The following is a 40,725-nucleotide window of genomic DNA, read 5'->3' as shown; positions in this document are numbered from 1 at the left end:
TATGACTCCTAGCTCGATCAACTGCCGAAACATCCCGCCGAACGCTGGCTGAGCAGAAGGCATATTGCCAGATTAGAACTGTCTGAGTGTAATTATACGGGCTTTCCGCGTTTCTACATAAGAGCGACACGAAGCGACTGACGATGTCTCCCAAGCCACCGACGCCACCGGAAGACCTCCCGACAGAGATCGTTGACACACTCAACAGCTACTCGCCAACGGATCTCCGATACGTCGCACGCTACGCCGAGGCGCTCGCATCGCACAAAGCACGTGGCGCTCAGCCCGACGAGGAGTCAGCTGACGACCAAAATGAAGAGCGACCTGATGATATCCCAGATGACGTCCCCGCCAAAGCGACGATCACGATCAAGGCGATCAATGGTAACCGCTACTACTACTGGCAGTGGCGGGAAGGGGAAAAGATCCGCTCACAATACAAAGGGCCAGTCGACGCGGACGAGTAGCTTCTGACAAGTATACTGGGCAGCGTGTCATAGAATACGTCTCACGCCCTCTACCTGAGGATTATACAGCCCTAAATTCACTCCTAAGACCGTGATTCCTCCATTCAACGGTTCTGTTCAATCTCTAGACTGCAAATTATACCCATCGAGAACTATTGTATGACAGGCTCATACTGGGACTTAGGTCAGTAGAGCCGTCCATGCTCTCCGGACAAATTCCTCGATAATCTGGTGTTTTAGCCCTTCAAAAACGAGATCACACATCGATAGAGGGGTGTATACTCGATTTAATGGGAAGTTACTTAATAGGGTCAACAGGTGAGACGCATATCTTCTGTGGTTTGATAACAGACACACCGAACACATCGATAGAGGGGTGTGTGCTCAGGCTAACGGAAAACAGTATTTAATCTGTAGATTGAGTCGAAATAAAATCCAGGTTGTATCGTGGTAGCAGGCTGTTTTGAACACATCGATAGAGGGGTGTGTACGTGAACTAACGGGATATCATGAGCAAGGGGCCTAAGACTAGCGTACAGAATGACAATTGTTTCTTGATACAACCCTAGGGAACACATCGATAGAGGGGTGTATACGCAAACTAATGGACACAGTATCAGGTCTACTCGATCCTGAATGGATCTGGAGGGCGACGAACGGTGATCTTAGTGAGAGTCACCCCTACGTCTGGTTGCGAATTTGAGCTTCAACGACGGAGTTGACCTCATCTTCGGAGACCGCCTCAATGCGCGAATCCTCTCGAAGTGTTTCCAGAATTGTTTCTGGTCGCTCTCCGAACTGGAACTCAAGGAACATTCCAGAGCTCGGGCCGTGGCTCCGACGTTCGAAGTCGACCAGCGAATAGGTTGTGAGCTCTTTCATTTTATTGACGTACGTTTCTTGGTGGTACTGATCAGCGTCGATGGCGTCAGTCAGGTACTGGTACACACGGTAGCCGGTCGTGCTTCGAGCAGACCCGCTATCGGTTTTGGAGGCGACGGCTGCGGTTGCGTATAAGCAGAGCTTCTTTTGTGTACTAATACCACGGACAACCTCAAGCACCCGATTCTTTTCGACTTTGGCTTGTGCGGTACGGACGTGTTTTTCTCGAACGCGAGTGTCACCTTCCCGTTCAGCTAATTCACCGGCAACACGCATGAGATCAATCGCCTTCCTGGCGTCACCATGAGTTTGTGCGGCGAATGCCGCCGCAAGTGGGATGACAGCCTCGTCGACGACATCTTCGTGGAAGGCATCTTGCCTGCGTCGAAGAATCGATTGAAGTTGATCGGCATCGTAATCGTCGAAATGGACATCTTCGGGAGTAAACGAGCTAACTGCGCGACTCCCAACAGATTCCATCATCTTCGTGTCGTTCGAGATCGCAACGACCGAGATATACGCGTTTAGGTCGTCGTTCGTCCCAGCCCGAGAGAGCTGATATAGTAGTCGCGAGAACGCGGGCTCTTGTTTGTCCCGTCGTCCAACGAGCATGTCCAGTTCATCGAGGACAAATACGACGGAGTCGAAATGCTCGTTAACGATACGGTAGAGTTCGTCCCATTTCTCCTTCGTCGCGACGCCGTGTTTAGGAACCTCGACAGCAACCCCCGCTTCATCGGCAGCCTGTTGGACGAGCTCATACACGGCGATACCCAGCGTATCCAGATCTTGGCAGTTCACTTCGATTGTGCCGAACTGGATATCTCGGCTTTTACAGATCCGGCTGATGTTATGGCAAACGGCCTTTGTGATCAGCGACTTGCCCGTTCCGGACGGGCCGTAGAGGAACAAATTTGGCGGTCGGTTGTCTCCAAGCGCAACACGGAGCATTTTGGTGACCTCCTGGAGTTGCTCGTCGCGACCCACAATGCGGTCCTCTTCGACGACGTAGTTAGGATCAAGTAGCGCTCGTTCTCGAATTAGCCCCTTCTGGTCATCAAACTCGAGAAGCATATCCTCGATCGACTGGGAGGGCTCCTCAGAATCAGAATCGCCCTTGGACTGTGAATCACCAGTTGTGACGTGAGACGTATTCGACAGCTCTGCTTGAGCCGTTGTCTCATCCTCCGGCGATCCCGACTTCTCTAAAGGATCATCGGAGTCGTCAATACCCATACGCACACTGATACCGCCCTGTATGAAAAAGGTTCCCCACCTCTATCGAAGTGTAATTAGACGTTTGAAACCGCACAATACCGTATTAATCGCGTGAGAACAGTGATAACGGGGTAACTACCAGTAGCCGGTGACGATGTGTTCACGATCGCACGCTCGAAGACACACACCCCTCTATCGATGTGTTCGATGTCTTCGCAGGGTGGGGTGATTTGCTGGCTGGTTCAACTGGCGTATTCGAGGTAGTCACGTCTTGTTCGTCTAAATCGAACGAACCGTGCTCTCGTATGTTCTGAACGATTCGTTCTATTCTCCTCATTCTCTCTTCTTCTCTTCTTCAACTAACACAAACACACACACCCCTCTATCGATGTGTTCGATGTGTTCTGACAGCATGTATTCTGTGGCTTTCACAACGACAGCTCTGTGCCGCTAGCTCCCTTACAATACCCGACGTATAACAGTTCAAGACGCCGATTTTGGGCTCTATCGACAATTACAGCTCAGATCTCACTAGTATCGCCTCGACGACGAGTGAGCGGAACACATCGATAGAGGGGTGTGTCTCTTTCGCCTCAAAGTGACGCCTGTTGTATGAGAATTTTACTCTAACCGTGATTCAACTTCTAGCTTATCTAACAGCACCGAACGTCGAGAACACATCGATAGAGGGGTGTGTAGTCCGCAACGTGCTAGCTGCTACACTCACATCTGGTGTTGTAATTTCATGAAGCCGCCGCGGCCGGTGATGTATTGCTCGACCGCGGGCCAGGACAGTTCTTCGAGTTTGTGTGTGTCAGTCATTGATCCTCGTGGTTGTCGCTCACTTTCTCGTCGAGGCGGTCGGCTTTGCGGTCGTCGGCTGTCCGTTTGCTAGGATTACCGTATCCGCCGCCGCCAGGAGTCCGGACTGTGATGGTTGTACCTGCCTCTACCTCTCGAGTAGTTTTGGCGGGTAACGGCTCACCATTAGCGAGGTTCTCACCCGCTGCCCCGGGCTCGCCGCCCGCAGCGCCCTGTGGACGACGACGACGGCGCTCAGTCAGCAATGAGACTACTGCCTCGGTCTCGATGGTTACTGACCGAACCAGTCCCAAGCCGCCGCGGTACTGCCCGTCGCCGCCACTACCCTCACGGAACCCGTATTGTTCGACTGTGAAGGGATACTCAGCTTCTAGTACCTCAATTGGTGTGTTTAGCGTGTTAGTCATCCCAACTTGGACGCCGTCCATCCCGTCTTTGTTGGGTCGTGCGCCGAATCCACCGCCGATAGTCTCGTAGTATGTGAACCCTCCACGATCGCGGTTCCCAATAATAACGTTGTTCATGGTCCCCTGCGATGCTGCTGGCACACGTTCAGGGGCAGCCTCGGCGAACGCCGCGAACACCACGTCGGTGAGTCGTTGGCTGGTTTCAACATTGCCCCCAACGACCGACGCCGGTGGTGTCGGATTCACGACCGTTCCCTGTGGAGCGGTAACAGTGATGTCGGCGTAACTCCCATAATTCGGGGGAATCTCGGGGTCAGTGATACACCGAACTACAAAGTACACCGCGCTCTTCGCCACCGACAGCGGTGCGTTCATGTTGCCGGCACACTGGTCGGCGGTCCCTGTGAAGTCAACTTCGACTGTGGCCCCATCGACGGTGATGGACACCCTAATCGGTATCTCTGCGTCGCTCACGCCGTCGCCCTCAAGCACATCATGGGCCTCATAAGTTCCATCGGGGAAAGCAGTCAACTCATCTGTCATCCGGGCCTGAGAATAGTTGATAACCGCGCCGAATGCCTGGTTGACTTGGTCGCGTCCGTGCTCGTCGATAAGCGAGCGCAATCGGTCTTCAGCACGATCGTGGGCCGCAAGCTGTGCGCGAAGGTCTGCTCGCCGTTCGGTCCTGTTACGTACGTTCGCTAAAATCATCGCCAGCAGATCCTCGTTCAGCTCGCCTCCGGAGCGGAGCTTGACCGCGGGGAGGCGTAACCCCTCTTGGTAAATATCAGTAGCGCCGGCGGGCATGCTCCCGGGAGTCATCCCACCCATGTCCGCGTGATGCGCCCGTGTTACGGCGTAGCCGATGACATCTGATTCTGTTGCGATTGGTGAGACAATCGTCACGTCCGGGAGATGGGTCCCTCCCTCGAACGGGTCGTTCAGGATGTACGCATCACCCGGCTCGGGATCCTTTGCGGTCACGGCGGCAACGGCGTCCGGCATCGCGCCGAGATGAACCGGAATGTGCTCTGCTTGTGCGACCATCCGGCCGTCAGCATCGAACAGCGCAGTAGAGCAATCTTGCCGTTCCTTGATGTTCGGCGAGTAGGCACTTTGTATAAGTACCTTCCCCATCTCCTCAGCAATGCTCTCAAGTTTATTTCGAAACACCTCAAGCGTCACTGAGTCGATACTTTCGGCTGTCGAGTCGTCAACCGTCATCGTTGTACCTCCGTGAGTGCGAGCGAGCCGTTCTTTTGTACAGTTGCCTCCCACTCGGGAGGAACAACAGTCGTGCTTTCGTCTTGTTCGAGCACGGCTGGGCCGTCGATTGTGGTCCCGCTCGTCGTTGGTCGACGGTAGACAGGAGTTGTGTACTCCGTACCGTTGAACACGGCAGTATGCTCTGCCACTTTCTCGAAGGTTTCTTCTGTGAGCTCAGTCGCAGAAGCGCTCCGTGGGATCGTCGCGGTGACTCGGAGATTTACCACTTCAACTGGTTCCTCGGCCGTATAGCCGTACACTCTCTTGTGGGCCGTCTCAAATGCGGTCCGAAGTACGTCAGTCTCGATAGGCTGCTCCACGTCGACCTCAAGTTCGAAGCTTTGCCCCCGGTAGCGGAGGTCAGCTGAACACTGAAGCGATATGTCACCTGCGCTGCGGTCGGACGGTAGTTCGGCCGTAAGTTGCTCGTACACCGTCTTAAGTTCTGTTCCCATTGTTTCCGACAGAGGCGTTTGATACGTTCGGACAGCGTCGTACGTCTCGTCGGCGTCGAGCAGACCGTACGCCGATAGCACGCCGCAAACGTGAGGAACAACGACGGTTCCGATGTCAAGATCATTCGCGAGCGCCGCGGCGTGTACAGGACCTGCACCGCCGAATGCGGCGAGACCGAACTCGCGGGGATCGTGTCCTCGTTCTACAGTGACTGAGCGGATCGCTCGAGTCATATTGGTGTTCGCAACGCGGAACACGCCTTCTGCGGCCTCTCGTGCGGAGTCGAGATCAGCTTCGTCCGCCAGTCGTTCAAGCGAATCAATAGCGGCATCCACGTCGAGCTTGAGTTCCCCGCCTAGTTGCGTCTCCTCGCTGAGATAGCCCAGCACGAGGTTTGCGTCCGTCACCGTTGGCTCTTTGCCCCCATGACCGTAGCAGGCAGGCCCTGGCTTCGAGCCTGCTGACCGAGGTCCTACGCGGAGTGCGCCACCAGCGTCGACCCACGCGATGCTCCCACCGCCAGCTCCAACAGTCGTCACATCAACCATCGGAACGCGGATTGGGTGGCCATCGATCTCACTTTCTGTGGTCCGCTCCACGCTGCCATCTCGAATGAGGCTCACGTCGCTCGACGTACCGCCCATATCGAATGTAACGAATCCCTCAAATTCGTCTTCTCCTACCGTTGTCCCATTTGCTCCAACGACGCCCGCCGCGGGACCAGATAGTACAGTTTGAACGGCGTGGGTACGAATCTCACTTGCCTCGGCGATTCCACCGTTGGACTGCATGATTCGGGGCTGAGGCAGCCCCAGATCGCTAGCACGCTCCGCTAACTGTCCGATGTAGGAGTCGATCACCGGCGTAACGTACGCGTCAACGGCTGCTGTTGATGTCCGCTCGTACTCGCGGAACTCGTTGAGAACCTCATGAGAGGCCGACACCGAGACATCGAGTGCCTCCCGAAGCCGCTTGGCTACGAGCTGTTCGTTGCTCGGATCAACGTATGCGTGAAGGAAAGAGACAACGATGCTCTCGACATTCCGCTCGCGTATTTGCTCTATAAGATCATCGATCACGTCCGCGTCGGGCACCGTTCGATCGCCCTCTATCGTTGTCCGCTCTGGAAGCTCGAACCGGTTCCGACGCTGTATCAGTGGTGTCGGCTTCTCAGCGTCAAGATCGTAGAGATCTGGACGCGTCTGCCGACCCACTTCCAGTACGTCACGGAAACCGTCCGTGGTCACGAGTGCCGTTTCGGCGCCGTCAGCTTCGAGCAGGGCATTGGTCGATACCGTCATCGCATGTGAGAAATCGGTGATCTCGGACGGGTCAATTCCTGCGTCCTTACAGGCCTGCTGGATCCCACGGATGACACCCTCGCTCTGGTCTGTCGTCGAGGGAACCTTTGTCGTTGTGAGCGTGCCCTCTGCGATGAGTACCACGTCGGTAAACGTACCGCCGACATCAACGCCGACGGCCGTCGTCATTGTTCCTCGCTCGACCGAGCACCGCCCCATCGATTTATGCCAACCATTGAGCGTCTGTCGGCCCGTGTGCCGTGCTTCATTGATATGTTGTACCAAGGATCTCTCCTAGAAAAGAGTAATTAAGATGGGAGCATACTCTGTGTAAGCTAACCCACGGCTAAAGCCGTGGGCTTTCAGCGTGGACTCCCGCTCTGGCCGACATTTCGGCAGGAGGGTCATACTCTCCATTCGCGTTCAGCGTCCCGCTGTTCAACCGCACGCCTACGGGTGCGCCTCCACCAGAGCCAGTTTGGTTCCGGCGGAGATACCGCAAGCCGATGTTCTTGGCGGCGTTGTAGTCGGCGTGGTTCTCGTACCCGCATTTCAGGCACTCGAACTCTTCGCCGTTACGGTTGTCGGGGTGCGTGAACCCACACGTCGAACACCGCCGTGACGTGTTCTTCGGGTCAATCTGCTCCACGTTGATGCCGTACTCGGCTGCTTTGTACTCGACGTACTCGAACAGGCGGTTGAATGCCCACTTGTGGCCCCACGACGCACCAGTGCGCTCACGGATGTCGGTCAAGTCCTCAAACGCTATCACCGAACAGCTGTACTCGCGGGCTTCAGCTACCAACTCGTTCGAGATGCGGTGGAGCGTGATTTTGAACCGACCTTCCTCTTTCCGACCGACCGATTGGATGTTCTCATGCGCCCACCGCGTGCCGTGTTCCTGTAAGTCACCACGCCGTTGCTCGTATTCGCGCCGCCAGTGGTCGAACTCGTCACCCGTCCAGAACGTGCCAGTCGAGGCAACTACAAGACTGTTCACGCCGAGGTCAACCCCGAGAACCGTTCCGTTCTCGGTGGCTGTCTGCTCCGCCGTGTCAGACTCCACTTCCATCTTGCAGTGGATGTGAAGCATCCAGTCGCTGTCCCGGTAGTGTAACTCCGCCCCTGTCGTCTCGTACTCATCTGAGAAGAGGTATTCCGCGTGGGGCGTGTCCTGTTCGTCGTCAGGAAGCACGTAGTCGGCTTCAATCCGTCCGTCTGTGGTGGCGAGGCTGACGTACTCGTCGTGGAAGGTGGCGGTGCGGTGGTCGTAGACGACGTGTGGACTGGTGAAGTGCGGCATCGACGCCTTCTTCCCCTGTTTCCACTTCTTGACCACGCCCTTACAGGCGTCAGCGGCCTTGTTCCGGGCGGCTTGGACGTGGTTGCTGTGTAACGCCGTCTCGTCGCGCACGTCTTCGTAGGTGTCGTCGTGGAGCGTAGTTTTGCTCGTGGTGACGTATTCGCCTTCGAAGGCGTGGCGAGTTACGTAGTTAGCGGCCCACAGGAACTCGTCGACGGTGTCTTCGATGAGTGCGGCGTCGTCACTATCCACGGCGAGTTTCACCGGAACAGTGCGCCGCTTCTCCATACATCATACGTACTGCCAATAATTCAAAACTATTGGGGAGTCGGCCCTGTCGTAGTCGGTGGATTGTTGCACGGAGCGTACGCGCTTCCTCCCACCCCTGAAGGGGTGGGTTTCCGCGCTGTTTCCGCTATGATTCGGCCAGAGCGGGAGTCCACGCTGAAAGCCCACGACTTTAGTCGTGGGTTAGCTTACTTTGATCCGACACCTCACGCCATACTCCGTCCGGGAGCCACGGGGCCGTAGAATTGCCCGTGGAATCCGAACGGGAGACGATGCGGGAGCTCGGCTCGGCCGAGTTCCCCGAGCGTCTCGGCGTTGAGACAGACCAACCGGGAGCGGTCTGCCTCGGGATCTAATACGACCGAGAGCAGCACCCCGTCGTCCTCGTTTTCTGCCTCAGGCGCGGGGACGAACAGCGGTTCGCCTGGATGAGTACCTGACTCGCGCCAGCGGTGGGCCGTGCCGGTGTCGACGTCCACCTTCGTGATATCTGTCGGTAGACTTGACGCTCCGTCAGTTTCGGCGAGGTAGACGTATCGGTGGGGTGTACCGTTAACCGCTCGGTAGTTGATCACTGGGAATTCAACTGGACCACGGTGGAGTGGCTCTCGAGTTGCCTCACCGCCGGACAACGGTACCGTGTACCGACACAGGTCGCCTCGTGGAAGGTCCGGATCGTCGCTCCGGAGGTTTGACAATGCGAGTCCGGTCACTGCTCGATCATCGTCGAACGCAACTACATCGACGACGAGCTCGCCATCACGCTCGAACGCGTTCGCGTGGTGATAGATGAACGCCGGTGACGCCGACGCGGTTGCCACGTGTTCACCGGTCGAGCGATCGAGGATGACGAAGCGGAGGGGCGTCGACAGTGGCTGAAACGCGTCAAGGAACGTCTCCTTCGTTACGGTACCTTTGAGGAGCTGCGTGGTATCCAGCCCGTACGCGTTTACCGTCACGACGACGTGCTGGCCGGTCACAGCGAAGGAATGAATGTACGGTGCCTCATCGAACTGAAGCCGACTCAGTGGGGTCGGCGTCCCACCGTCTCTCGGCCGCTTGAACACCGTATACACCGTGTTGCGACCATACGACACCCCCAGATTGATGAACTCTTCCGCGACAGGGTCGTAGTGAACATGAGCGAGAGTCAAATCGCAGTCCAATCCAGCCGTGAGATCGATTCGCCCCGTCGTTTCGAGCGTGTCAGGGTCGAACGTCAGTGCTGTCGGTGACTCAGTAACCGCCGCGAATTCGTCGCCGAACCGCTGGATACCGATGACTGGGTTGTCCGGAAATGTCCCATCGAGAACTTGACGCAGTCGTGTCCAGACCGATCGATCGGGAGGTGTTCCTGGGAACGGGGTTCGGACGCCGCCATGATCCTGTGCGAATGCGTAATCCCGGCTCTGGACAAATTTGTTCGCGTACCTAACCTCACCGTTGTCAATCCGAAAGCGCCGGAGCATGGCGAACGGGTCGAACCAGTGTCGCAGCCCTGTGTCGCCGGCCTCGAACTGTCCCGGCCCGTTCCCGATGAGATCCCCAGAGAGCCAGTCTGGAAACTCTCCGGTAGTGGGTAACTGTTTGTCCTCAATCTCTTCACGCTGCGTGCGGAAACCGGCGCGATAATCTCTGTGTTCGCTCATACGACCCATTGGAACTGATGTGGCCTATTATCATCGGTAGTTGTGTAGCTCAACCGTGGCGCTGCGAGCAGCATCTCATATCTAATGCGAATCTACTAACTGCCTAAATTTAAACGAACCCTCATAACAAACAGAACCACGATATGCTAGCTTCGCGTTGGTTGAAATCAAGCTAGATATCTCTCACTTATGCCAATAGATAGCCAACGTACACTTGACAGTCTACATACTATATGTCGTTTGTTCGCATGTAGGCCTCAGGAGTCAACACTGTAGCTAGCAATAAAAATGAAATCGTCGGAATGGTCTCTGCGACAGATCTCACGGCGCAGCTAACATACGTGGGTAGCAGTGGAACTGACTGATTGGATGAACTTGCTGTCGTTCGCCGTCTGACTACTAGCTCCGTGTATCTAAGACTATTATCTAAGATACAAAACTAAGACCTTTACCTGAGACTTGTGCCTACGCTTCCTACTGGAATTCTAACTCAACGGCTGCTGCGACGCTCTCCAGCAACGTCATCCGAAACTTGGCCCGGTTATTTGAAGCGGCCAGCTCACGAAGTCTCAATGGTCATCGAGTAGACAATCGTACGCTGCGGCAATTGGATAGTTCCATCCACGCCCGAGTGCCTTCTGTGTGATACGAAGTGGCGGTGGAGTTTGCCGTCGTTTGAATTCGGCGTGTGTAGTCCGTCTAAGTGCTTCGTCAACAACGTGGTCGGGATATTCCTCTCGTATCGAACTGATGGTTTCGCCTTCCTCGATATACTGTTCAAGAATAGGATCCAGTACCTCATACGCTGGGATTTCCTCTTCGTCGGCCTGCCCGGAACGAAGCTCTGCGCTCGGCTCTTTCTCAATTACAGACGTTGGAATCACAGGCGATGATCCTGCTGAGGAAAGTGTCTCGTTGAACACACCAGCTAACTCGTAGACCAGCTGTTTGTAACAATCACCGAGTGGAGCAAGCGCGCCTACGGCGTCGCCGTACAGCGTACAGTAGCCGACTGCGGCTTCGCTCTTATTATCTGGGGTGAGCACGAGCGCATTACGCTGGTTCGCTATTCCCATGAGGATAGACCCACGGATTCGCGCTTGGATGTTCTCAGCAGCAACACCAGTGAGCGATGCGTTGTTCGCATCAAGCGTCTGGGAGATGTCCTCCACTGCCGATCCGATAGGGATCACATCGAACTCGATGCCTAAGTTTGCCGCTACCGTCTGAGCGTCGGCGATGCTCTGTTGGCTTGTGACCTCACTTGGGAGAGACACGGCATAGACGTTCTCTGCGTCGAGTGCCGCTACTGCGAGCGCGGCCGCGACTGCGGAATCAATCCCACCTGATAACCCAACTACGGCTTCCTCAAACCCGGTTTTTTCGAAGTAATCCCCTACGCCGAGCGTGAGTGCTTTGCGGGCCTGCGTAGCGCGGGTTTCAGTATTACCTGTCGGAACTGTTGCGTCTCCGCCGACCGAAACGTCCACGACAGTAGTGCTAGACTCGAATCCTGTCAACTGCTCGTGGACCGCTCCATCAACAGCGACCAATGAGTGTCCGTCGAAGATCAACTCGTCATTCCCACCGACTTGATTAACAAACACAACCGGACAGTCTGTCTCAGCAGCATGCGTTGCGAACCGGTGTTCACGTCGAGACGGTTTCTCGAGACTGAATGGGCTCGCAGAAAGCGTAATAATAAGATCCGCTCCGCTCGCAGCTGTGTCCTGTAGCGGACTCTCGTCGTGGCGGCGTGTCCCGGTTACGACGGCATCCTGCCACGCGTCTTCACAGATCGTGAGTCCAATGGCGGTGTCCGCGATATCTACGACTACTGGGTCGGTCCCGGGCTGGAAGTACCGATGCTCATCGAAGACATCGTATGTCGGCAGTAACCGCTTGTGGTACGTTTCACTCTTCTTTCCATCGCGGAGCACGATTGCGGCATTGTGGATCGGCGCACCGCTGTCACGCTCGGTTCTGACCGCAGCGCCGACGATTAACGGTGGCCCGTCAGTGGTTTCTAAAGCCAGATCATTGAGAGCTGCTTCTTGAGCATCAAGTATCTCTGCTCGGTGGAGTAAATCACGCGGTGGATACCCAACTATCGAGAGTTCAGGTGTGACAACGAGATCAGGCTCAGTATCCGCCAGCTGCCTGTACTCCTTGGTGATCTTACCGAGGTTCCCGTCTACATCACCGATTACAGGGTTGTGTTGTATGACTCCTACTTTGAGCTGCTCTTTCATCTCTATAACAATATGTTGGGCGCACGGTAATAAAAACAGATCTAATATGAGTAACCGATCATTTCCGTTTGATCAATGAACGGGGGTCTGTCGGAGCAATTTCAGATTCGAGTTCACCAAGCGACATCACCTCTCGCGACCGAGACAGGACAGACATGACCGACCGTGTGTCCGGCCTGTACCGTTCCTCATATGCTTTGAGCTGGCGTGGAATCACTGAGCCTGATCCCGTGCGCGGTAACTCTCGTAGCGACGGCAGCCGGGACTGACCACACTGTATCGGTTGGCACCGCCATCCCATCGATCGCAAGACAGACCAGTTCTCCCCGGCCGCGACGCGCCGCAACGACAAACTCAAATCGACGAGAGCGGGCGTCGACCGCCGTCACGTGGATTGTCGAGAGACTATTGGCACTCTCCCACGTTGTCGTGTCGACGACGCTGAGTTCGCCTGCTGGTGTTACGACTGACGAGCCACAGGCCGGACAGGACCCCTCATGCGGTGTCGTTCCAAGATACCCATAGTCAGTGTCACATGCGAAGCAGTGTTCCATCGTTCGTTATGAGCGACGGGATAACACTGTCTCTGCGATGTTTGCCTTATTAGAACACGCCGGGCAGGCAACTACGTCACCGCCGTCCAACCCGAACACGGTCACAAACTGTTGTGAGACGTGTGCTCCGCAGTGTGCGCACTCCGGCATTAGATCACCCTAGCGAGCCCTCCATCTCGAGTTCGACGAGGCGGTTCAGCTCGACGGCGTACTCGATCGGCAGTTCCTCCGTGATCGGCTCGATGAACCCGGAGACGATCATCTGTTTGGCGTCGTCGTCGTCGAGCCCGCGCGACTGGAGGTAGAAGATGTCCTCGTCGCCGATCTTCCCGACGGTTGCTTCGTGAGCGACGTCGACTTTCGACTCGTTGATCTCCATGTACGGCATCGTGTCAGACGTCGACTCGTTGTCGAACATCAGCGCGTCGCACTCGACGGCCGTCGAGGAGTTTTCGGCGCCGTCCGCGATGTGGACGAGCCCGCGGTAGTTGGTGCGGCCGCCGTCCTTCGCGATCGACTTCGACTCGACGGTCGACTTGGTCTCGGGCGCGTTGTGGTACACCTTCGCGCCGGTGTCGATGTCCTGGCCCTCGCCCGCGAAGGCGATGGTGATGTGGTTGTCGGAGGCACCGCGGCCCTTCAGGATCGTCGAGGGGTACAGCATCGTCGCCTTCGAGCCCATCGAGCCGGAGATCCACTCCATGCGCCCGCCATTCTCGGCGATGGCGCGCTTCGTGTTGAGGTTGTACGTGTTCTTCGACCAGTTCTGGACGGTCGAGTACTGGACGTGGGCGTCCTCGTCGACGAAGACTTCGACACCGCCACAGTGGAGATTGAACTTCGAGTACTTCGGGGCCGAACAGCCCTCGATGTAGTGGACCTCGGCACCCTCCTCGGCGATGATGAGCGTGTGCTCGAACTGGCCCATCCCCTCGGAGTTCATCCGGAAGTACGCCTGGACCGGCATGTCTACCGTGGTGTTTTCGGGGATGTAGACGAACGAGCCGCCCGACCAGATGGCGCCGTGAAGCGCCGCGAACTTGTTGTCGCTCGGGGGGACGCACTTCGTCATGAAGTGCTCGCGGACGAGTTCTTCGTGTTCTTGGACAGCCTCGTCCATGTTACAGAAGATGACGCCCTTCTCTTCCCACCGCTCCTGCATGTTCTGGTAGACGACCTCCGACTCGTACTGCGCGCCGACGCCCGAGAGCGCGTTCTTCTCCGCCTCCGGGATGCCCAACTTGTCGAAGGTATCTTTGATGTCATCAGGGAGCTCGGTCCAGTCGTCGACGCCCGCCCGCACGTCGACGTCCGGCCGAATGTAGGGGACGATCTCGTCGACATCGACCTCGCTCAGGTCCGGCTGGCCGGGCCAGTCGGTCGGCATCGGCATCTCTTGGAACTGTTCGAGGGCCCGCAGGCGGCGCTCCAGCATCCACTCCGGCTCGTCTTTGTCCTCCGAGATGACGCGCACCGTCTCCTCGGTAAGGCCCTTTTCGCTTTTGAAAGCGGACTTCTCCTCTTTCTTGAATTCGAAGCGGGCCTCGGTATTTGTCTCTTTGAGATCGTCTTGTTTTGAACTCATCAAAGTAATCTTTAGACACCACGAACATAAGCGTGGTGCGCTTAGACACTCTTTTGTAACTTAAAATGGTTTCTTTAACGAAAGAGAACAACCTTGCGAGATTTAATTTGGTTTCTCTATCTGGCAGAATTTAACATGTGGCGAGAGAGATATCCTGTACAGTCTCAACCACGGTCACTCGTTAGCGAGAACGACTTGGCAGCACTGAATAGCCGCCTCAATATGGCGATCGGCAACCAAATCATCTGTTTCGTCAGCCGACTCAAGCAGTGTGGCAACCTGACGAACCCGCTTTTGCCTGGTTTGCGTGTCAAGACCGTCACTGGCAGCGTCGCGGGCGACGGCTTCAGCTTCCCCGAGCCATCGGTTCGTTGCTGGCGGCACTGGGCGGTCTGCGGTCGCAGTTAGGTGTGTCGCCAGTGCGTCGACCGCGGCCCGTGGCTCGGTCGGGATTTCTATTTCGTCAGTCATCGTTAGCGTATTGGCACCCACAGTCAAGAATTGTGGCCATAACTACCCTCCAAATGTTTGAGCACGACCGTTGCTAGCCCACAGCGGGGTACAATTGTCTTCGAAAAAATCGCTGTAGCGCAGTTGAACCTGGTGTGCTCAATGCATCTGAGCCCAATCACCCACGCCCGGCAATCAAACTGAATTGTACTATTCCAATTCTATTGGGTAAGGTTTATGTGACAGCCCTCACCACCAGATGTTGCGGTCAAAATCGAGAGGCACCACATATGGGGTTAAGACCATGGAGGATTAAGCAGTGACAACTATGAACTGCCCGGACTGCGGGAACGAGCGAACACGCGTCATCGATACAGGGGCCAGTACCGACGGAACCTCCGTCCGACGACGCCGCGAGTGTCAACGCTGTTCGTTCCGCTTTACGACCTACGAACGTCCGGAGTGGGAATCCCTCCAAGTGAAAAAACGCGACGGAACCATCGAACCGTTTGACCGACAGAAACTCCGCGCAGGGATCGAGCGAGCCGTTGAGAAGCGAGATGTGACGGAGACAACAGTGACTACTCTCGTTGACGATATCGAGAGCGAACTACAAGATCAAGAGGCACGGATCGTCTCTTCGAGTCTCATCGGCGAACTCGTCTCCGAGAACCTCCGCACGCTCGATAAGATAGCTTACATTCGGTTTGTCTCCGTTTACAAAGCATTCTCTGAGCCGCAGGAATTCTTGAGAGAACTTGATGCGGTCCTGGATGCAGAACTTGATGACTTCGACGCCTCGGACGGTTCACTATGATACAACCATACGCAGATCAAACGAATGCTCGGTCAATCCCTGACCGGACGAGCATGGCCCAGGTCCAGACGCACAGAGAACGACGGCAACAGAAACCACCCAACAGAGAACGATTCCTCCAGAGTACGTACCAATGACTGAAAGCAAAACCACAGGCGGAGAGTCAGAGACTGACATCTTCTCCGAACGAACGCAGCTCAAACCGTACGAATACCCCGACGTTCTTGAGTACAAAGACGCGATACGGAACAGCTACTGGGTTCACACGGAGTTCAATTTCTCAGGAGACGTCCAAGACTTCAAAGTCAACACGACTTCTGCCGAGAAGGCCGTTATCAAGCGGACAATGCTGGCCATCGCGCAGATTGAGGTCCAGGTCAAGACATTCTGGGCAGACATCTACGACGAGATGCCCAAAGCAGAGGTCGGGAACGTCGGCATGACCTTCGCAGAGAGTGAAGTCAGACACATGGACGCGTACAGTCACCTCCTCGACATCCTGGGGATTGCGGAAGACTTCGAGGAGGTGACCGACGTCCCCGCAATCGAGGAGCGGATTGACTACCTCGACGAGTATCTTGAGAAGAGCGAGAGCGACGACACACAGGAGTACGTGATGAGTCTCCTCCTGTTCTCTACATTCGTTGAACACGTCTCGCTGTTCTCGCAGTTCCTCATCATGACGAGCTTCGACAAACACGAAAAGAAGTTCAAGGGGATCGCAAACGCCGTCGAGGCGACCAGCAAGGAAGAGCAGATTCACGGGCTATTCGGTGTCGAACTCGTGGAGACGATTCGCGAGGAGAATCCGGACCTCTTCGACGAAGACTTCGAAAAAGAGGTCCAAGCCGCCTGTCAGCAGGCGTTCGAGGCTGAGATGAAGATACTAGACTGGATCTTCGGTGAGGGTGAACTGGAGTTCCTTCCCCGGGCGCACGTCGACGCATTCCTCCGGGATCGGTTCAATCAGAGCCTCGAGAACGTCGGTGTCGAGCCGATATTCGACCCGGACGATGACCTGCTCGAGGAGACCCGGTGGTTCGATGAGGACATCATGATGACGAAAGATAACGACTTCTTCAGCAAGCGGTCGACCACGTACAACAAGCACTCGCAGAGCGTTACCGCAGAGGACATGTTCTAACGATGGCACAAACAGAACCAGCACTCGACGAGGTACAACAGCAGCACGAGGAACCGTTCTATTGGCTGAACGAGGATAGCAGGGCATTCCTCAACGAGGGGTACCTGCTTGAGGGCGTCACAGCCGAGGAAAGGGTCAGAGAGATCGGAGAGCGGGCTGAAGAAATCTTGGATGATGACGGCTTTGCGGACAAGTTCTATGACTACATGAGTCGGGGTTTCTACAGCCTCGCGAGTCCAGTGTGGTCGAACTTCGGTCTGGACCGAGGCCTGCCCATCAGTTGCTTCGGTAGCTACATGGCGGACAGCATGGAGAGCATCCTCTACACACAGGCCGAAGTGGGCGAGATGACCAAGTTGGGCGGCGGGACCAGCGGGTACTTCGGCGAGATCCGGCCCCGAGGCAGCCCGATCACGAACAACGGCAAGAGCAACGGGAGCTATAGCTTTACCGAGCTGTTCGACACGATCATCAACGTTGTCAGCCAGGGAGAGACGCGGCGCGGACAGTTCGCGGGGTACATCGACATCGAACACGACGACTTGGACGAGTGGCTCAACATCAAGACCGAGGGCGACCCTGTACAGGACATCTACTACGGCGTCATCATTGGTGACGACTGGTTCCAGGCGATGGTCGACGGCGACGAGGAGAAGCGAGAGACGTGGGCAGAGATCATCGAGACGCGGATCAACATCGGTGTCCCGTACATCATCTTCCGGGACAACATGAACGACGGGAAGCCACAGGTATACAAGGACAAGGGCTACGAGATCAACGCTTCCAACCTCTGTACCGAGATCGCGCTGCCCGCCACGCCGGACGAGAGTTTCGTCTGTTGTCTCTCGTCAATGAACGCGCTCCATTACGACGAGTGGAAAGACACCGACGCAGTAGAGACGCTGACGCGGTTCCTCGACGCCGTCATGGAGGAGTTCATCCAAGAGGCGGAGGGGACGCAGTTCATGGAACGGCCAGTGCGGTTTGCGAAACGGCACAGGGCGATCGGCATCGGCGTCCTCGGCTGGCACAGCTACCTCCAGAGCGAGATGATTCCGTTCGACAGCATGGAGGCGATGGAAAAAAATGAGGAAATCTTCCGCACCATCAAGGAGCGAAGTTACGAGGAGAGTCGTCGGCTCGCCGACGAGTTCGGTGAGCCGGAGGTGCTCGACGGCTACGGTCGCCGGAACGCAACGACGATGAGCGTGGCCCCGACGAAATCCAGCAGCGTCATCCTGGGGCAGGTCAGTCCGAGCATTGAACCACTAAAATCGAACTACTTCGTCCGTGACGGTGCGAAGCTCAAATCGACGCAGAAGAACCGATTCCTCGAGGGGATACTGAAACAGCGAGGCAGAGATGAGCGTGAAGTCTGGGACAGCATCGCACAGAACGACGGGAGCGTCCAACACCTCGACTGCCTAACCGACGAGGAGAAGGAGGTGTTCAAGACCTTCGCCGAGATTCCACAGATGGCGATCATTAACCAGGCAGCGCAGCGGCAGAAACACATCGACCAGGCACAGAGCTTGAACGTCTCAATCGATCCGAGCGAAGTGAGCGTCAAGGAGATCAACCAGCTCTACATCGAGGCTTGGAAAAAAGGGGTGAAGAGTCTCTACTACCAACACAGCGTCAACGCCGCACAGAAGTTCAGCCGAGATATCCTCGAATGTAAGGCCTGTGAGAGCTGATACCCCGGCAGCCAGTATGAGTTAGCCGAAACCACGCATCACAGCCCTGCGATATCCGCTGTGACATCCTCCTCGCCGTAAACGGCGGGATTCTCGCCTGAAAAATGGGATTTCAACAGAGCCACAGAGAGTCAATCCTGCTGGGAAAGATCTCCAAGAGCAGTCACAGTATGCGGGCTGGTATCGATAAACACTGCCCCGTCGGCGAGGACTGGTTGAGACCAGATCGTTCCACACGCAAAGTCGTCACCGAGAGTATAGTGCCAACGCCGTGTTCCATCGATCCGCTCAAACGCAACGACTGCTGGACAACCAAGCGATTCCATGAACACTGGTGCGACGACGCTTTCGCGCCCAACTGCGAGTGGGCCGCGGACAAAATGTCGGGTCGGATTTCTCGACAGAGACCACTGCCTGCCGCCGTCTGGCACCGAAACCGCTGCGAGACCGGATTCGGAAAGCACGAAAGCGGTACCATCGTCAACGGCGATACTGCGAACCCGTCCGTGCGGAAGCTCTACAGATGCTCTCTGCTTTCCGTCGCTATGATCATAGACACTAATATCGGCTCCCTCACCGATTAGGACACCACTCGTCACACAGACATGCGTCGAATAGCGGTCAGTATCTGCGATTCCTTGCTGCCAGATCAACTCCCCGGTGTCTATTTCAAGACAGCGTAGAACTTCTTCACCTGTCTTAGATGTTCCAGTAACATATACGTGATCGTCAAATACTGCTAGTCCACGTCCGCCGCCTCGCAGTACAGAATCTCGCCATTTGATCTCGCCTGACTCGGCCGTAACGGCGATAATGTAGTACTTCTGACCGTGCGTAAAATCAATCAGCCCGATCTGTCGATCTGGGACGACCGTCGTCGATATCGAAGATACATGCCCCGGAAGCTTTCGTTGCCACCGCTCACTGCCGTCGGCAGTACTGAACGAATAGAGCCTCCCCCGGGTCGCAACTAACAACTGATCATTGATGATGCCTCCTGAGACACCAACCGGTTCCGTATCGTCAAGGTCGTGATCGAGGGCTGTTTGCCACCTGTGCTCGCCGGTTTGAGCATTGAGTGCGGTAAGGCCATCGTCATCGTCAACAGTATATACGGTTTGATCAGCCACTACCGACAGCATCTGGCCACTGCCACCGCCCCACGCTAGATTTCCGCGTTCAGGGACTGTGACATCGGATGTAGCCGTTTTCTGGGCATCACATCGTGACTGGTTCCATCCACTGGTCGGTGCTGTCGGCAGTGATCGGTCAGGGGAGGCAAGGCATCCGGAGGCCCCACATACACCAGCCATGGACGCGAGCACTCTACGACGGGTCCAGCTCATATCCCGACCTAACCGGGCTCGAAATTAATTGTTCCAACGTACTTCTGTGGCCGAAACAGTCCCCGATTTGTCTTGCCAACACGTTTCTCACAGTTTCGGAGGATAGGCCAGTTTCAGGTCGAATTAGCATCAATTCGTGGTGATTCTCAGCGTTCCAAGATCAATTTTGAATCATTGCTCTCGAACTGCCAGACGAGCGTACGAAATTGTGTGGATTTTGGCGCTGCTGGATACGGTTGTCACTCTTGAGCGGCGGACCCAGCGAGATCTCAGCGGGTTAGTCGTGTGGCTCTGTTGAAATACTCAACGGTTGATAGTTTCACAACCCTGATCGCTCAGTACCGGATCTCTATGGATCGATGTGGTGTACCGCTTCAGGAGACAGGAGTCGGTAAGTGGGCAACGCAACCCACCCGTTTGGGAGAACACGAACCTTGTCTTGGTGAAGCACCTTCTCTTGTTCCAAATCCCCATACACGGTCGCGTTTTCGTAATCAACTAAGAGTTGATCCGGGAGTTCATCAGGTACGAAGACCATGTTTGACGGACCGTTCCTGCGAGCATAGTTCCTGTCACAAGCCGAGATACGGTCGCTTTGGGGCTCTCATCAATCGACTATTTCATGCGAAAAATGTTTGAAGAATAGGATTTCAACAAAGCCATCTTGATGCGTTCTTTTCACTCGACATCATCCATACAGTCTTATTCGAGAGGTACACCAGACGATACAAATCCGCACGCAACCGAGAACGACTATGATCGAGTCGCTCCTCCGGATTGACGTCGTCCTCTTCGTCCTCATCGGCGTGCTGGGCGGCGCACACTGTATCGGGATGTGCGGTCCACTTGTGACGATGTACTCGAAACAGATGACGCCGCAGCCCGATGGCGGGACGGTGACAGCCAACGACGGGCGTGCCGGTCATCTCACGACCTACGAGGTTCGCCAGCATTTCCTGTTCAACGTCGGCCGGGCGACGACGTACGCGATTCTCGGGGCCGTCTTCGGCGCGCTCGGGAGCGTCGTATTCGTTACCGCTGACCAGCTGACACCGATCGCCGATCTCCTGCGAGGTGTTGTCGGTCTTGCGGTCGGAGGGTTCATTGTGGCGACGGGCGTTCGGTACGTCATCGGTGGAAGCGGAGGCGATATTCGCATCCCTGGCGTCCAGCGCGTTACGTCGTGGCTCGCAGCGAGAGTTCACCGACACGTGAACAGCCCGAGTATTGTCGGGCTGGGAGCCGTCCACGCGTTTCTCCCCTGCCCGATGCTGTATCCCGCGTATCTGTTCGCCTTCGCGAGCGGCTCCCCGACCACAGGGGGAATCGCTCTCGGTGCCCTTGGCATCGGGACGATTCCGGCAGTTTTCCTCTATGGGACGATTATCCAGTCGATCGACGTCGCCCACCGGCGACGCGTTCATCGGCTACTCGGTGTGGTGTTCGTCGTGCTGGGGTACGTGCTGCTTGCGCACGGATTGATGGCACTCGGTGTTCACCTCCCACATCCGATGTTCCCGCATTACCAGCCCCTCGGTGGCGCAATGGGGCACTGACCGAGCACTGGATCCTTTTCGCTGGCTCGATACAGGCGACGCGCTCCATTGACCTTCTCCCCCGCCTGAAGACGCGGGAATCCCACCACGGGATTTCAGGCCGAGAGCGGCCCTGCGGTTTCAAGACGCATTCGTTCTACGCGTCCCTTGCTGGGTTTCAGCATCGGCTTGGGTGTCTTGTGGGGCGGTCAAACGCCCCCCATCCTCAGCCGAGTCATCGTCATCTCTGTGTTCTCTCGAATGGCTCCCTCCGCTGAGGTAGCGGTCTGCGATGTTTGTCGCGCCGTTCACGTCCGCTTGGTACTCGCCCATCCAGCAAGCGTCGTTCGTACACCTAAACGTCGCCTGTCGCGGGCGGTATCCTACCTCACCGCACGCGTGGCACTCCCTCGACGTGTTACGCGGATTCACCGTCTCGACGGGGATTCCCTTCTCGACGGCCTTGTACCGTATCTGCGCGTGGAGCTTGGCGAATCCCCATCCGTGGAGACGCCGGTTCATATACACGCCGTAGTCCATCGACTCCCGTATGTACGTCAGGTCTTCCAGAACGAGAACGGGATTCTCGACGGACCCTGCGTACTCCACGACATCGCGGGTGACGCGGTGGAACACATCGTCTATCTGGTTCCACAGGTCGTCACCGAATGACTCCGCGATACGCTCGCTTCCACGCGTCTGGAGACGACGCTTGGCGGTGAAGTAGGTCTTGCGGAGCCGACGAACGGTCTTTCCTTCGTCGGCCCACAGTTCGGGCGCGGTCGGAGAACCGTAATCGTCGCGGTGACACACCGTGACGAGTGACGCTTCCCCGATGTCCACTCCGATAGGCGTCCGTTCTTCGGCAGACACCTCGGAAGGCTCCTCGACATCGCGGGTGGCGGTGACGTGGAGATACCACGTTCCGTTCCGCTCGAATAGCCGACTCTCGCCCATTTCCGCGTCACCAGCGTTCAACGCTTCGAGCCAGTCCCGCTGTTCGGGGTTCGGCTGTGCTGGCATCCAGAGGTGATAGTCCTCGTGGTGCGGAATCTTGACATACCACTCAATAGTGTTCTCGGGCTTGTGGTCGAGTCGGAGCCCCTCATTAGTGAAGCGCACAGGGTGGTCGTCGTGTAGGTCGCCCGCGTTGTAGGTCGTCGTGAGTTGCGGGACTTTTGAGTGCGTTCTTTGCGTATCCGCTCCGACCGAGAACATCGGGAAAGAAACCGCCGTGGCCGTCGACAAGGAGAGCGTCGGGCAATCGAAACCCGTCATGTCAGCGTTGATTCCTCACGACTAACCGGCTGAGACCTCGCTGAGTCTGCCGTTCGAGAGTGACAACCCTATTCAGCAGCGCCAAAATTCACGCAATTTCATACGCTCGTCTGGTAGTTCGAGAGTAATGATTCAGAATTGATCCCAGAACGCTCCAAATCACCACGAATTGATGCTAATTCGACCTGGAACTAGCTTATCCTCCGAAACTGTAAAACTTCTCGACCTATACAGTAGTTAAGACTGGCCGTCTCAATGTCTACGATTCTCGAACTGCTTCGACGAGTCTACGGACGAAGTATCTCCTTCAGCGTTTTCACCACTTTCACACCTAACTCTCATTACGGTTGACACCGTATTTCTGCTCAATAATGTCCATCGACCGGGATACCTTCGAGAAGACGAGCGAGGACGAACTCGAGGAACTCTCCGTCCCGGATCAGGTCCTCGGATTTCTCGCCGCCAACGATGATCGCGCGTTCAAGGCTCGCGAGATCGCCTCTCAGATCGGTCTCGATGAGGGCGCGGTCAGCACCGCGCTCTCGAGACTGAAGGGCCGCGATCTCGTTGAACACAAAGCGACGTACTGGGCGATAACCGACGACACGGAGCGACTCGACGGATACAGCGGGTACGAACGGGCGACCGCCCTGTTCAACCAGCGACTCGGTACAGAGGACAAGGAGTCCTGGCGCGAACACGCACCCGAGGAACCGCATCCGAGCGTCGAGGACGAATAGTGACCGACGGAGAGAGACCAATTTTCGAGCGTGGCGACGTCGTCTACGGGGATGATCCGTTCAAAGGCGAGGAAGATGCTCGGCCCTGGCTCATTCTCCTGAATCATAAAGGCCGTCCGTTCCACGGGGAGCAGTATATTGCGCTCACGTTGACGTCGAAATCCTGGATGGACGGCCTGATCGACGTTCCTGGTGAGAGTTGGCTTCGTGGTGGGACCCCGGATGAGAGTCAGATTGTCCCGTGGGGAGTACAATCGATCGACCACGAGGATATCGACTTCTGGCAAGGTCGCCTTGACAGCGATCTCGTCGACGAGGCGGTTGCTGCGCTCGTCGAAGAACTACACTAATAGACCCAACTGAAGATGAGACCAACTATCTCAATGTTACGGTCACAGCTTCAGAAGGTGGAACCGATATGTTCCTTTCCTTCGACGTCAGTACGGGGTGAGTCACCCGTTCAGTATGTCTGCGTGCCGACCGCACGACTCTCCGGTATTGTTGTATGCTGTTCTGCGAGCGTAGCAGATACGGGGACCAATTTAGTATCTACCACTTGTAATTTTAGAATAGCAATACAAAATGAGCAAGGATAACGAAAACGGTCGTGAAAATTCGAGGCTTCGGGTGGTTGGGCAGAAACGAGATATGCTCTTGGAGAGGGTCTACGATACCACAAAATTCGCAGATCTCGACAAGAAAATACGCGAACGAGGATACGAGGAGACAGAATCTATCGTTCAGCGCGGTATACGTCCGGAAGATCCATTCGATTTCTACCAAGTTATCCGCCACTATACTAACGAGGACGACCGAGCAATAGCCACGTGGATTGGCCTAGACCCAGAAAAAGTTGACAGCGGTGAGGTATCGTATGATATGATAGAGGAGCTGGACGAGATTCAGGACCTAGAAAGGGATGTACAGGAACTATACCCGCTCATTGTTGCCTTTCTGAATGATGAGGGAATCGGATTTCGAGCAACCAGTACTGGTATTGAAGAAAATGAGTTAGATAACAGTATTCTTCGAAACGCGCTCAAAGAATCGTTCCGGACATCCAGAGAGGAAGAATAGGCTTTGTTAAAATCCTCTTCTTCAGATACATTATCACCTGAAACAGCCGGTCGATGGGAACTGCGAACTGATCGGCCCGCGCAGTCCCAGAGGGATCTTTGAGCCGATGTGTTATTCAGGTTGTACACTTAAAAACAGGCATGATCGGTACAGGAACCCTTATTATCGCAATTACGTTCACCGTTGTGATGATGCTGACTTTAGCTATGCTGCTACGATTGCTGAAGAATTCTCGTGGGCTGTGAGTCCCCTGTATTGAGCACTGTCGAGTGGGTGATTCACCAAAGTAGCTTTTGTCGTCAGTTATAGTAGCGCTGTCCGATGACACCGACACAATCCTCTCGACGTGCTGTGTACCGTCGCATCGCCCAGACGTCCTACTACGACTGGCCAGCCTATCATGCGACGCCCCTCTACGACCGGAGTTCAACAGCCGGCCTTGCTGAAGATGTCCGGGTCCTCGCGACCGTCTGGTTCGACCACGACGCCCACGACTCTATCGAAGCGTTCGTCGCTCACTGGCCGCTAGCCTACGTCGAATTCGACGCTCACGACCGCTACACTGGGAGCACGACGTACGAGATGGAGGTGCTATTCCGTGGGTTTCTCCTCAAGGAACTCTACGGGTGGGACTACGAAACGGCACTCTGCTCGTATCTGTAAGACCGACCCTCTCTCCGCCGTCGCCTCGGGTTCGAGACTGTGCCCGACCAGTCGACGCTCTGGCGGAGTTGGCACTATCGGTTCACCTCCGACCTCCGCGAGTGTATCGAAACTGCCGCGCGGACGATCCTCTTCAAAGCGTCCGACGCTGGGGTCTCGGTTCCACGGACCCCGCCGCGTACAATTCCGCGTCGCCAGACCGATGACGACGAGACGACCGGCCCATCTGCGTTCGAGCGCAAACAACAGCTCACGACTCACGTCAGCCACCTCGTCTATCCGGTGTTTTCGCTCGACCGCGCGAGTGGTTGTGCTATCCACGAGAACGCGTTTTGGAACCTACAAACGTATCTCGGCCTTCAAGAGAACCTCGCCGCCAATGAGGGCGCCCGCAGCTTCCGCTACGACACGACACGCGAGCGGACGCCTCTCGGTCATAATCATCGAGACCAGATACGATCCCTGTCTATCGAGCGCATCCGTGAGATGTATCGCGGGGCTGCCCAGCGACTCGTCAATCGGACGGCCCAGATGCGAAGCCTGTACCAGCGCAGCTGTATCGCTATCGACACGACGGAAGCCGACCCGTTCACCGGTGACCGGACGGGCCACAAAGACGAGATTATCGGCACGAAAGAGAAGACCGCCGAGTACGCCTATCAGTGGGCGACCGTCCAGCTCGTCGGTGATTCCGTACCACTGGTTCTTGACGCACGTCCCATCCGGAAGGGTGACACCCGCCTAGAGATCGTCGAGGATCTCCTCGACTCGGCAATGGATCTCGTCGACGTTGACCGCGTGTTCATGGACCGAGGGCCTTCAGACCTATAGATTCTATATATCGAAATAAGATTTATCAGACAAGTAGTGAGGCTTGATCGTATGAAAATCAGCTTCAGAAGAGCTCATACGCTATTATAGCTAATACCCGCACCTACTCTGGATTAGTGTAGTAGTCACAAGTAGATTTTTGAGGATGCCCGCTGTCGGTGAAGCTAAATCGATGGTACAGCCTACTGACGGCCCTCAACTTGGGGACACGACTAGTGAAACGCCACTCGACGAGCCCCTGACCGATTTTCTCGACGCCAAGGCGAAGACGCTTGGCGAGTCCGAGGACGGAACGACGCAGCGATCCGGCAATTACGTTCAAGCGCTCGAACGCGTCGTCCCGGACTGGATCGAATGGATGAATGGCCAAGGCGTGACTACCGTAGAAGCGGTCGACAGTCGTCACCTCGCCCGGTATGCCGGTCACCTCGCCCGACGGGTGAATGCCCGTCGAGCCAGCAATGACACGGACGGGATCACAGCAGCCACTGCGTGGAACTACTACTCGCTCGTCTCCGCATACCTCCGTTACTGCCAGCAGTGGGAGTACATCCCAGAGAACCCCGCGGATACCGACCGCGCAAAAGACGAAATGCCTGACCGGCCCGCAACCGACTCTAGCAAACAGCAGTTCTGGTCGACCCAGCAGCGCGAGACAATCGTCTCGTACGTCGACGAGCGAGCGTATGCGGCGATTGATGCGGATCCGCAGAGCCGAGAAGCACTCACAGCTGCCCGTGACCGGGCGCTCGTCTACGTCATCGGATTCTCTGGCGTCCGCGGTGCCGAGGTCCTCGCCTCTAGTCGCGATGACCGGCGGACGGGAATCACATGGGGGGATATCGATACTGACCAGGAGGTATTGACAGTCCTCGGCAAAAGCCAGCAAATCGAGAAGGCACCGCTGACAGATCGTCCCGTTAGTGCCCTCAACCGCTGGCAGACGCTCCTCGATCCGCCCACCGATGCGTGGCCCGTGTTCCCTTCGTTCCACCTCGCATCCCTGCGGGATGCTGCGCGAAGTCAACTTCAGGAGCGTGACGCCGATCCAGAGACTATTGACACGGTTACGAGTCTCGGCACCGCAGACCTCGTTGATGCCTTTCGTGAACGGGACCTCACCCCGCCGGCTCTAACTACGGAAGGCGGCCGATACACGCTCAAAAAGCACTCTCAGGCAGCCGCTGTGGACTGTTCAGACGACTCGAAAGCGTATCTCACCCTCCACGGCGCTCGCCGTGGCGTTGGTGAGGCGTACTACGATGCAGCGGGGTTCAGTGACGCGCAACGGGTCCTCCGACACGAGGATCCATCAACGACATCGAAGATGTATGCCCACAAGGAGGCGGGTGAACTCTCTGACGTGGGCAGCGACATTTTCTCAGCGGATGAGTAGCTATCGTCGGCCGGCTGTCCGTGAATGCTGACTGTCTAATAAACCATATACTGCGATATCATTCGAGCGCGTATCCCCACCCTTCGAGCACGTCGACAACATCATCCGTGTGTTGAAGTCCAACCAGCAGCGCTGCCTCACGGAGATCCGCTTTCCGCACGCTTTCTCCGAGTCGGCTCTCAATAATCGACTTCTGTGTCCGCTGGACGTTCAGCGTGTCTTCTTGGAGGTGGAGCTGGACCGTTTGTTCTCGCCCGTCTGTGATGCTGTTTCGGCGTAATATCCACGGAATGTCACTCCTTGCTGTGTCGCGTCCGCTATTGTTGGCGCTGCTGCTCGCTCCAGTCTCTATCTCCACCTCAGTTGTCTCTGCCTGGTCGCTTTTCGAGTCCACGTCGGACGAGGAAGCGGGTTCGACCTCCGGCTCATCGTCGTCCTCTTCCTCGTCCTCCCACCCATTCACAGTGCCCTCTTTGAATCCCCCCATCAGACGGTCACCTCCTCAGGATCGTCCAACGCGCCTGGCTCAGGCGGCGAGGGCGCCACAATGCCGCCCTGCGTCTCAAGCGAGCGAGCAATTCGATCGAACTTTGCCAGCGTCTCAACCTCGTAGTCGCGGCGTCGGCTCCGGTGCGTTCGCACAAATTCAAACGCACTACACTGGTGTCGCCAACAGCCCTCCATCATCGATGTTCGGTCGCCGATCACCTCCGGAACCTCGAAGGGCACGTCCTCGACGATCTCGTTTTGATCTCTCGTCCCCTTGAACTCGATTGGGACGGCTCCAAGCACCCCAACTTCGATATTCAATTCATCCGCGAAGTTCGTCGCAAGCTCCTCTAAGCCCTCAACGGACGCTTCTCCCTTTGCGGACGGCTCAAACGGAATGAGGAGGTTCCTCGTCGCATAGATCGCATTATAGAGATGATCTGACTCCGTTGCTGGAGGATCACAGATAAGAACATCATACCGGTCCGGCACATCGTTCTCAACGAGGACACGCCGGAGTTGCGCGTAGATGTTGTACGCATCGCCGAAGTCTTCGGCCCGACTTTTCTCTCGTGCTAAGTGGTCTGAGAGATCTGAAAGGGTGTTGTGTTCCGGAATAATATCAATACCCTCTGCCGTCCGAATCAGATCGTCGAAGTCGCCACCCGGGTTATCGACAAGGTGTCGCACGAGACTGTCTGCTGCTGAATCACTCCGGTCGTCGTCGACGTCGAACAGCCGACTCAGGTTCCCGTCCTGTGGATCGAGCGGAATCACCAACACATCAAGCCCCGCTCGGGCGTGCGCACAGGCGATATTCGCGGTTAGCGACGTCTTCCCGACGCCGCCAGCCTCGCTGTAAACCGTGTACGAGAGCATACAGCATTATTAGAGACATACCACATAAATATACGTCAGACATTCATCTATGACTCTTATCTGTCTTAGACCTCTAAGTAAGATCTCTAAGTAAGACTACTGAGTAAGGTTTCATACTCAGATATGTATGAAAGAAATCTACCCTAGATTTCTCAGATAGAGGAATAAGGCATCTAACACATATTTGTATGTGATATGCTCAAGGCCCAAACCCGACCTGTGATAGCTCCCCCACGACTACGGTAGTTGTTCTTTTATTAGAAAAAATATAAATTTATACCGCCACCCTCAGCTGGGAATTGGCTTGGACTCAATATTTCGTTTACATGATCTAGGTAACATGCCGTGTTGAACGCAAGACGGCGGCAACATCGGATTTTTGATATTCGATCTTCTACCGGTAGCGGCGCTTTAGCTGTAGATTCTCAGATCGGGCGATTCGATTCGAGCAGAATTGTGCGGCGACCAAAGCATCAGTTTCACAAGATACCAGATAAACCATGAGGTGGACGATGGCGATGCCTCTCTCGGATACATTCGGAGAAGGGGAGCAGGCGGCGAGCTCTAACTCGCCGCCTGCTCGAGGTTATGGACGATACACTTCCGTGTGAGCTCCCGGAACTGGCCGTGCCAGCTCCGGGAGCGGATCTCGTCGCCGTCGTCTTTTAGCATCGCAAACACGGTCTCACTCATTGACCGCTGGTTGTAGACATCATCGTCAATTCTGGCGTTGTGGGCTTTCTTGAGTGCGTTTTGCTCGCAGTGTTTGATCACTGGCCGTGTAGACCTGTCACGGCAAGCTTCACGGAGATTACTCCACGAGTACATCTTGTCGGCCAGCAACGCTTGCAGGTCTTCGGCGTTCCGCCGAAAGACCTGTAGCCCGATATGGCCGTCATAGGCTTTCTTCGTCGTGAAATGAGCGTCCATGATAGCAAGAGAATCCGTGTCAACAAGCAGCGTGGTTTTCATCGCGTTGAACGAGTAACCGACCCGATTCCGGTAGTGTGAGCTGGCTTGATCACGCTGAAAGCCGCTGGCGTCGATCGACGCGGTGCCTGAGAGCCCCGCCTGCTCCGCGGAGGCGCGGAGCAGGCGGCGCAGTTCTTTCATCGGGAATTCATCGTCCCAGACGCTGAAAGATGTGTAATCCGGCGATGAGTCAAGATCAAACACACCGAGAATTCCCGGCATCTCGTTGAGATAGTCTTCGAGCCTCCGAAGCGGCTTGTTGATCTCCTCTTTGAGCAGAAGGAGCGCGATTTTGGTGGACTTGTCGTACCCGTTGTCGCCGTCGGCGACAGCGGGTACGTCTGGTTGTTCAACATGGTTCGTGGCGAATTCGTGAAACGTCTGTGCGAGGGTCTTGAGACGTCCCATATCGCCAGACGGCGTCCAAATCCCGTGAAATCAGCGATACGATCCGCAGACGGCGTCGGCGTTCAACGGAGCAAGGTAACATAACCTACATTGTGTGGCGCAGTGACTGCCTCCCTCAGTATTGCTCTACTCAGTATTTTTGACGTCCTCCACTGACGTTCTAGGGGGCCCAAGTTGATACGGGTCGCTCTAATTGTGTATATTTATATAGACAGGTATCACCACCAGAACTGACTATTTGACTCACTTCGTAGCCAAATTAGCAAACAAACGGCTGGAATTTCATGCGAAAGCTACTGTTGCCCAAGTCTTATTAGCAGGTGATGAGGTAGTGTGTCTGTTCACGATGACTGACAACCTCTACGTTGACCCGAATGCGCTTCCGCCACTTGACTCATTCTCACGACGATCCAGAGACGAATCAGTCTTATTTACTACTCCGACGCATTTCTCCGTCGACTACGAGATTAATCCGTACATGGTGTCCGGCGTGGACAGTTCCACTGCGAACCAACAGTGGCACGATCTCGTATCCAGATATGAGGATCTGGCCGACGTTTCGATCATGGATGTCGACGCGGTTTGGGACGATCTTAGCGAGGTCGAAGTTGCCCCGCCCGGGGAACTCCCAGATATTACCTTCTGCTCGAATCATGCCCTTTCGCTTCCAGATCGCGACGGGTTCCTGCTCGCGCAGATGGCAACTGAAGAACGACATGATGAGCCTGCTTACTTCAAGCAGTGGTGTACCAACCGGGATATTCCAACTGAGCAGCTTCGTACGGATGTTCCGTTCGAGGGGTGCGGCGATGCCCGCTGGCATCCGGGGCGTCGCCTCCTCTGGGGTGGTTACGGGCCACGAACTGACCTCGAGGCATACCGGGAAATAGCAGACCGCTACGATGTCGGCGTCGTTCCGCTTGAACTCACTGACGACTCATACTACCATCTCGATGTTTGCTTTTCAGCTATCGACGAACAGACGGCCGTTGTGTGTCCTGACGCATTTACTGACGCAGGCCGGGAAAAACTTGACACGTTATTTGAAACATTGATAGAAGTCTCACCAGAGGCAGCACAGGATCACTTCGCGTGTAACTGCCACTCGCTGTCAGGTGACGTCGTTGTCATCGAAGAGTCAAACCACCAAACTATCCACGCGCTCGAGTCACACGGGTATGAGACTCTCCATGTATCAACAGATGAATTTATGAAAGCAGGCGGCTCGGTGGCGTGTATGGCGTTTCCGTACTAGGCGGAAACCCGCCAGTATCGTCTGCGCTGTCGACAATAGCGATGAGTGACTCTGTTGAAATCCTTATCGAGTGATATATTTCGGCTCGGTCGAGGTCAATTCACAGATATTAAACAATGAAGAGAGAACGTTCAGATATGTATGAGACTCCGTTGTATTTGATGCTAATCGGGCTATCTCTCATACTCGTTTTTTCCGGGCCCTCAAATGGTGCCCTTCCAGCTGTCCTCCAAGCTACCGGTGGATTAATCGCCATCAGTAGCGGTGGAGTGCTTCTCAGAGATGTGATCAGTCACTCGACAAATAACGGGTAAGCACCCTTCAGCGACCAGCTGTTTCAGACGATAATATATCTGAAGGACAGGGTTTCAACAGAGCCCGATGAGTAAAAAAAGAGCTGCCAGCAGCGTGGTATTTATGGAGAATCGAGGAGAACGGCTCGCGCTTTAGCGCGGGGAGGGTGTCAAGGCTGTGCGTCAGTATCGATATCGACGCCAGTGTACCGGCTCAGAGCCCCTAGCTCGCCAAACTCGGGCATGTCCACCCAGTCGTACGAGAACCGTTCTGCGGCCGGGTACGCGTAGTTGATCATCGCGCAATCTTCCCAGTTGGCCTCCTCCATCTGGATGAGCGCCTCCTCCCAGCGCTCCCTGGCGGCGTCGTCGCGGGTCGAGTTCTCTTGCATCGTGTTCCACGAGTCGCGAGCGGTCTGTGAGGCCTCGGTGTCGACCCAGTTGAGCGCGACGAGCGGGTTTCCGCTGACCCCCTCGTTGTCCGTCGAGCGGGTGTTCGGCGGATACAGCAGCGCGAGGACGTTGAGCGGATCCGCCCACGACATCCCCCACTCGCCGAGCCCGGCCGGTCGGTTGCCAGCAAACTCACGGTCAAGCAGCGTCGAGAACGGAGCCGTGCTGATGGAGACCTCGATGTGCGCAGCCGAGAGGCGGTCCCGGAGGTCATTGGAGATCTGCTCGTAGGTGGTGTCCTCGACGTTGAGAATCTCGAACTCGTACGGGTCGTCGTCGCTGTAGCCGGCCTCCTCCATGATCAGGCGGGCCTCCTCGATGTTCGACTCGTTGTATCCGTACGGGTAGTTCTCGCGGGCGTGTTCCTCCGCCGCTTCCGGGCCGCCCGGGAAGAGGGTCGCAGGCGTCATGTGATACCCCGGCTCGACTCGGCCCTTGTACGCGCTGTTGGCGATTTCTTCGTGATCCATCACCCACGCAACGGCCTTCCGAGCTGGCTCGATCACTTGGTCGTTGTTGAACAACATGAACTGCGTGCTCAACCCGGAAATCCGGAGGTAATCGACCATATCACCGTTCTGTACCGGCCCGTACTCACCAACTTGAAGACCGTTGTCTTGCGTCTCGTTGACCGTCGCCAGCTCAGGATCATATTGGGCGGTCGGGATCGAGAACGCGTCGACGTTCCGGTTCATCGCGTAGTTGTACTGGGCGTTGGTGTCTTCGATCACCTGCCAGTGGACGCGGTCGACCATTGGCGCCTCGCCGTGGTACTCGTCGAAGGCAGTCACTGCCATCTCCTCGCCAGACGTCCACGTGTCAAACTCGAAGGGGCCGGTTCCAACCGGGGACGTAGTGAACTCGTCGTACTCCATTTCACCGTCATACCCCTCGATGTCACCGACGATTCCCTCTGGAAGGACGGCAAACGTCGCGTCTGACATGATATCGAGCGCCGCGTAGTATGGTGATGACAGCGTCACCTCGACCGTCCTGTCGTCAACAGCCTCCACGGCCATCGATCCGGGGACGTACTCTCCCTCTTCGTTTGTCTTGTGTTCGATCCCAAGGTCTGAGAGCAACAGGAACGCCGACGAGGAATCTGGAGACGCTGCGACGCGTTCCCAAGAGTATACAACGTCGGCAGCCCCGACCGAACTCCCGTTGTGAGCAACTACGTCTTCAGTGAGTGTGAAGGTGTACGTCAGCCCGTCATCGGAAATTTCGTACTCAGTCGCGAGCTGGTTAACAACGCCTGACTTTCCTTCCGGCTTCCCAACAAGCCCGTCGAAAACTTGGAAGATGACCTCATTGGCAGATGAAAGGACATTTGCTGGCGGGTCGAACGTGTTGATCGACGCGTTCAACAGGCGCAGCGTTTTCTCGCCATCGCTGGTTGTCTCAGCGCTCTCATCGTTGTCTTCACCATCAGTCGCGTTTCCACCATCGTCCAACTCGTCTGGGACCTCTTCGTCGCTTCCTCCCGAACACCCAGCAACGGCCGTCATTGCTGCGAGCGCGCCAGTCGACTGTAAGAACCTTCTTCTTGTGCGGTCCGAATCGGAATTCGGCATGACTATGACAAATATGGTAGGAATTTAAATCCTGATGTGATTAGCCGTTTTTGGTGTAAGGACAAGTATTATTACATGATAAGATTATACGATGTCCTAGCAAATGGGACGATGGGAGTATTTTCTCAAGCGCGTGCTTTTGATGGTGCCGATTGTCTTTCTCGGCACGACTGTAACGTTTCTCATCCTTCGGGTGGGACCAATTGACCCCGCGGCCGCGATCATCGGGCCAAGTGGCGACACGGAGGCGTATGCCGCTATCAGGGATAGCCTTGGACTCGATCAACCGCTCTGGATTCAGTACGCGGAGTTCATGCGCGACCTCCTGACGCTCCAGTTGGGAGAGTCGTGGGTCGTTGTCCGCGGCCAGTCAGTGTGGGAACTCGTCGGGGTTTATGGCCCTCGAACCCTGTGGCTTGGGTTCTGGTCTATCCTCATCCCGATATTTGTCGGGCTCCCGCTCGGGTTCTATGCTGGGCTCAACCCGAATACGCTCGCTGACTACATCGCCTCTTTTGGCGGGATAGTCTGGCGAGCAATGCCAAACTTCTGGTTAGCCGTGATATTCGTCAGTGTCCTCACGCAATCGGACGCATTGTTCGGATTCAGTTGGGGGGACTGGCTTGTTGAAACACAGATCGTTACCCCGCCCGACCTTTCGGGGCTGTGGGAACCGACACAGTTTCTTGGTGCGTTGAAAGCGATCCTTCCAGCAGCCCTTGTCCTCGGCTCTGCGTCCATGGGAAATGAGATGCGAATCGGGCGTACGGCGGTGCTTGAAACAAAAAACGCAAATTATGTTGAGATGGCGAAAGCGAAGGGGGTGCCCGGGAGACTCGTCGTTTGGAAGCACATGTTCCGGAACGCACTCATCCCGCTTGTTCCTGTCATTACTGGAGAGGCGTTCCTCCTTCTCGGTGGATCCGTGCTCGTCGAAACTGTGTTCGCAATTAACGGGCTCGGCTACCTCTTTTTCCAAGCAACGATTAATGGTGATGTCCCGCTTGTCGGGTCGTTGATGTTTTTGTTCATTCTGCTCTCGGTCGGGATCAACATTCTCCAGGACTTCCTGTACACCGTGATTGACCCACGTGTTGGATACGACGGAGGCGCATAATGGGAGCTGACACTGACGTCGGGTCGGGCTCGACTCGCACTGGTGAGTTCCGAGAAGAGGCCAGTCGTCCTGAGGGCGATCGCGACCTACCGCTGTCTGAACGGATTACGCGAAATCCAGGTCCCGCAGCGACGTGGGCCGCCGTTGTTGCCGTCCTCATCGCAGCCGAGTTTGGTGCGATCGTCAGCGGGTTGCTGTCAGTGCCCCCGTGGGGGTGGGTCGGCGGGCTGGTCCCAGGAGTCGTCGAACCGGTTGCGGCACTCCTCGCCACAGTCGCCGAGCGGGGAGCCGAGCTGCCGACAATCACCTCTCGCTCTGTCATCGACAATACCGGATACCAAACGCCGAGTGGCTGGGAAGGCACAACGCTCGGCCTTTCACCAGCGGTAGCGTGGGCCCTCCGGGTGGCTGTAATTTACACGTACTCATTCACCTGGCTGCTCGTCGGGTGGTGGGGGTACACGCTGTACCGGCGTCATTACCGGATTCCTGACTGGACGCCGCGTGACGACGTTGTGAACCGATTCCGCCGACACTCGTGGGGGCTATTTGGTCTCACAATCGTGTTCGCGTTTGTCGTCATGGCGCTATTTGCGCCGGTGCTGGGTCCGACAACTGTCGATCAGAACATCGAGAATCCATACGAGAACCGCATTGATTATTACAACGATGAGACGGGACAAGTCGAATCGATTTTCGTCGGCGAAGCCAACGGTGATACACAGTCGCGCGGACAGGGCGACAACAACGTTGGACCGCTTGAATACGATCAGTACGACCGGTTCCACCCGTTCGGAACACTCCCAGACGGCAAAGACTTGTTCACCTTCATGGCGTCGGGAGCTCGGGTGTCATTGCTTGTTGGGCTCACCAGCCTCGGCATTGCCGGTGGGTTTGCGATGGTATTTGCGATGCTGACGGCATACTACAAGGGACTTGTTGACCTTGGAGTTGTGATTGCTGGTGACTCAATCCAAGCGATGCCCCAACTGTTGTTTATCATTCTCGCGTCGTTCGTCCTTTCCGACACATGGATCGCAGAGGTGTATAACGGCGGGCTCGTCCTCGCGATACTGTTCGGTATCACCGGCTGGCCGGCGCTATGGCGAGCCGTCCGTGGCCCGGCACTCCAAGTGTCGGAGCGTGAGTGGATCGACGCTGCGAAATCGTACGGGCAGCGCCCGCGAGTGACGATGCAAAAGCACATGCTACCGTACGTCGTTGGCTACTTCCTCATTTACGCCTCCCTCTCACTCGGCGGCGTTATTATCGGCATTGCGGGGCTCTCATTCCTTGGCCTCGGAATCGAAGCACCGGTACCTGAGTGGGGCCGAGCGGTGAGCGCGGGACAGCCGTATGTCGCCACGCAGTCATGGCACATCTCGCTCATTCCGGGCATTCTCGTCGTGATCATCGTAACCGGATTCAACGCGCTTGGCGATGGGGTCCGAGATGCGATCGACCCAGAGAGTGACATCGGTGACGGTGGCAACGAGAACGTCGCTGCTGGGGGTGGTGCCTGATGAGCCGACACGCACGCGATGACAACGTGCCATTGAACGCTGATGCGACATCGAGCCGTGACCTAGCGCTCGAGGTGGAAAATCTACGTACCGTTTTCCACACTGAACACGAACAGATCCACGCAGTCGACGGTATTTCATTCAATATTCGACGCGGTGAAACCGTCGGACTCGTCGGCGAGTCTGGCAGTGGAAAATCCGTGACTGCGCGGTCAATACTCGGACTCATTGAATCGCCGGGTGAGATCGATCCAGCATCCGCAATTCGATTTGAGGGAGATAACATCACGGAGTACACTGAGTCAGAGTACGAGTCGATTCGCGGCGACGGGATCGCGATGGTGTTCCAAGACCCCCTTTCGACGCTGAATCCGGTATACACCGTTGGAAACCAAATTAAGGAGGCTCTGTCGCTTCATCAAGACCTTCGTGGTACTGCGGCGACAGAACGCGCAATCGAACTGCTCGAGGAGGTCGGGATTCCGGATGCGGCCCGCCGGGTCACTGAGTACCCGCACCAGTTCTCCGGAGGCATGCGCCAGCGAGCTGTGATCGCGATGGCGCTCGCCTGTGCGCCGGAGGTCTTGATTTGTGACGAGCCTACCACTGCGCTTGACGTCACGATTCAAGCACAGATTATTGACCTCCTCATGGACATCCAGGCAGAACGCGACCTCAGCATTTTGTTTATCACGCACGACATGGGTGTCATCGCCGAGGTAGCAGACCGTGTCAATGTCATGTACGCCGGAGAGATAGTCGAATCAGCGCCGGTTGAACCGCTATTTGCGGAGCCAAAGCATCCGTACACGCGAGGACTACTGCGAAGTATCCCCAGCACTCAAACTAGTGGCGACCGCCTCGAGACAATTAAAGGCGAGGTGCCAACACCGAATGAACCCGCAAGCAGCTGTCGGTTCGCTCCACGATGCACAAAGTCATTCGAGGAGTGTTCGGAGGTCGCACCAACCCCGACCGCTGTGGGTGACGACCCGGATCATGACGCGGCGTGTCTGCTCTATCCCGAGTCAATGACGACCGACGAGGCAGTAGCTCATCACCGGCCAGCTGATGATGGGGGCGAGCAATGAGCGGCGAGAGTTCTGGAGGTAGCGAGACCAGCCCCGAGATGCGCAATATTTCAGACAGCAACAGCACAGCTAATGACGATGTACTGCTGTCGGTCCGTGATCTAAAGACACATTATGAGGAACGCTCGTTGTTTGGCGGCGACCCGGTCCGAGCCGTGGACGGTGTTAGTTTCGATGTGAGGCGGGGCGAGACGCTCGGTCTCGTTGGTGAGTCTGGCTGTGGAAAGACGACGCTCGGGCGGACGCTCGTCCGGCTTGAGGAAGCAACCGATGGCAACATCGTCATCGACGGTGACGACATCACTACGCTGTCGGGTGATGCCCTCCAACGCTGGAGACGCGACGCACAAATCGTATTCCAAGACCCAGAATCGAGTCTTAATGACCGCCTGACGGTAGGCGAAATCATTCGAGAACCCCTGAATGTCCACAACTGGAAGACGCCCGCCGAGCGCCGACAACGCGTCAGAAATCTCCTCGAGCGCGTCGGCCTCCGTGAGGAGCACTACTACCGGTATCCGCACCAGTTCTCCGGTGGCCAACGGCAGCGCGTCGGGATCGCTCGGGCACTCGCCGTCGAGCCTGATTTCGTCGTCCTCGACGAGCCGGTTAGTGCGCTCGACGTGAGCGTCCAAGCGCAGATTCTCAACCTCTTGATGGACCTCCAAGAGGAGCTTGATCTCACGTACTTGTTCATCGCCCACGATCTTTCCGTCGTCCGCCACATCTGTGATCGCGTCGCCGTCATGTACCTCGGAAAAATAATGGAGTTCGGACCGACAGAGCAGCTGTTCCAAAAGCCCGAGAACCCATATACCCGGTCACTACTATCGGCTGTTCCAACCCCAGACCCGACGGTCGAACGCGATCGGACGACCCTTCGCGGGACACCCCCGAGTCCCCGTGATCCGCCTAATGGGTGTGTGTTCTCGACCCGCTGCCCAGCGAAGATTCGACCCGACGGCTTCGAAGAGCTATCCGAACATGACTGGGATGCGATCGAAGTGTTCCGCGAGGTGCTCCGCGAGCGCTCACGAACAGATCCATCTCTCTCCGAACGAGCCCGTGAGCTACTGGGACTTGAGACCCGGCTCCCGGATGTCGAGGAAGCCGCTGGGGAACTGTTTGCCAGCCGGTCGTTCCCTTCTGATGTACAAGAGCCAATTCAACAGTCCATCGAGGCCGCCAACGACGGGAATGAGGAGCACGCGAGAGAGATCATTACAGCAGCACTCGGTAGTGTCTGCGATCGTGAAGCCCCCTCGCTGCTGGCGACTGGCCGGACTGACAGCGGCCGATCCAGTCGCTGCCATCGCCACAAAGAGGAGTACGCTGACCCAGACGCTAGCAGATCGGATAGTCCCCAGTCGTGAGCTCAGTAGATCGATCTGATGAATGGGTCTCGGAGTTGAGCTGGGCTGAGGTAATCGCCCGGCGGGTGCTTGACGCAACGGTGTACGCACTCGTCGTAACAGCCATAGCACTCGTTGTCGGTGGTGTGATTCAGACAATTACTGGAACAGTGGCGGACGTGGTGTTGTTTACTTTCATACTCGGGATCGTTGTTCTGGGGTACGCGACGTACTGTCTGCTTCCTGGAAGGCCGTGGCATGTTGAGCACACTGAATCGGGCATGGAGCTGACTCGGCATGATCGAACGCAAACTATCGGTAGCCGTGAGGTGACTCGCTTTCAAGCCGTCGTACAGTCAGTTCCGCCGCTCAGATGGTACATGCTTCCACCGGAAGAGCGGTATTCGCCGGCGCTAAAGCTGTTTGCCGCTGGAATCTGTATCCTGTTGACGTCGATCGGAATTGAAGCGCTGTTTGTTTGGTAGCTGCTAGCGGACGCGGCCCCGATGTGGAACAGACTTTTGGAAGGTGCCCACGCCCGTAGGGACATGACACGTGACGAATCAGCAGGCGTTGATACGCAAGCCCGAGAGGCCTGGAAGCGGACACTTACAGATGCCGCCGACCTTGCCGAACGTCGCGAGACAGCAGGGTGGACTGTTCTGTATACGCAGTCGAGTGAGACGACGGTCGTGACTAACCCTGATGAAAAGGAGTACGCCTTCCGCCATCTCGTACCCGATGAGGATGCCGACCAGATTAGCGACTGGGTCGCAGACGGAGACTTTCCGCAGTACGATGTCCATAGGGCCACAAAAGCTGGAACCGTCTTTCTCGTCATCGAAATCTTGGACCCCGAACAGGAGCGGTGTCTCCTCATCGCCGCCGCATATCCACTTACTGCGATTGGTGGCGTTAGCGAAACAATTGGTGACCATCCCGTTCAGACACGGATCCGGCAGCTTGACGGCACCGTCGTCGCATCATTCGAACACACTGATAGCGAGAAGTTCCTCCCGTCCGACGCAGGGGGGTTGACTGGCCGTCAAAACTGAACATCACCGGGATCGAACCCAATCGCACTCGTTTGGCTGGCCGTGATCGAAGAATCGATGTCCTGGCGTAGCCTAACAAGGACTATCGCCCGTTTTTGAGTGGGTCTCCTCAAGCACGCGGCCGCCTTCGCCGGTCGTGACAATTACTATATCACCGTTGTCCCTCCGGATAGGTGACCTCGGCCTCCAGTACAGTTCACTGTCAGTAGGGATGGAACTAGTAATGTACTATGTCACCGTTTCATTGGCTCTGTTGAAACACTCAGAATTTGATATTTTACACTCCAAATCACTCAGTACAGAGGCTGGGTACAGCAGACCGAATCTGTTCTGCTAATCGATCGGCGGTGGACTACCGTTGAACTGAGTGTGAGCACCGTCAACCGATAATCTTGCCTACATTGTACTGATAGAGATACGAGCGCATACCCCCGCCTTGCCGTGAGTGACGAGTGTTCCGACAGAGTGTCGGAACCGAGGAACGAACAGGCGGGGGTCGAGCGGACATCATAGTGTGACAAGCCACCGTTCTATTGTAGTGCCGGATTTCCTACGGGTTCACTTCCACTCCGGATGGCTGGGATATATATCTGCCACAACCAAAATCCTCGCACGGTGACGATGGGCGAACTCACGAAAACCCTCGAACTGAAGCTTGTGGACCCGAACCTCCATAAGCGACAGAAACTTCGTGAGACACGCGATGCCTATCGACGGGCGCTTCAGGCTGCCTTTGACACTGGTTGTGACACGCAGTCAGCAACCAACGATGTGGTTGTCGAGTACGACCTGAGCGGCTACGCGAAAAATGCCCTCAAAAAGTACGTCCCACAACTCTGT

29 protein-coding genes and 3 pseudogenes are annotated in these 40,725 nt (G+C 56.1%); 19 read left to right on the top strand and 13 right to left on the bottom strand.

Annotation, left to right across the window (positions count from 1 at the left end; translation table 11 throughout):
- Positions 1-143 precede the first annotated feature (143 nt).
- The gene (locus tag EXE47_RS16045; RefSeq protein ID WP_085682831.1) at positions 144-467 is read left to right on the top strand and encodes a hypothetical protein; all 324 of its coding nucleotides are present in this window, start codon (positions 144-146) and stop codon (positions 465-467) included.
- Positions 468-1,148: 681 nt separating this feature from the next.
- On the opposite strand, the gene EXE47_RS16040 is transcribed toward EXE47_RS16045, so the two are convergent.
- From EXE47_RS16040 to sufB, 7 genes are all read right to left on the bottom strand, one after another.
- Positions 1,149-2,585 carry an orc1/cdc6 family replication initiation protein gene (locus tag EXE47_RS16040; protein ID WP_345775823.1) on the bottom strand — a complete coding sequence of 479 codons (1,437 nt, stop codon included), beginning with the start codon at positions 2,583-2,585 and terminating at the stop codon, positions 1,149-1,151.
- 800 nt (positions 2,586-3,385) lie between these two features.
- Entirely contained in the window at positions 3,386-5,020 is a 1,635-nt protein-coding gene (locus tag EXE47_RS16035; protein WP_089309379.1) for a hydantoinase B/oxoprolinase family protein, read from the bottom strand.
- Positions 5,017-7,008 (bottom strand): hydantoinase/oxoprolinase family protein, encoded by a 1,992-nt coding sequence (locus tag EXE47_RS16030; protein WP_137703861.1) that lies wholly within the window; start codon positions 7,006-7,008, stop codon positions 5,017-5,019. Before EXE47_RS16030 ends, EXE47_RS16035 begins: the two co-directional genes overlap by 4 nt.
- Before the next feature lie 157 nt (positions 7,009-7,165).
- The gene (locus EXE47_RS16025; protein WP_089309377.1) at positions 7,166-8,410 is read right to left on the bottom strand and encodes an RNA-guided endonuclease TnpB family protein; all 1,245 of its coding nucleotides are present in this window, start codon (positions 8,408-8,410) and stop codon (positions 7,166-7,168) included.
- Between the two features lie 206 nt (positions 8,411-8,616).
- Positions 8,617-10,059 (bottom strand): carotenoid oxygenase family protein, encoded by a 1,443-nt coding sequence (locus EXE47_RS16020; RefSeq protein WP_089309376.1) that lies wholly within the window; start codon positions 10,057-10,059, stop codon positions 8,617-8,619.
- A gap of 569 nt (positions 10,060-10,628) precedes the next feature.
- On the bottom strand, positions 10,629-12,311 hold the full coding sequence (locus EXE47_RS16010) for an NAD+ synthase (RefSeq protein WP_089309375.1): 1,683 nt from the start codon (positions 12,309-12,311) through the stop codon (positions 10,629-10,631).
- 708 nt (positions 12,312-13,019) lie between these two features.
- Complete coding sequence (gene sufB, locus EXE47_RS16000; protein ID WP_137703862.1) at positions 13,020-14,450, bottom strand: Fe-S cluster assembly protein SufB; 1,431 nt, start codon at positions 14,448-14,450, stop codon at positions 13,020-13,022.
- A 222-nt stretch (positions 14,451-14,672) separates the two neighbouring features.
- Here sufB and EXE47_RS18865 point away from each other — a divergent pair, with 222 nt between their 5' ends.
- From EXE47_RS18865 to EXE47_RS15980, 4 genes are all read left to right on the top strand, one after another.
- A complete protein-coding gene (locus EXE47_RS18865; protein WP_158414005.1) occupies positions 14,673-14,858 on the top strand; it encodes a hypothetical protein in 186 nt (61 codons plus the stop codon).
- A gap of 370 nt (positions 14,859-15,228) precedes the next feature.
- A complete protein-coding gene (nrdR, locus tag EXE47_RS15990) occupies positions 15,229-15,717 on the top strand; it encodes a transcriptional regulator NrdR (protein WP_089309352.1) in 489 nt (162 codons plus the stop codon).
- Positions 15,718-15,850: 133 nt separating this feature from the next.
- Positions 15,851-16,861 (top strand): ribonucleotide-diphosphate reductase subunit beta, encoded by a 1,011-nt coding sequence (locus EXE47_RS15985; protein WP_089309353.1) that lies wholly within the window; start codon positions 15,851-15,853, stop codon positions 16,859-16,861.
- Between the two features lie 2 nt (positions 16,862-16,863).
- On the top strand, positions 16,864-18,558 hold the full coding sequence (locus EXE47_RS15980; RefSeq protein WP_089309354.1) for a ribonucleoside-diphosphate reductase subunit alpha: 1,695 nt from the start codon (positions 16,864-16,866) through the stop codon (positions 18,556-18,558).
- Positions 18,559-18,689: 131 nt separating this feature from the next.
- Here the strand turns inward: EXE47_RS15980 and EXE47_RS15975 are convergent, their stop codons facing one another.
- On the bottom strand, positions 18,690-19,700 hold the full coding sequence (locus tag EXE47_RS15975; protein WP_158293622.1) for a PQQ-binding-like beta-propeller repeat protein: 1,011 nt from the start codon (positions 19,698-19,700) through the stop codon (positions 18,690-18,692).
- Between the two features lie 959 nt (positions 19,701-20,659).
- Between EXE47_RS15975 and EXE47_RS15965 the strand changes: the two genes are divergently transcribed.
- Complete coding sequence (locus EXE47_RS15965; RefSeq protein WP_049933407.1) at positions 20,660-21,460, top strand: sulfite exporter TauE/SafE family protein; 801 nt, start codon at positions 20,660-20,662, stop codon at positions 21,458-21,460.
- Between the two features lie 120 nt (positions 21,461-21,580).
- Here EXE47_RS15965 and EXE47_RS15960 read toward each other — a convergent pair.
- Positions 21,581-22,643 (bottom strand): annotated as a pseudogene (locus tag EXE47_RS15960) (RNA-guided endonuclease InsQ/TnpB family protein); the annotation flags it as partial.
- A gap of 445 nt (positions 22,644-23,088) precedes the next feature.
- On the opposite strand from EXE47_RS15960, the gene EXE47_RS15955 reads away from it, so the two are divergent.
- The 5 genes and pseudogenes from EXE47_RS15955 (at position 23,089) to EXE47_RS15935 (ending at position 27,424) form a co-directional block, all read left to right on the top strand.
- Positions 23,089-23,457, top strand: a complete 369-nt coding sequence (locus EXE47_RS15955; protein ID WP_049933409.1) for a helix-turn-helix domain-containing protein — start codon at positions 23,089-23,091, stop codon at positions 23,455-23,457.
- Positions 23,457-23,807: a type II toxin-antitoxin system PemK/MazF family toxin gene (locus EXE47_RS15950; RefSeq protein ID WP_049933410.1), complete on the top strand. Its 351-nt coding sequence runs from the start codon at positions 23,457-23,459 to the stop codon at positions 23,805-23,807. Before EXE47_RS15955 ends, EXE47_RS15950 begins: the two co-directional genes overlap by 1 nt.
- Positions 23,808-24,039: 232 nt before the next feature.
- Positions 24,040-24,534, top strand: a complete 495-nt coding sequence (locus tag EXE47_RS15945; protein WP_094519412.1) for a hypothetical protein — start codon at positions 24,040-24,042, stop codon at positions 24,532-24,534.
- Between the two features lie 321 nt (positions 24,535-24,855).
- Positions 24,856-26,010, top strand: a pseudogene (locus tag EXE47_RS15940) (transposase); the annotation flags it as partial.
- 190 nt (positions 26,011-26,200) lie between these two features.
- On the top strand, positions 26,201-27,424 hold the full coding sequence (locus tag EXE47_RS15935; protein ID WP_049933242.1) for a site-specific integrase: 1,224 nt from the start codon (positions 26,201-26,203) through the stop codon (positions 27,422-27,424).
- A 58-nt stretch (positions 27,425-27,482) separates the two neighbouring features.
- On the opposite strand, the gene EXE47_RS15930 is transcribed toward EXE47_RS15935, so the two are convergent.
- The 3 genes from EXE47_RS15930 to EXE47_RS15920 all read right to left on the bottom strand — a co-directional run bounded on the left by EXE47_RS15930 (position 27,483) and on the right by EXE47_RS15920 (position 30,172).
- On the bottom strand, positions 27,483-27,911 hold the full coding sequence (locus tag EXE47_RS15930; protein ID WP_049933241.1) for a hypothetical protein: 429 nt from the start codon (positions 27,909-27,911) through the stop codon (positions 27,483-27,485).
- Positions 27,911-28,792 (bottom strand): ParA family protein, encoded by an 882-nt coding sequence (locus EXE47_RS15925; RefSeq protein ID WP_049933239.1) that lies wholly within the window; start codon positions 28,790-28,792, stop codon positions 27,911-27,913. The genes EXE47_RS15930 and EXE47_RS15925 overlap by 1 nt, the downstream gene beginning before the upstream one ends.
- A 564-nt stretch (positions 28,793-29,356) precedes the next feature.
- Positions 29,357-30,172, bottom strand: coding sequence for an IS5 family transposase (locus tag EXE47_RS15920; RefSeq protein ID WP_096593123.1), 816 nt, complete (start codon positions 30,170-30,172; stop codon positions 29,357-29,359).
- Between the two features lie 346 nt (positions 30,173-30,518).
- Here EXE47_RS15920 and EXE47_RS15915 point away from each other — a divergent pair, with 346 nt between their 5' ends.
- On the top strand, positions 30,519-31,427 hold the full coding sequence (locus EXE47_RS15915; RefSeq protein WP_080508694.1) for a dimethylarginine dimethylaminohydrolase family protein: 909 nt from the start codon (positions 30,519-30,521) through the stop codon (positions 31,425-31,427).
- Positions 31,428-31,890: 463 nt separating this feature from the next.
- Here the strand turns inward: EXE47_RS15915 and EXE47_RS15910 are convergent, their stop codons facing one another.
- A complete protein-coding gene (locus EXE47_RS15910; RefSeq protein WP_158293621.1) occupies positions 31,891-33,681 on the bottom strand; it encodes an ABC transporter substrate-binding protein in 1,791 nt (596 codons plus the stop codon).
- Between the two features lie 169 nt (positions 33,682-33,850).
- Here EXE47_RS15910 and EXE47_RS15905 point away from each other — a divergent pair, with 169 nt between their 5' ends.
- The 7 genes and pseudogenes from EXE47_RS15905 to EXE47_RS15875 all read left to right on the top strand — a co-directional run.
- The gene (locus tag EXE47_RS15905) at positions 33,851-34,864 is read left to right on the top strand and encodes an ABC transporter permease (RefSeq protein ID WP_049933236.1); all 1,014 of its coding nucleotides are present in this window, start codon (positions 33,851-33,853) and stop codon (positions 34,862-34,864) included.
- Positions 34,864-36,387: an ABC transporter permease gene (locus tag EXE47_RS15900; RefSeq protein WP_080508692.1), complete on the top strand. Its 1,524-nt coding sequence runs from the start codon at positions 34,864-34,866 to the stop codon at positions 36,385-36,387. Before EXE47_RS15905 ends, EXE47_RS15900 begins: the two co-directional genes overlap by 1 nt.
- On the top strand, positions 36,387-37,478 hold the full coding sequence (locus tag EXE47_RS15895) for an ABC transporter ATP-binding protein (RefSeq protein ID WP_089309412.1): 1,092 nt from the start codon (positions 36,387-36,389) through the stop codon (positions 37,476-37,478). Before EXE47_RS15900 ends, EXE47_RS15895 begins: the two co-directional genes overlap by 1 nt.
- A gap of 38 nt (positions 37,479-37,516) precedes the next feature.
- A complete protein-coding gene (locus EXE47_RS15890) occupies positions 37,517-38,851 on the top strand; it encodes an ABC transporter ATP-binding protein (protein ID WP_089309414.1) in 1,335 nt (444 codons plus the stop codon).
- 80 nt (positions 38,852-38,931) lie between these two features.
- Positions 38,932-39,315 carry a hypothetical protein gene (locus EXE47_RS15885; RefSeq protein ID WP_199237912.1) on the top strand — a complete coding sequence of 128 codons (384 nt, stop codon included), beginning with the start codon at positions 38,932-38,934 and terminating at the stop codon, positions 39,313-39,315.
- A 63-nt stretch (positions 39,316-39,378) separates the two neighbouring features.
- Positions 39,379-39,885: a hypothetical protein gene (locus EXE47_RS15880; RefSeq protein WP_049933232.1), complete on the top strand. Its 507-nt coding sequence runs from the start codon at positions 39,379-39,381 to the stop codon at positions 39,883-39,885.
- A 621-nt stretch (positions 39,886-40,506) separates the two neighbouring features.
- Positions 40,507-40,725: pseudogene (locus tag EXE47_RS15875) on the top strand (RNA-guided endonuclease TnpB family protein); the annotation flags it as partial.

The sequence above is a fragment of the Halorubrum sp. GN12_10-3_MGM genome (assembly GCF_005435235.1).
GTDB lineage: Archaea > Halobacteriota > Halobacteria > Halobacteriales > Haloferacaceae > Halorubrum > Halorubrum ezzemoulense.
Note: the sequence above shows the minus strand (reverse complement) of the source record. Positions and strands in the feature narration are given on the sequence as shown.

Excerpts from the sequence above, each read along its gene's own strand:
- EXE47_RS15955 (WP_049933409.1), top strand. The coding sequence starts at position 23,089 with ATGTCCATCGACCGGGATACCTTCGAGAAGACGAGCGAGGACGAACTC.
- EXE47_RS15985 (WP_089309353.1), top strand. The coding sequence starts at position 15,851 with ATGACTGAAAGCAAAACCACAGGCGGAGAGTCAGAGACTGACATCTTC.
- EXE47_RS15935 (WP_049933242.1), top strand. The coding sequence starts at position 26,201 with ATGGTACAGCCTACTGACGGCCCTCAACTTGGGGACACGACTAGTGAA.
- sufB (WP_137703862.1), bottom strand. The coding sequence starts at position 14,450 with ATGAGTTCAAAACAAGACGATCTCAAAGAGACAAATACCGAGGCCCGC.
- EXE47_RS15975 (WP_158293622.1), bottom strand. The coding sequence starts at position 19,700 with ATGCTGTCGGTAGTGGCTGATCAAACCGTATATACTGTTGACGATGAC.
- EXE47_RS16020 (WP_089309376.1), bottom strand. The coding sequence starts at position 10,059 with ATGAGCGAACACAGAGATTATCGCGCCGGTTTCCGCACGCAGCGTGAA.
- EXE47_RS15890 (WP_089309414.1), top strand. The coding sequence starts at position 37,517 with ATGCGCAATATTTCAGACAGCAACAGCACAGCTAATGACGATGTACTG.
- EXE47_RS15905 (WP_049933236.1), top strand. The coding sequence starts at position 33,851 with ATGGGACGATGGGAGTATTTTCTCAAGCGCGTGCTTTTGATGGTGCCG.
- EXE47_RS15920 (WP_096593123.1), bottom strand. The coding sequence starts at position 30,172 with ATGGGACGTCTCAAGACCCTCGCACAGACGTTTCACGAATTCGCCACG.
- EXE47_RS16035 (WP_089309379.1), bottom strand. The coding sequence starts at position 5,020 with ATGACGGTTGACGACTCGACAGCCGAAAGTATCGACTCAGTGACGCTT.
- EXE47_RS15925 (WP_049933239.1), bottom strand. The coding sequence starts at position 28,792 with ATGCTCTCGTACACGGTTTACAGCGAGGCTGGCGGCGTCGGGAAGACG.
- nrdR (WP_089309352.1), top strand. The coding sequence starts at position 15,229 with ATGAACTGCCCGGACTGCGGGAACGAGCGAACACGCGTCATCGATACA.
- EXE47_RS15965 (WP_049933407.1), top strand. The coding sequence starts at position 20,660 with ATGATCGAGTCGCTCCTCCGGATTGACGTCGTCCTCTTCGTCCTCATC.
- EXE47_RS16010 (WP_089309375.1), bottom strand. The coding sequence starts at position 12,311 with ATGAAAGAGCAGCTCAAAGTAGGAGTCATACAACACAACCCTGTAATC.
- EXE47_RS15900 (WP_080508692.1), top strand. The coding sequence starts at position 34,864 with ATGGGAGCTGACACTGACGTCGGGTCGGGCTCGACTCGCACTGGTGAG.
- EXE47_RS16025 (WP_089309377.1), bottom strand. The coding sequence starts at position 8,410 with ATGGAGAAGCGGCGCACTGTTCCGGTGAAACTCGCCGTGGATAGTGAC.
- EXE47_RS15880 (WP_049933232.1), top strand. The coding sequence starts at position 39,379 with ATGACACGTGACGAATCAGCAGGCGTTGATACGCAAGCCCGAGAGGCC.
- EXE47_RS15945 (WP_094519412.1), top strand. The coding sequence starts at position 24,040 with ATGAGCAAGGATAACGAAAACGGTCGTGAAAATTCGAGGCTTCGGGTG.
- EXE47_RS15915 (WP_080508694.1), top strand. The coding sequence starts at position 30,519 with ATGACTGACAACCTCTACGTTGACCCGAATGCGCTTCCGCCACTTGAC.
- EXE47_RS15980 (WP_089309354.1), top strand. The coding sequence starts at position 16,864 with ATGGCACAAACAGAACCAGCACTCGACGAGGTACAACAGCAGCACGAG.
- EXE47_RS15930 (WP_049933241.1), bottom strand. The coding sequence starts at position 27,911 with ATGGGGGGATTCAAAGAGGGCACTGTGAATGGGTGGGAGGACGAGGAA.
- EXE47_RS16040 (WP_345775823.1), bottom strand. The coding sequence starts at position 2,585 with ATGGGTATTGACGACTCCGATGATCCTTTAGAGAAGTCGGGATCGCCG.
- EXE47_RS18865 (WP_158414005.1), top strand. The coding sequence starts at position 14,673 with ATGGCGATCGGCAACCAAATCATCTGTTTCGTCAGCCGACTCAAGCAG.
- EXE47_RS16045 (WP_085682831.1), top strand. The coding sequence starts at position 144 with ATGTCTCCCAAGCCACCGACGCCACCGGAAGACCTCCCGACAGAGATC.
- EXE47_RS15910 (WP_158293621.1), bottom strand. The coding sequence starts at position 33,681 with ATGACGGCCGTTGCTGGGTGTTCGGGAGGAAGCGACGAAGAGGTCCCA.
- EXE47_RS15895 (WP_089309412.1), top strand. The coding sequence starts at position 36,387 with ATGAGCCGACACGCACGCGATGACAACGTGCCATTGAACGCTGATGCG.
- EXE47_RS16030 (WP_137703861.1), bottom strand. The coding sequence starts at position 7,008 with ATGACGACGGCCGTCGGCGTTGATGTCGGCGGTACGTTTACCGACGTG.